This window comes from Dactylosporangium sp. NPDC049742 (assembly GCF_040674675.1).
Lineage (GTDB): Bacteria > Actinomycetota > Actinomycetes > Mycobacteriales > Micromonosporaceae > Dactylosporangium > Dactylosporangium maewongense.
On the sequence record NZ_JBFANF010000006.1, the window covers coordinates 64,908 to 121,115 of the forward strand.

60 protein-coding genes and 1 pseudogene (1 of these 61 cut by a window edge) are annotated in these 56,208 nt (G+C 70.1%); 57 read left to right on the forward strand and 4 right to left on the reverse strand.

The window, feature by feature from the left end; translation table 11 throughout:
- The first annotated feature begins 550 nt into the window (after positions 1–550).
- The 41 genes and pseudogenes from AB0J72_RS10515 (at position 551) to truA (ending at position 32,200) form a co-directional block, all read left to right on the forward strand.
- On the forward strand, positions 551–3,976 hold the full coding sequence (locus AB0J72_RS10515; RefSeq protein ID WP_344501842.1) for a DNA-directed RNA polymerase subunit beta: 3,426 nt from the start codon (positions 551–553) through the stop codon (positions 3,974–3,976).
- An 83-nt stretch (positions 3,977–4,059) separates the two neighbouring features.
- Positions 4,060–7,947: a DNA-directed RNA polymerase subunit beta' gene (locus AB0J72_RS10520; RefSeq protein ID WP_344501841.1), complete on the forward strand. Its 3,888-nt coding sequence runs from the start codon at positions 4,060–4,062 to the stop codon at positions 7,945–7,947.
- A 76-nt stretch (positions 7,948–8,023) separates the two neighbouring features.
- Positions 8,024–8,359 carry a hypothetical protein gene (locus AB0J72_RS10525; RefSeq protein WP_360557886.1) on the forward strand — a complete coding sequence of 112 codons (336 nt, stop codon included), beginning with the start codon at positions 8,024–8,026 and terminating at the stop codon, positions 8,357–8,359.
- Position 8,360: 1 nt separating this feature from the next.
- Positions 8,361–8,804, forward strand: a complete 444-nt coding sequence (locus AB0J72_RS10530; RefSeq protein ID WP_363397275.1) for a hypothetical protein — start codon at positions 8,361–8,363, stop codon at positions 8,802–8,804.
- Between the two features lie 367 nt (positions 8,805–9,171).
- On the forward strand, positions 9,172–9,546 hold the full coding sequence (gene rpsL, locus AB0J72_RS10535; RefSeq protein ID WP_033357671.1) for a 30S ribosomal protein S12: 375 nt from the start codon (positions 9,172–9,174) through the stop codon (positions 9,544–9,546).
- Between the two features lies 1 nt (position 9,547).
- The gene (rpsG, locus tag AB0J72_RS10540; protein WP_033357670.1) at positions 9,548–10,018 is read left to right on the forward strand and encodes a 30S ribosomal protein S7; all 471 of its coding nucleotides are present in this window, start codon (positions 9,548–9,550) and stop codon (positions 10,016–10,018) included.
- A gap of 47 nt (positions 10,019–10,065) precedes the next feature.
- The gene (gene fusA, locus AB0J72_RS10545; RefSeq protein WP_363397279.1) at positions 10,066–12,165 is read left to right on the forward strand and encodes an elongation factor G; all 2,100 of its coding nucleotides are present in this window, start codon (positions 10,066–10,068) and stop codon (positions 12,163–12,165) included.
- A 130-nt stretch (positions 12,166–12,295) separates the two neighbouring features.
- Positions 12,296–13,489 (forward strand): elongation factor Tu, encoded by a 1,194-nt coding sequence (gene tuf / locus AB0J72_RS10550; protein ID WP_344501837.1) that lies wholly within the window; start codon positions 12,296–12,298, stop codon positions 13,487–13,489.
- A 341-nt stretch (positions 13,490–13,830) separates the two neighbouring features.
- Positions 13,831–14,139 (forward strand): 30S ribosomal protein S10, encoded by a 309-nt coding sequence (rpsJ, locus tag AB0J72_RS10555; protein ID WP_018347762.1) that lies wholly within the window; start codon positions 13,831–13,833, stop codon positions 14,137–14,139.
- 11 nt (positions 14,140–14,150) lie between these two features.
- The gene (rplC, locus tag AB0J72_RS10560; protein ID WP_360557892.1) at positions 14,151–14,822 is read left to right on the forward strand and encodes a 50S ribosomal protein L3; all 672 of its coding nucleotides are present in this window, start codon (positions 14,151–14,153) and stop codon (positions 14,820–14,822) included.
- On the forward strand, positions 14,819–15,484 hold the full coding sequence (gene rplD / locus AB0J72_RS10565; protein ID WP_354890827.1) for a 50S ribosomal protein L4: 666 nt from the start codon (positions 14,819–14,821) through the stop codon (positions 15,482–15,484). Before rplC ends, rplD begins: the two co-directional genes overlap by 4 nt.
- 2 nt (positions 15,485–15,486) lie before the next feature.
- The gene (gene rplW, locus AB0J72_RS10570; protein ID WP_203845079.1) at positions 15,487–15,789 is read left to right on the forward strand and encodes a 50S ribosomal protein L23; all 303 of its coding nucleotides are present in this window, start codon (positions 15,487–15,489) and stop codon (positions 15,787–15,789) included.
- A gap of 12 nt (positions 15,790–15,801) precedes the next feature.
- A complete protein-coding gene (gene rplB / locus AB0J72_RS10575; protein WP_344501834.1) occupies positions 15,802–16,641 on the forward strand; it encodes a 50S ribosomal protein L2 in 840 nt (279 codons plus the stop codon).
- Positions 16,642–16,653: 12 nt separating this feature from the next.
- The gene (gene rpsS, locus AB0J72_RS10580) at positions 16,654–16,935 is read left to right on the forward strand and encodes a 30S ribosomal protein S19 (protein ID WP_203845081.1); all 282 of its coding nucleotides are present in this window, start codon (positions 16,654–16,656) and stop codon (positions 16,933–16,935) included.
- A 26-nt stretch (positions 16,936–16,961) separates the two neighbouring features.
- A pseudogene (gene rplV / locus AB0J72_RS10585) lies at positions 16,962–17,327 on the forward strand (50S ribosomal protein L22); the annotation flags it as partial.
- Positions 17,328–17,500: 173 nt separating this feature from the next.
- The gene (rpsC, locus tag AB0J72_RS10590; RefSeq protein WP_344501833.1) at positions 17,501–18,346 is read left to right on the forward strand and encodes a 30S ribosomal protein S3; all 846 of its coding nucleotides are present in this window, start codon (positions 17,501–17,503) and stop codon (positions 18,344–18,346) included.
- A 3-nt stretch (positions 18,347–18,349) separates the two neighbouring features.
- Complete coding sequence (rplP, locus tag AB0J72_RS10595) at positions 18,350–18,775, forward strand: 50S ribosomal protein L16 (RefSeq protein WP_190249381.1); 426 nt, start codon at positions 18,350–18,352, stop codon at positions 18,773–18,775.
- The gene (gene rpmC / locus AB0J72_RS10600; protein ID WP_344501832.1) at positions 18,775–19,014 is read left to right on the forward strand and encodes a 50S ribosomal protein L29; all 240 of its coding nucleotides are present in this window, start codon (positions 18,775–18,777) and stop codon (positions 19,012–19,014) included. The genes rplP and rpmC overlap by 1 nt, the downstream gene beginning before the upstream one ends.
- Before the next feature lie 2 nt (positions 19,015–19,016).
- Positions 19,017–19,298 carry a 30S ribosomal protein S17 gene (rpsQ, locus tag AB0J72_RS10605; protein ID WP_203845086.1) on the forward strand — a complete coding sequence of 94 codons (282 nt, stop codon included), beginning with the start codon at positions 19,017–19,019 and terminating at the stop codon, positions 19,296–19,298.
- Between the two features lie 76 nt (positions 19,299–19,374).
- Entirely contained in the window at positions 19,375–19,743 is a 369-nt protein-coding gene (gene rplN, locus AB0J72_RS10610; RefSeq protein ID WP_033357657.1) for a 50S ribosomal protein L14, read from the forward strand.
- 2 nt (positions 19,744–19,745) lie between these two features.
- A complete protein-coding gene (rplX, locus tag AB0J72_RS10615; RefSeq protein ID WP_033357656.1) occupies positions 19,746–20,060 on the forward strand; it encodes a 50S ribosomal protein L24 in 315 nt (104 codons plus the stop codon).
- Entirely contained in the window at positions 20,060–20,623 is a 564-nt protein-coding gene (gene rplE / locus AB0J72_RS10620; RefSeq protein ID WP_344501831.1) for a 50S ribosomal protein L5, read from the forward strand. Before rplX ends, rplE begins: the two co-directional genes overlap by 1 nt.
- Positions 20,624–20,636: 13 nt before the next feature.
- On the forward strand, positions 20,637–20,822 hold the full coding sequence (locus AB0J72_RS10625; protein WP_033342853.1) for a type Z 30S ribosomal protein S14: 186 nt from the start codon (positions 20,637–20,639) through the stop codon (positions 20,820–20,822).
- Positions 20,823–20,886: 64 nt separating this feature from the next.
- The gene (rpsH, locus tag AB0J72_RS10630; protein ID WP_344501830.1) at positions 20,887–21,294 is read left to right on the forward strand and encodes a 30S ribosomal protein S8; all 408 of its coding nucleotides are present in this window, start codon (positions 20,887–20,889) and stop codon (positions 21,292–21,294) included.
- Between the two features lie 13 nt (positions 21,295–21,307).
- Complete coding sequence (gene rplF, locus AB0J72_RS10635; RefSeq protein ID WP_344501829.1) at positions 21,308–21,850, forward strand: 50S ribosomal protein L6; 543 nt, start codon at positions 21,308–21,310, stop codon at positions 21,848–21,850.
- A gap of 8 nt (positions 21,851–21,858) precedes the next feature.
- Positions 21,859–22,242: a 50S ribosomal protein L18 gene (gene rplR / locus AB0J72_RS10640; protein WP_363397606.1), complete on the forward strand. Its 384-nt coding sequence runs from the start codon at positions 21,859–21,861 to the stop codon at positions 22,240–22,242.
- A gap of 14 nt (positions 22,243–22,256) precedes the next feature.
- Positions 22,257–22,880: a 30S ribosomal protein S5 gene (gene rpsE / locus AB0J72_RS10645; protein ID WP_363397293.1), complete on the forward strand. Its 624-nt coding sequence runs from the start codon at positions 22,257–22,259 to the stop codon at positions 22,878–22,880.
- Between the two features lie 2 nt (positions 22,881–22,882).
- Entirely contained in the window at positions 22,883–23,065 is a 183-nt protein-coding gene (rpmD, locus tag AB0J72_RS10650; protein ID WP_033357651.1) for a 50S ribosomal protein L30, read from the forward strand.
- A 4-nt stretch (positions 23,066–23,069) separates the two neighbouring features.
- Positions 23,070–23,531, forward strand: a complete 462-nt coding sequence (rplO, locus tag AB0J72_RS10655; RefSeq protein ID WP_363397296.1) for a 50S ribosomal protein L15 — start codon at positions 23,070–23,072, stop codon at positions 23,529–23,531.
- Positions 23,532–23,790: 259 nt separating this feature from the next.
- A complete protein-coding gene (secY, locus tag AB0J72_RS10660) occupies positions 23,791–25,128 on the forward strand; it encodes a preprotein translocase subunit SecY (RefSeq protein ID WP_344501826.1) in 1,338 nt (445 codons plus the stop codon).
- Positions 25,128–25,781 (forward strand): adenylate kinase, encoded by a 654-nt coding sequence (locus tag AB0J72_RS10665; protein WP_344501825.1) that lies wholly within the window; start codon positions 25,128–25,130, stop codon positions 25,779–25,781. The genes secY and AB0J72_RS10665 overlap by 1 nt, the downstream gene beginning before the upstream one ends.
- Positions 25,782–25,783: 2 nt before the next feature.
- Positions 25,784–26,623 (forward strand): type I methionyl aminopeptidase, encoded by an 840-nt coding sequence (gene map, locus AB0J72_RS10670; protein WP_344501824.1) that lies wholly within the window; start codon positions 25,784–25,786, stop codon positions 26,621–26,623.
- Between the two features lie 239 nt (positions 26,624–26,862).
- Positions 26,863–27,384, forward strand: a complete 522-nt coding sequence (locus AB0J72_RS10675) for a DUF1707 domain-containing protein (RefSeq protein WP_344501823.1) — start codon at positions 26,863–26,865, stop codon at positions 27,382–27,384.
- Positions 27,385–27,571: 187 nt separating this feature from the next.
- On the forward strand, positions 27,572–27,793 hold the full coding sequence (infA, locus tag AB0J72_RS10680) for a translation initiation factor IF-1 (protein WP_007073013.1): 222 nt from the start codon (positions 27,572–27,574) through the stop codon (positions 27,791–27,793).
- Positions 27,794–27,868: 75 nt separating this feature from the next.
- Positions 27,869–27,985: a 50S ribosomal protein L36 gene (rpmJ, locus tag AB0J72_RS10685; protein ID WP_014687778.1), complete on the forward strand. Its 117-nt coding sequence runs from the start codon at positions 27,869–27,871 to the stop codon at positions 27,983–27,985.
- 182 nt (positions 27,986–28,167) lie between these two features.
- Complete coding sequence (gene rpsM / locus AB0J72_RS10690) at positions 28,168–28,548, forward strand: 30S ribosomal protein S13 (RefSeq protein WP_033357647.1); 381 nt, start codon at positions 28,168–28,170, stop codon at positions 28,546–28,548.
- A gap of 41 nt (positions 28,549–28,589) precedes the next feature.
- Positions 28,590–29,000 (forward strand): 30S ribosomal protein S11, encoded by a 411-nt coding sequence (rpsK, locus tag AB0J72_RS10695; protein ID WP_033357646.1) that lies wholly within the window; start codon positions 28,590–28,592, stop codon positions 28,998–29,000.
- A 2-nt stretch (positions 29,001–29,002) separates the two neighbouring features.
- The gene (gene rpsD, locus AB0J72_RS10700; RefSeq protein ID WP_033357645.1) at positions 29,003–29,629 is read left to right on the forward strand and encodes a 30S ribosomal protein S4; all 627 of its coding nucleotides are present in this window, start codon (positions 29,003–29,005) and stop codon (positions 29,627–29,629) included.
- A gap of 85 nt (positions 29,630–29,714) precedes the next feature.
- A complete protein-coding gene (locus AB0J72_RS10705; protein ID WP_033357644.1) occupies positions 29,715–30,740 on the forward strand; it encodes a DNA-directed RNA polymerase subunit alpha in 1,026 nt (341 codons plus the stop codon).
- Positions 30,741–30,768: 28 nt separating this feature from the next.
- Complete coding sequence (gene rplQ / locus AB0J72_RS10710; RefSeq protein WP_363397305.1) at positions 30,769–31,317, forward strand: 50S ribosomal protein L17; 549 nt, start codon at positions 30,769–30,771, stop codon at positions 31,315–31,317.
- A 76-nt stretch (positions 31,318–31,393) separates the two neighbouring features.
- Positions 31,394–32,200, forward strand: a complete 807-nt coding sequence (gene truA, locus AB0J72_RS10715) for a tRNA pseudouridine(38-40) synthase TruA (protein WP_363397608.1) — start codon at positions 31,394–31,396, stop codon at positions 32,198–32,200.
- 53 nt (positions 32,201–32,253) lie between these two features.
- On the opposite strand, the gene AB0J72_RS10720 is transcribed toward truA, so the two are convergent.
- On the reverse strand, positions 32,254–35,139 hold the full coding sequence (locus AB0J72_RS10720) for a hypothetical protein (protein ID WP_363397308.1): 2,886 nt from the start codon (positions 35,137–35,139) through the stop codon (positions 32,254–32,256).
- Positions 35,140–35,276: 137 nt separating this feature from the next.
- Here AB0J72_RS10720 and AB0J72_RS10725 point away from each other — a divergent pair, with 137 nt between their 5' ends.
- The 4 genes from AB0J72_RS10725 to AB0J72_RS10740 are packed head-to-tail and all read left to right on the forward strand — an operon-like array spanning position 35,277 to position 38,693.
- Positions 35,277–35,903 (forward strand): methyltransferase, encoded by a 627-nt coding sequence (locus AB0J72_RS10725; RefSeq protein ID WP_363397311.1) that lies wholly within the window; start codon positions 35,277–35,279, stop codon positions 35,901–35,903.
- Positions 35,904–35,906: 3 nt separating this feature from the next.
- Positions 35,907–37,559: an ATP-binding cassette domain-containing protein gene (locus AB0J72_RS10730; protein ID WP_344501818.1), complete on the forward strand. Its 1,653-nt coding sequence runs from the start codon at positions 35,907–35,909 to the stop codon at positions 37,557–37,559.
- Between the two features lie 56 nt (positions 37,560–37,615).
- Complete coding sequence (gene thiD / locus AB0J72_RS10735) at positions 37,616–38,419, forward strand: bifunctional hydroxymethylpyrimidine kinase/phosphomethylpyrimidine kinase (protein WP_363397315.1); 804 nt, start codon at positions 37,616–37,618, stop codon at positions 38,417–38,419.
- A gap of 28 nt (positions 38,420–38,447) precedes the next feature.
- A complete protein-coding gene (locus tag AB0J72_RS10740) occupies positions 38,448–38,693 on the forward strand; it encodes a DUF2630 family protein (RefSeq protein ID WP_363397318.1) in 246 nt (81 codons plus the stop codon).
- 24 nt (positions 38,694–38,717) lie between these two features.
- Here the strand turns inward: AB0J72_RS10740 and AB0J72_RS10745 are convergent, their stop codons facing one another.
- Genes AB0J72_RS10745 through nirB form a run of 3 tightly spaced genes read right to left on the reverse strand, consistent with a single transcriptional unit; the run spans position 38,718 to position 42,654 of the window.
- The gene (locus AB0J72_RS10745; protein WP_363397321.1) at positions 38,718–39,827 is read right to left on the reverse strand and encodes a uroporphyrinogen-III synthase; all 1,110 of its coding nucleotides are present in this window, start codon (positions 39,825–39,827) and stop codon (positions 38,718–38,720) included.
- Positions 39,828–39,856: 29 nt separating this feature from the next.
- Complete coding sequence (gene nirD, locus AB0J72_RS10750; protein WP_363397323.1) at positions 39,857–40,207, reverse strand: nitrite reductase small subunit NirD; 351 nt, start codon at positions 40,205–40,207, stop codon at positions 39,857–39,859.
- Positions 40,204–42,654 (reverse strand): nitrite reductase large subunit NirB, encoded by a 2,451-nt coding sequence (gene nirB / locus AB0J72_RS10755; RefSeq protein WP_363397326.1) that lies wholly within the window; start codon positions 42,652–42,654, stop codon positions 40,204–40,206. The genes nirD and nirB overlap by 4 nt, the downstream gene beginning before the upstream one ends.
- Positions 42,655–42,857: 203 nt before the next feature.
- Between nirB and AB0J72_RS10760 the strand changes: the two genes are divergently transcribed.
- From AB0J72_RS10760 to tsaE, 12 genes are all read left to right on the forward strand, one after another.
- Positions 42,858–43,568, forward strand: a complete 711-nt coding sequence (locus AB0J72_RS10760; protein WP_363397329.1) for a hypothetical protein — start codon at positions 42,858–42,860, stop codon at positions 43,566–43,568.
- A 142-nt stretch (positions 43,569–43,710) separates the two neighbouring features.
- The gene (locus AB0J72_RS10765) at positions 43,711–45,063 is read left to right on the forward strand and encodes a nitrate/nitrite transporter (protein WP_363397332.1); all 1,353 of its coding nucleotides are present in this window, start codon (positions 43,711–43,713) and stop codon (positions 45,061–45,063) included.
- 162 nt (positions 45,064–45,225) lie between these two features.
- Positions 45,226–45,669 (forward strand): 50S ribosomal protein L13, encoded by a 444-nt coding sequence (gene rplM, locus AB0J72_RS10770; protein ID WP_344501810.1) that lies wholly within the window; start codon positions 45,226–45,228, stop codon positions 45,667–45,669.
- A gap of 44 nt (positions 45,670–45,713) precedes the next feature.
- Positions 45,714–46,202 (forward strand): 30S ribosomal protein S9, encoded by a 489-nt coding sequence (gene rpsI, locus AB0J72_RS10775; RefSeq protein ID WP_344501919.1) that lies wholly within the window; start codon positions 45,714–45,716, stop codon positions 46,200–46,202.
- Positions 46,203–46,308: 106 nt separating this feature from the next.
- Entirely contained in the window at positions 46,309–47,652 is a 1,344-nt protein-coding gene (gene glmM / locus AB0J72_RS10780) for a phosphoglucosamine mutase (protein ID WP_363397335.1), read from the forward strand.
- Between the two features lie 90 nt (positions 47,653–47,742).
- Positions 47,743–48,501: an SDR family oxidoreductase gene (locus tag AB0J72_RS10785; protein WP_344501808.1), complete on the forward strand. Its 759-nt coding sequence runs from the start codon at positions 47,743–47,745 to the stop codon at positions 48,499–48,501.
- A 135-nt stretch (positions 48,502–48,636) separates the two neighbouring features.
- Positions 48,637–50,502 (forward strand): glutamine--fructose-6-phosphate transaminase (isomerizing), encoded by a 1,866-nt coding sequence (gene glmS / locus AB0J72_RS10790; RefSeq protein WP_344501807.1) that lies wholly within the window; start codon positions 48,637–48,639, stop codon positions 50,500–50,502.
- A gap of 34 nt (positions 50,503–50,536) precedes the next feature.
- Entirely contained in the window at positions 50,537–51,970 is a 1,434-nt protein-coding gene (locus tag AB0J72_RS10795) for an NAD(P)H-hydrate dehydratase (protein ID WP_363397339.1), read from the forward strand.
- Between the two features lie 143 nt (positions 51,971–52,113).
- Positions 52,114–53,169 (forward strand): hypothetical protein, encoded by a 1,056-nt coding sequence (locus tag AB0J72_RS10800; RefSeq protein ID WP_363397341.1) that lies wholly within the window; start codon positions 52,114–52,116, stop codon positions 53,167–53,169.
- Positions 53,170–53,864: 695 nt separating this feature from the next.
- Positions 53,865–54,995 (forward strand): alanine racemase, encoded by a 1,131-nt coding sequence (alr, locus tag AB0J72_RS10805; protein ID WP_363397343.1) that lies wholly within the window; start codon positions 53,865–53,867, stop codon positions 54,993–54,995.
- A complete protein-coding gene (locus AB0J72_RS10810) occupies positions 54,992–56,077 on the forward strand; it encodes an alpha/beta hydrolase (RefSeq protein WP_363397345.1) in 1,086 nt (361 codons plus the stop codon). The genes alr and AB0J72_RS10810 overlap by 4 nt, the downstream gene beginning before the upstream one ends.
- Positions 56,078–56,097: 20 nt before the next feature.
- Positions 56,098–56,208 carry the 5' end (the start) of a tRNA (adenosine(37)-N6)-threonylcarbamoyltransferase complex ATPase subunit type 1 TsaE gene (tsaE, locus tag AB0J72_RS10815; protein WP_363397347.1) on the forward strand. The gene runs 405 nt beyond the window's last position, so the window shows 111 of its 516 coding nt (coding positions 1–111); it begins with the start codon at positions 56,098–56,100; its stop codon lies off the right edge, out of view.

Genomic DNA, 56,208 nt, shown 5'->3' on the forward strand with positions numbered 1-56,208 from the left:
CCTATCCCGGGGGGCCCAATGTTAACCAACATTAAATTGCCCCCACTGGGGGGGGCCCGCGGGAACCCGGGCGCCCGCCTCTTTGTGTGTAAGGACCCAAGATCTAGGGGTGGCCACCACAACACCTTGTGATCGGAGTGCGAGATTTCCGTCACGGTGGCCCGACGCGCGTGGGAACCCTTGACGCGATGACCTGGTGGCAGGCACGCTAATCAGGCACTGCCTTCCGCGGACGCGGCGGCCGGTGGCCCGACAGATGTGCCCCGATCCTTCTTGGGTCCGGTTCAGCGCACATCGGCCGATGAGCCCCAGGCCTCGACCGACGCGAGCGGCTCGGCCGGTGGAACAGCGATCTTCAAAAAAGATCGTTGAAACATCGTGCACGGGGCCGCTCGACAGCGGTTAGCCTTTCGGCTACACTGCTAGTTTGCGCTGTCTTCTGACTTCACCTCTGGCGTGGAGTGCCTCTTCGTGGGCACTTTGCATCGGGGGTCGTCAGGCTGCACGCGAAACGGCCTGTCTGCACCACCGGTCCTCGGAAGGACGCATCTTGGCAGCTTCCCGCCCTGCGAAGACCAGTTCGAGCGCATACGCTCCCCGCCGGGTCTCCTTCGGCAGGATCACCGAACACCTTGAGGTTCCCAACCTCCTTGCCATCCAAACCGACTCGTTCGACTGGTTGGTTGGCAACGAGAAGTGGCAGAGCCGCTCGGCCGGTGATCCGCACGCCCGTTCCGGGCTGGCGGAGATCCTCGATGAAATCAGTCCCATTGAGGACTTCTCCGGCACGATGTCCCTGTCGTTCTCCGCGCCCCGCTTCGACGAGGTCAAGGCTCCCATGGAGGAGTGCAAGGAGAAGGACCTCACCTACTGCGCGCCGCTGTTCGTGACGGCGGAGTTCACCAACCACACCACTGGCGAGATCAAGAGCCAGACGGTGTTCATGGGTGACTTCCCGATGATGACGCCCAAGGGCACCTTCATCATCAACGGCACCGAGCGCGTCGTGGTGAGCCAGCTCGTCCGGTCGCCGGGCGTGTACTTCGACAAGCAGCCGGACAAGACCTCCGACCGCGACCTCACCAGCGTCAAGGTCATCCCGAGCCGGGGTGCCTGGCTGGAGTTCGACATCGACAAGCGCGACACCGTCGGTGTCCGCATCGACCGCAAGCGCCGGCAGGCCGTCTCCGTCCTGCTCAAGGCCATCGGTTGGTCCGCCGAGCGCATCCGTGAGAAGTTCGGCTGGTCCGAGCTCATGATGACGACGCTCGAGAAGGACCACATCGCCGGCCAGGACGAGGCCCTGCTCGACATCTACCGCAAGCTCCGCCCCGGCGAGCCGCCGACGCGTGAGAACGCGCAGACCCTCCTCGACAACCTCTTCTTCAACCCGAAGCGATACGACGTCGCCAAGGTCGGTCGATACAAGTTCAACAAGAAGCTCGAGTTGGACCTCCCGATCAACCAGGGTGTGCTGACGGAAGAGGACGTCGTCGCCACGGTCGAGTACCTCTGCCGCCTGCACACGGGCGAAGAGGGCTACGAGGCCGACGACATCGACCACTTCGGCAACCGGCGCCTGCGCACGGTCGGCGAGCTCATCCAGAACCAGGTCCGCGTCGGCCTGTCCCGGATGGAGCGCGTCGTCCGCGAGCGCATGACGACGCAGGACGTCGAGGCGATCACGCCGCAGACCCTGATCAACATCCGTCCCGTCGTGGCGGCGATCAAGGAGTTCTTCGGCACGTCGCAGCTGTCGCAGTTCATGGACCAGACCAACCCCCTCGCGGGCCTGACCCACCGCCGGCGCCTCAGCGCGCTCGGCCCGGGCGGTCTGTCGCGTGAGCGGGCCGGCTTCGAGGTCCGTGACGTGCACCCGTCGCACTACGGCCGCATGTGCCCGATCGAGACCCCTGAGGGTCCCAACATCGGTCTCATCGGCGCGCTCTCGACGTTCGCGCGGGTCAACCCGTTCGGCTTCGTCGAGACGCCGTACCGGAAGGTCGTCGACGGCCGGGTCACCGACCAGATCGACTACCTGACCGCCGACGAGGAGGACCGGTTCGTCAAGGCGCAGGCCAACGCTCCGCTCAAGAGCGACGGCAACTTCGCCGAGGACCGCATCCTCGTCCGCCGGAAGGGCGGCGAGGTCGACAACGTCCCCGCCGACCAGGTCGACTACATGGACGTGTCGCCGCGGCAGATGACCTCGGTCGCCACCGCGATGATCCCGTTCCTCGAGCACGACGACGCCAACCGTGCACTCATGGGCGCCAACATGCAGCGCCAGGCGGTGCCGCTGGTCAAGGCCGAGGCACCGCTCGTCGGCACCGGCATGGAGTACCGTGCCGCCGTCGACGCCGGTGACGTGGTCGTGGCCGAGGTCGCCGGCGTGGTCGAGGACATGTGCGCCGACTACGTGACGATCCACCAGGACGACGGCCACCGCCGGACCTACCTGCTGCACAAGTTCCGCCGCTCCAACTCCGGCTCCTGCGTCAACCAGAAGCCGGTGATCTTCGAGGGCGACCGGGTCGAGGCGGGGCAGGTCATCGCCGACGGTCCGTGCACCGACGAGGGCGAGATGGCGCTCGGGCGCAACCTGCTCGTGGCGTTCATGCCCTGGGAGGGTCACAACTACGAAGACGCCATCATCCTGTCCCAGAAGCTGGTGCAGAACGACGTCCTCACCTCGATCCACATCGAGGAGCACGAGGTCGACGCGCGCGACACCAAGCTGGGGCCGGAGGAGATCACCCGCGACATCCCGAACGTCAGCGAGGAGATGCTCGCCGACCTCGACGAGCGGGGGATCATCCGGATCGGCGCCGAGGTCGTGACCGGCGACATCCTGGTCGGCAAGGTCACCCCCAAGGGTGAGACCGAGCTGACCCCGGAGGAGCGCCTGCTCCGCGCGATCTTCGGTGAGAAGGCCCGCGAGGTGCGCGACACCAGCCTCAAGGTGCCGCACGGCGAGACCGGCACGGTCATCGGCGTGCGCACGTTCAGCCGGGAGGACGGCGACGAGCTGTCCCCGGGCGTCAACGAGCTGGTGCGCGTCTACGTGGCCCAGAAGCGGAAGATCCAGGACGGCGACAAGCTCGCCGGCCGCCACGGCAACAAGGGCGTCATCTCGAAGATCCTCCCGGTCGAGGACATGCCGTTCCTCGAGGACGGCACCCCGGTCGACATCGTGCTCAACCCGCTCGGTGTGCCGAGCCGGATGAACATCGGCCAGGTCCTGGAGACCCACCTGGGGTGGGTGGCCAAGACAGGCTGGAAGATCGACGGTGACGACACCGAGTGGAAGCGGGCGCTGAAGGCCATCAACGCGGGGGAGTCCGAGCCGGACACCAACGTCGCGACCCCGGTCTTCGACGGCGCCAAGGAGGAAGAGATCGCCGGCCTGATGAGCAGCACGCTGCCCAACCGGGACGGCAACCAGCTCATCGGTGCCAGCGGCAAGGCGCGGCTGTTCGACGGCCGCTCCGGTGAGCCGCTGCCGGACCCGATCGCGGTGGGCTACATCTACATCCTCAAGCTCAACCACCTGGTGGACGACAAGATCCACGCCCGCTCGACCGGCCCGTACTCGATGATCACGCAGCAGCCGCTGGGTGGTAAGGCGCAGTTCGGTGGTCAGCGCTTCGGTGAGATGGAGTGCTGGGCGATGCAGGCCTACGGCGCCGCCTACGCGCTGCAGGAGCTGCTGACGATCAAGTCCGACGACGTCCTCGGACGCGTCAAGGTCTACGAGGCGATCGTCAAGGGCGAGAACATCCCGGAGCCGGGCATTCCGGAGTCCTTCAAGGTGCTCCTCAAGGAGCTGCAGTCGCTGTGCCTGAACGTCGAGGTGCTCTCCAGCGACGGTGTGGCCCTCGAGATGCGCGAGACGGACGACGAGGTGTTCCGCGCCGCCGAGGAACTCGGCATCGACCTCTCCCGGCGTGAGCCGAGCAGCGTCGAGGAAGTTTGATCCGTGGGCGGGCGCCCCGCGAAGGCGCCCGCTCCACGACCTAGCAATTACCCGAGCAACTGAATCGTGAGGACATAGACGAAGTGCTCGACGTCAACTACTTCGACGAACTGCGCATCGGTCTGGCCACTGCCGACGACATCCGCCAGTGGTCGCACGGCGAGGTCAAGAAGCCCGAGACGATCAACTACCGCACCCTGAAGCCGGAGAAGGACGGGCTCTTCTGCGAGAAGATCTTCGGTCCGACCCGGGACTGGGAGTGCTACTGCGGCAAGTACAAGCGGGTCCGGTTCAAGGGCATCATCTGTGAGCGCTGCGGCGTCGAGGTGACCCGTGCCAAGGTCCGCCGCGAGCGCATGGGCCACATCGAGCTCGCCGCCCCGGTCACGCACATCTGGTACTTCAAGGGCGTGCCCAGCCGGCTCGGCTACCTGCTCGACCTGGCGCCGAAGGACCTCGAGAAGATCATCTACTTCGCGTCGTACGTGATCACCAGCGTCGACAAGGAGGCCCGCCACCGCGACCTCGCCACCCTCGAGAACGAGGTCTCGGCGGAGAAGCGCCAGGCGGAGAACGCCCGCGACTCGGAGATCGAGAAGCGCGCCGCCAAGCTGGAGCAGGACCTGGCCGAGCTCGAGGCCGAGGGTGCGAAGGCCGACGTGCGCCGCAAGGTCAAGGAGTCCGGCGAGCGCGAGATGCGCCAGATGCGGGACCGCGCGCAGCGTGAGATCGACCGTCTCGACGAGGTCATGGACACGTTCCGCAAGCTGGACCGCAAGAACCTCATCACCGACGAGCTGCTCTACCGCGAGCTGCGCGACCGGTTCGGTGAGTACTTCACCGGCGCCATGGGTGCCGAGGCGATCAAGGCGCTGCTGGAGAACCTGGACCTCGACGACGAGGCCGAGTCGCTGCGCGAGACCATCCGCAGCGGCAAGGGCCAGCGCAAGATCCGGGCCCTCAAGCGGCTGAAGGTCGTCGCGGCGTTCCTCAACACCGCCAACTCGCCGCTGGGCATGGTCCTGGACTGCGTCCCGGTCATCCCGCCGGACCTGCGTCCGATGGTGCAGCTCGACGGTGGCCGGTTCGCCACCAGCGACCTGAACGACCTGTACCGGCGCGTGATCAACCGCAACAACCGGCTCAAGCGCCTGATCGACCTGGGTGCCCCGGAGATCATCGTCAACAACGAGAAGCGGATGCTGCAGGAGGCCGTCGACGCGCTGTTCGACAACGGCCGCCGCGGTCGTCCCGTCACCGGCCCGGGCAACCGGCCGCTGAAGTCGCTGTCCGACATGCTCAAGGGCAAGCAGGGTCGCTTCCGTCAGAACCTGCTGGGCAAGCGCGTCGACTACTCCGGCCGTTCGGTCATCGTCGTCGGCCCGCAGCTCAAGCTGCACCAGTGCGGCCTGCCGAAGCAGATGGCGCTGGAGCTGTTCAAGCCGTTCGTGATGAAGCGCCTGGTGGACCTCAACCACGCGCAGAACATCAAGTCGGCCAAGCGCATGGTCGAGCGTCAGCGTCCGGTCGTGTGGGACGTGCTGGAGGAGGTCATCGCGGAGCACCCGGTGCTGCTCAACCGCGCGCCGACCCTGCACCGCCTGGGCATCCAGGCCTTCGAGCCGCAGCTGGTCGAGGGCAAGGCCATCCAGATCCACCCGCTCGTCTGCACCGCCTTCAACGCCGACTTCGACGGCGACCAGATGGCCGTGCACGTGCCGCTGTCCGCGGAGGCGCAGGCCGAGGCCCGCATCCTCATGCTGTCCAGCAACAACATCCTCAAGCCGGCCGACGGCAAGCCGGTCACCATGCCCACCCAGGACATGGTCATCGGCCTGTACCACCTGACGCACATCCAGAAGGGCCTGACGGGCGAGGGGCGCACCTTCAGCTCCGACGCCGAGGCGCGGATGGCGTTCGACAACGGCGAGCTGCACCTGCAGGCACCGGTGAAGATCCGGCTCCGGGGCATCATCGGGGTCGACAACGGCGCCTCCGGCCAGCCGTGGGAGGCCCCCGAGGGCTGGCAGTCCGGCGACACGGTCACGGTCGAGACGACCCTCGGCCGGGTGCTCTTCAACGAGACGCTCCCGGTGGGGTACCGCTTCGTCAACTACGAGATCCGCAAGGGTCAGCTGTCGGCGATCGTCAACGACCTCGCCGAGCGCTTCCCGAAGGTCTCCCTCGCGGCGACCCTGGACGCGCTCAAGCTGGCCGGCTTCCACTGGGCCACCTGGTCCGGCGTCACCATCGGCATGGAGGACGTCATCCAGCCGCCTCGCAAGCGCGAGATCCTCGAGCGCTACGAGAAGGAGGCCGAGCGGATCGACAAGCAGTACCAGCGCGGTCTCATGACGGCCGAGGAGCGCCGCGGCGAGCTCATCGAGATCTGGACCAAGGCGACCGGCGAGGTCGCCAAGGAGATGGAAAGCGCGCTGCCGCAGGAGAACCCGCTGTGGAAGATGATCAACTCGGGCGCCCGCGGTAACCTGCTCCAGCTCCGCCAGATCGCCGCGATCCGTGGCCTGGTGGCCAACCCGAAGGGTGAGATCATCCCGCGGCCGATCAAGGCCAGCTACCGGGAGGGTCTGTCCGTGCTGGAGTACTTCATCTCCACGCACGGTGCCCGCAAGGGTCTGGCCGACACCGCGCTGCGGACCGCCGACTCGGGTTACCTGACCCGTCGTCTGGTCGACGTGTCGCAGGACGTCATCATCCGCGAGGAGGACTGCGGCACCGACCGCGCCATCCCGATGACGGTCGGCGAGCTGCACGACGGCGTCATGCGGATCCACCAGCACGCGGAGACGGGCGTGCACGCCCGTACCCTCGCCGACGACGTCCGCGACAAGGACGGCAAGCTCGTCGCCGAGCGCGGCACGGACATCAACTCGATCACGGTCGACCTGCTGGTCGCCGCCGGGACCGAGACCGTCCGCGTCCGCAGCGTGCTCACCTGCGAGTCGAAGCTCGGCGTCTGTGGCGCCTGCTACGGCCGGTCGCTGCCCACGGGCAAGACCGTCGACGTCGGCGAGGCGGTCGGCATCATCGCCGCCCAGTCGATCGGTGAGCCGGGCACGCAGCTGACGATGCGTACCTTCCACACCGGTGGTGTCGCGGGTGAGGACATCACCCAGGGTCTGCCCCGTGTGCAGGAGATCTTCGAGGCCCGCGTGCCGAAGGGTAAGGCGCCCATCGCCGACACCCCCGGTCGCGTGCGCATCGAGGACGGCGAGCGGATGCGGAAGATCATCATCGTGCCGGACGACGGCAGCGAGGAGATCGTCCACGACAAGCTCAGCCGGCGCGTCAAGCTGCGCTACCAGGACGGCGAGCACGTCGAGGTCGGCGAGAAGCTCACCGAGGGCACGATCGACCCGCACGAGCTGCTGCGCATCATGGGTCCCCGGGCGGTCCAGGTCCACCTGACGTCCGAGGTCCAGGAGGTGTACCGCTCGCAGGGCGTGCTCATCCACGACAAGCACATCGAGATCATCATCCGGCAGATGCTCAAGCGGGTCACGGTCATCGACTCCGGCTCCACCGAGTTCCTGCCCGGTGTGCTGGTCGACCGTGCGCTCTTCGAGGCGGAGAACCGTCGCGTCGTCGCCGAGGGCGGCGAGCCGGCGGCCGGCCGTCCCGTGCTCATGGGTATCACCAAGGCGTCCCTCGCGACGGAGTCGTGGCTGTCCGCGGCCTCGTTCCAGGAGACGACCCGGGTGCTGACCGACGCGGCGATCCACGCGCGCAGCGACTCGCTGATCGGTCTGAAGGAGAACGTCATCATCGGCAAGCTCATCCCGGCCGGTACTGGCATCAGCAAGTACCGCAGCATCCGGGTCGAGCCGACCGAGGAGGCGAAGGCGAAGGTCTACTCGATGACCGGCTACCCGGAGGCCGACTACGGCTTCGGCCCGGCCAGCGGGCAGGCGGTCCCCCTGGACGACTTCGACCTGGGCTCCTTCCGCTAAGCACCACCGGACGACGAAGAGGGCGGGGACCCCACGGGGCCCCGCCCTCTTCCCGTGCACCGGATAGGCTCGGGTGGTGACGTCCTCGACGCGCCATCCGCTCGACCCCGACCCGGTCCGCGCCACCAAGGCCTCGGCCGTGTTCGGGCTGGGCCTGCTGTCGGTGGTGACCGGGCCGTTCCTCGGCGGGGCGATCCCGGCGACCCTGGCGCTGCTGCTGGCCCGGCAGTCGCACCGGGAGCTGGTGGCCGCGGAGGGCTTCCTGCTGGGCGCCAGGAGGCTCCGCAACGGCGTGCGGCTCGCCTGGACCGGCATCGTGCTGTCGATCGCCACACTGGTCGTCCTGGCGATCCTGGGCCTGCTGGCCTATGCCCGGGGCCGCGGCACCGACTTCGACCCGCTGGTGAACTGACGTGACCTACCCCTACCAGCACCAGCCGCCGGCCCAGCCCGTCGCGCAGCAGGGCATGCGGGTCGACGTCGTCCAGGGGACCCCCTTCGGGGTGGCCTACCCCCTCGTTCAGGCGACCCCGAGCGGCCCCGCCATCGGCAGTCTCGTCGCCGGCATCGCATCGGTCTTCGTCGGCCTTTTCGTGGGCTGCCTCGGCCTGCTCGGCGCGCCCGAGGGGTGGGGCCCGCTCGCCGGCGGCGCGTTCACCGTGCTGGCCGTGTTCCTCGGCCTCGGCGCGATCGGCCTCGGCGTCTTCGGGATGCGCCAGGTCCGCCAGGCGGGCCGGCTGGTCAGCGGCCGCGGGATGGCGATCACCGGGGTGGTCCTGGGATCCACCGGCGCGGGCGTCGGCGTGCTGTCCCTGCTGCTGGCCTTCGTGGCCGCGGCCACCTCGACGAGCCCGTGAGCGCCCTTGAGAGCGCCGCTGACCGGCCCCGACGCCGAGAACGCGACCCCCGGGACGGACGGATCAGACACCAGGTACTCTTGGTGTGAAGAGTGTTCCGTCATGGGGCCGAGCCGTCGATTTTGACCAGCGTCCTCACGGTGGGTACTCTTTCCCCTCGTGCCCGGCTTTGCCGGGCAACTCGTGCGTGCGTCCACAACGGCCCGCCTCCGCGGGTTGAGGGTGGACGCAAACCGCGAAACCCGGTTGGCACTTCTTGGACCGGGTTCGCGCGGCGGGCGACACGCCCGACCGCGGGTGCCGGTCACGCCGTGGAGACAGCGAAGAAGAAGACGTGCGGCCGCGAGGCCGAAGGGAGACAGGCCCAGTGCCTACGATCCAGCAGCTGGTCCGCAAGGGCCGCCAGGCGAAGCTGAGCAAGACCAAGACGCCGGCGCTCAAGGGCAGCCCGCAGCGGCGTGGCGTCTGCACGCGTGTGTACACCACCACGCCGAAGAAGCCGAACTCGGCCCTGCGCAAGGTGGCCCGCGTGCGACTGAGCAACGGTATCGAGGTGACGGCCTACATCCCCGGTGTCGGTCACAACCTTCAGGAGCACTCGATCGTGCTGGTCCGTGGTGGCCGTGTGAAGGACCTCCCCGGCGTCCGGTACAAGATCATCCGTGGTTCGCTGGACACTCAGGGTGTCCGCAACCGCAAGCAGGCTCGCAGCCGGTACGGCGCGAAGAAGGAGAAGAGCTGACATGCCGCGTAAAGGCCCCGCGCCGCGCCGGCCCCTGGTGGCGGACCCGGTCTACAACTCCCTGCTCGTCACCCAGCTGATCAACAAGATCCTGGTCGAGGGCAAGCGTCAGCTCGCCGAGCGCGTTGTCTACAGCGCCCTCGAGGGTTGCCGGGAGAAGTCGGGCACGGACCCCGTCGTCACGCTGAAGCGCGCGATGGACAACGTCAAGCCGACCCTCGAGGTCCGCAGCCGCCGCGTCGGTGGCGCGACCTATCAGGTGCCGGTCGAGGTGCGCCCTCCCCGGGCGACGACGTTGGGCCTGCGCTGGCTGGTCACCTACTCGCGCGCCCGTCGTGAGAAGACCATGGTGGAGCGGCTCATGAACGAGCTGCTCGACGCCAGCAACGGGCTCGGTGCTTCGGTGAAGCGCCGCGAGGACACCCACAAGATGGCGGAGTCCAACAAGGCCTTCGCGCACTACCGCTGGTAAGCGACGCTTTACCAAGCAATCCGACGAGAGCGAAGTAGGGATTCGAAGTGGCTGCCGTAGACGCTGCCCTCGCCAAGGTCCGCAATATCGGCATCATGGCGCACATCGACGCCGGTAAGACGACGACGACCGAGCGCATCCTCTTCTACACCGGTATCACGTACAAGATCGGTGAGGTCCACGAGGGCGCAGCCGTCATGGACTGGATGGAGCAGGAGCAGGAGCGGGGCATCACCATCACCTCCGCCGCCACGAAGTGCGAGTGGAAGGGCCACGTCATCCAGATCATCGACACGCCCGGCCACGTCGACTTCACGGTCGAGGTCGAGCGGTCGCTGCGGGTCCTGGACGGTGCCGTGGCGGTCTACGACGGCGTCGCCGGCGTGGAGCCGCAGACCGAGAACGTCTGGCGGCAGGCCGACAAGTACAACGTCCCGCGTATGTGCTTCGTCAACAAGCTGGACCGCACCGGTGCCGACTTCTTCCGCTGCGTGCAGATGATGGTCGACCGGCTCAACGCGACCCCGCTGGTGCTGCAGATCCCGATCGGTCTGGAAGGCGACCACATCGGCGTCGTCGACCTGCTGGAGATGCGCGCGCTGACGTGGCGCGGCGAGACCCAGAAGGGTGAGGACTACGCCATCGAGGAGATCCCCGCGGATCTCGTCGACCAGGCCAACGAGTACCGGGACAAGCTCCTGGAGACGCTGTCCGAGACCGACGACGACATCATGGTCCGCTACCTGGACGGTGAGACGTTCGACGTCAAGGAGCTCAAGGCCGCGATCCGCCGGGCGACCATCGCCGGCAAGCTCAACCCGGTCGTCTGCGGTTCGGCGTTCAAGAACAAGGGCGTCCAGCCCATGCTCGACGCCGTCGTGGAGTTCCTGCCGTCGCCGCTGGACATCCCGGCCGTCGAGGGCGTGGCGACCGACGGCGAGACGCCGCTGCTGCGCAAGCCGTCCAACAGCGAGCCGTTCTCCGGCCTGGCCTTCAAGATCCAGACGGACAAGCACCTCGGCAAGCTCACCTACGTGCGCATCTACTCCGGCACGCTCGAGTCCGGCTCCCAGGTGGTCAACTCCACCAAGGACCGCAAGGAGCGGATCGGCAAGATCTACCAGATGCACGCGAACAAGCGTGAGGAGCGCCCAAGCGCTCAGGCGGGTGACATCATCGCCGTGCAGGGTCTCAAGCAGACCACCACGGGTGACACCCTCTGCGACCCGGCCCACCCGGTCATCCTCGAGTCGATGACCTTCCCGGAGCCGGTCATCCAGGTCGCCATCGAGCCGAAGAGCAAGGCCGACCAGGAGAAGCTGGGCACCGCCATCCAGCGGCTGGCCGAGGAGGACCCGACCTTCCGCGTCAAGAACGACGAGGAGACCGGGCAGACCATCATCGCCGGCATGGGCGAGCTGCACCTGGACATCCTGGTCGACCGGATGCGCCGCGAGTTCAGCGTCGAGGCCAACATCGGCAAGCCGCAGGTGGCCTACCGCGAGACCATCAAGGGCATCGTCGACAAGATCGACTATGTGCACAAGAAGCAGACCGGTGGTTCGGGTCAGTACGCGAAGGTCATCGTCAAGCTCGAGCCGCTCGAGGTGACGGCGGACGGCCCGACGTACGAGTTCGTCAACGCGGTCTCGGGCGGTCGCATCCCGAAGGAGTTCATCCCTTCGGTCGACGCCGGCGCCCAGGACGCGATGCAGTACGGCGTGCTCGCGGGCTACCCGATGGTGGGCGTGAAGCTGACGCTGCTCGACGGGCAGTACCACGAGGTCGACTCGTCGGAAATGGCGTTCAAGATCGCTGGTTCGATGGTGATGAAGGAGGCGGCCCGCAAGGCTACCCCCGCTCTCCTCGAGCCGTTGATGGCCGTCGAGGTCACCACCCCGGAAGAGAACATGGGTGACGTGATCGGCGACCTCAACTCCCGGCGTGGCACCATCCAGGCGATGGAGGAGCGCGGCGGTGCCCGTGTCGTCCGCGCCACGGTGCCGTTGTCGGAGATGTTCGGCTACGTCGGCGACCTGCGGTCGAAGACCCAGGGCCGGGCGAGCTACTCGATGCAGTTCGACTCCTACGCCGAGGTTCCCGCGAACGTCGCCAAGGAGATCATCGCGAAGGCGACCGGGGAGTAGTTCCCGGTCCGCGGCCGCGAGGCTGCATCAGCGGGCCTGAAGGCTTCAGCCGCCAGACCCAAGTCGACAGGGTGCGTCGACGCTTCAGGCGTCGACGCACCGCGAACCAGAAGTCCACAGGAGGACACCAGTGGCGAAGGCGAAGTTCGAGCGGACTAAGCCGCACGTCAACATCGGCACCATCGGTCACATCGACCACGGGAAGACGACGCTGACGGCGGCCATTACCAAGGTGCTCCACGACCGCATGCCGGACGTGAACCCCTACACCCCGTTCGACGAGATCGACAAGGCGCCGGAGGAGAAGGCCCGCGGCATCACGATCTCGATCGCGCACGTCGAGTACCAGACCGAAGCCCGGCACTACGCCCACGTTGACTGCCCGGGCCACGCCGACTACATCAAGAACATGATCACCGGTGCCGCGCAGATGGACGGCGCGATCCTGGTGGTCGCAGCGACCGACGGCCCCATGCCGCAGACCCGCGAGCACGTGCTGCTGGCCCGTCAGGTCGGCGTGCCCTACATCGTGGTGGCGCTGAACAAGAGCGACATGGTCGAGGACGAGGAGCTCCTGGAGCTCGTCGAGCTCGAGGTCCGTGAGCTCCTGTCGAGCCAGGAGTTCCCCGGCGACGACGCGCCGGTCGTGCGCGTCTCGGCCCTGAAGGCCCTCGAGGGCGACCCGAAGTGGTCGGACGCCCTCATGGAGCTCATGGGCGCCGTGGACAGCGCGATCCCGCAGCCCGAGCGTGAGACCGAGAAGCCGTTCCTCATGCCCGTCGAGGACGTCTTCACGATCACCGGTCGTGGCACCGTCGTCACCGGTCGTGTCGAGCGTGGCATCCTCAAGCCGAACGAGGAAGTCGAGATCGTCGGCATCAAGGCCAAGTCGATGAAGACCACCTGCACCGCCATCGAGATGTTCCGCAAGATCCTCGACGAGGCGCGCGCCGGTGAGAACGTCGGCCTGCTCCTGCGTGGTATCAAGCGCGAGGACGTCGAGCGCGGCATGGTCGTGGTGAAGCCGGGTAGCAACACCCCGCACACCGAGTTCGAGGCGACCGTCTACATCCTCTCCAAGGAGGAGGGTGGCCGGCACACCCCGTTCTTCCAGAACTACCGTCCGCAGTTCTACTTCCGTACCACGGACGTCACCGGCGTCGTCACGCTGCCCGAGGGCACCGAGATGGTCATGCCCGGCGACAACACCGGCATGACCGTGCAGCTCATCCAGCCGATCGCCATGGAGGAGAACCTCCGCTTCGCGATCCGCGAGGGTGGCCGCACCGTCGGCGCCGGCCGTGTGACGAAGATCCTCAAGTAAGGACCTGAAGCACCCCGATTTCACTTTGTCGCAAGTCATGCGGCATAATGGTCGGGTTGCGTCGCGGGGCGGTCGAGACTGCTCAATGAGAAGTCTCGACCGCTTCCGCGCGGCGTCAGTCCAAGCGACTGGCGCTCACCTCCGCGAACCGGGCGTGGCACGCCCTGGGGTAGGTCTCCTGCGCCACCAGCGGTCCTGCGAAGGACGTCGGCGGCGGAGCCTGGCCCTTGGCCGCGACACGCCCGACCGCGGGGGTCGGACAAACCAAATAGGCGGCACCGGACCCTTCGGGGTTCCGCGAGGTCGAGAGACCTCGCATGAGAGAGGGAACTGAAGCCACCATGGCGGGACAGAAGATCCGCATCCGGCTCAAGGCCTACGACCACGAGGTCGTCGACTCCTCGGCGCGGAAGATCGTCGAGACGGTCACGCGCACCGGGGCTCAGGTCGCTGGGCCGGTGCCGCTGCCCACTGAGATCAACCGCTACTGCGTGATCCGCTCGCCGCACAAGTACAAGGACTCGCGCGAGCACTTCGAGATGCGCACGCACAAGCGTCTGATCGACATCATCGACCCGACCCCGAAGACGGTTGACTCGCTCATGCGGCTCGACCTGCCGGCTGGTGTCGACATCGAGATCAAGCTGTAGGGACCGGACTTATGGACAGGCAAGTCAAGGGCATCCTGGGTGAGAAGCTCGGCATGACCCAGATCTGGGACAACGGCAAGGTCGTCCCGGTGACTGTGGTGCAGGCCGGCCCGTGCGTCGTGACCCAGGTGCGCACGGCTGACAACGACGGCTACTCCGCGGTCCAGCTCGCGTGGGGCCAGATCGACCCGCGCAAGGTCAACAAGCCGCGGTCGGGCCACTTCGCCAAGGCGGACGTCGCTCCCCGTCGGCACGTCGTCGAGCTGCGGACCACCGACGCCGGCGAGTACTCGCTCGGCCAGGAGATCACCGCGGACCTCTTCGCCGCCGGCCAGCGGATCGACGTCACCGGCCGGACCAAGGGCAAGGGCTACGCCGGTGTCATGAAGCGGCACGGCTTCCACGGCCTCCGCGCGAGCCACGGTGTCGAGCGCAAGCACCGCTCGCCCGGCTCCATCGGCGCCTGCGCGACCCCGGGTCGCGTCTTCAAGGGCGTGAAGATGGCCGGCCGCATGGGTGGGGCGCGCTTCACCGTGCAGAACCTGACCGTCCAGGCGGTCGAGCTGGAGCAGGGCCTGATCCTCATCAAGGGTGCGGTCCCCGGTCCGAAGGGCAGCCTCGTGCTGCTGCGGAGCGCCGCCAAGGTCGCGGTGAAGGCGCAGAAAGGTGGGATCACCAAGTGACCACCGTTGACATCAAGACGGCTGACGGCGCCACCAACGGCACCGTCGAGCTGCCGGACGACATCTTCGACGCGCAGGCCAGCATCCCGCTGCTGCACCAGGTCGTCGTCGCGCAGCTCGCCGCGGCCCGCCAGGGCACGCACAAGGTCAAGACCCGCGGGGAGGTGTCCGGCGGTGGCAAGAAGCCCTACAAGCAGAAGGGCACCGGCCGGGCCCGTCAGGGCTCGATCCGCGCGCCGCAGTTCACCGGCGGTGGCGTCACGCACGGCCCCGTGCCGCGTGACTACACCCAGCGGGTGAACAAGAAGATGAAGGCCGCCGCCCTGCGTGGCGCGCTCTCCGACCGGGCCCGCGAGGGTCGCATCCACGTCGTGGAGAACTTCATCAGCGGCGACACCCCGAAGACCAAGGACGCCCTGAAGGTGCTGCGCGGCATCACCGACGCGCGCCGGGTCCTCGTGGTCCTCCCGCGCGACGACGAGGCCAACTGGCTGAGCCTGCGCAACGAGCAGTCGGTGCACCTCCTGGTCGCCGACCAGCTCAACACGCACGACGTGCTCCTCGCCGACCAGGTCATCTTCACGACCGCGGCGCTGGACGAGTTCCTCGGCGTGCCGGCCGCCGGCGCTGCCGACGCCGCCGAGACCACAGAGGAGGCCTGATCATGGCGACGATCGCCGATCCACGCGACGTGATCATCCAGCCGGTGGTCTCTGAGAAGAGCTACAGCGAGCTCAACCGCAACTGGTACACGTTCCTGGTGCACCCGGACGCGAACAAGACCGAGATCAAGATCGCGATTCAGCAGATCTTCAACGTCCGCGTCCTGTCGGTCAACACCATCAACCGCGAAGGCAAGCGCAAGCGGACCCGCACTGGCTGGGGCAAGCGCAAGGACACGAAGCGGGCGATGGTCAAGCTCGCCGACGGTGACCGGATCGAAGCCTTCGGCGGACCGGTCAGCTGAGGGGTATAGACGATGGCTATCCGTAAATACAAGCCGACGACCCCGGGTCGTCGTGGTTCGAGTGTCGCCGACTTCGCCGAGATCACCCGATCGACGCCCGAGAAGTCGCTCCTCGTCCCGCTGCCCAGCAAGGGCGGACGCAACGTCCACGGCCGCGTCACCGCGCGCCACCAGGGCGGCGGCCACAAGCGTCAGTACCGGCTGATCGACTTCCGGCGGGCGGACAAGGACGGCATCCCCGCCAAGGTCGCGCACATCGAGTACGACCCCAACCGCACCGCGCGCATCGCGCTGCTGCACTACGCCGACGGCGAGAAGCGGTACATCATCGCGCCGAAGGACCTGAAGCAGGGCGACCGCGTCGAGGCCGGGGCCGGCGCCGACATCAAGCCGGGCAACAACCTGCCGCTGCGCAACATCCCGGTCGGCACCACCGTGCACGCGGTGGAGCTGCGCCCGGGTGGCGGCGCGAAGCTGGCCCGCTCGGCCGGCGTGGGCATCCAGCTGCTGGGCCGTGAGGGCCAGTACGCGACGCTGCGCATGCCGTCCGGCGAGATCCGGCGCGTCGAGGTCACCTGCCGGGCGACCGTCGGCGAGATCGGCAACGCCGACCAGTCGAACATCAACTGGGGCAAGGCCGGCCGCATGCGCTGGAAGGGCAAGCGCCCGACCGTCCGTGGTGTCGCCATGAACCCCATCGACCACCCGCACGGTGGTGGTGAGGGTAAGACCTCGGGTGGTCGCCACCCGGTCAACCCGAAGGGCAAGCCGGAGGGCCGCACGCGGCGCAAGGGCCAGCCGAGCGACCGACTCATCGTCCGTAGGCGTTACGCCACCCGGAAGCGCGGCTAAGGAGCCTGAGCAATGCCTCGCAGCCTCAAGAAGGGCCCGTTCGTCGACGACCACCTCATCAAGAAGGTGGAAGTCCAGAACGCCAAGAACTCCAAGAACGTCATCAAGACCTGGTCGCGCCGGTCGACGATCATCCCCGACATGCTCGGGCACACGATCGCCGTCCACGACGGGCGTAAGCACGTTCCCGTCTTCGTGACGGAGGCGATGGTCGGGCACAAGCTCGGCGAGTTCGCGCTGACCCGCACGTTCAAGGGTCACGAGAAGGACGACCGGAAGAGCCGCCGCCGCTAAGGCAGCCAACTAAAGGGGATTTCCCAATGCCAACGAAAGCAGCGGCGGCGCTGCCCGGTGCCCGGGCGATCGCGCGCCATGTGCGCGTGTCGCCCATGAAGGCCCGCCGGGTGGTGAACCTCGTCCGCGGCCTGCCCGCGCGCGACGCACTGACGGTGCTGCAGTTCGCCCCGCAGTCGGCGAGCGAGCCGGTCTACAAGGTGCTGGCGAGCGCCATCGCCAACGCAGAGAACAACGAGCGGCTCGACCCGGACTCGCTCCTGGTCGCCGAGGCGTACGTCGACGAGGGCCCGACGCTCAAGCGGTTCCGTCCGCGGGCGCAGGGTCGCGCGTACCGGATCCGCAAGCGGACCAGCCACATCACCATCGTGGTCGAGAGCGTCCCCGCTGCCCAGGCCCGCGCGGCCAAGGCCGGCGTGGCGAAGGCGACCAGGGCGGCGAAGGCCGTGACGCCGGAGACCGACGAGACCGACGAGGTCGAGGCGCCCGTGGCGAAGAAGGCCGCTCCGGCGAAGAAGGCCACGAAGGCGACGCCGAAGGCTGACGCCGAGGAAGGGACCGAGTAATGGGTCAGAAGGTTCACCCGCACGGGTTCCGGCTCGGCATCAGCACCGACTGGAAGTCCCGCTGGTACGCCGACAAGCTCTACAAGGACTACATCGCCGAGGACGTCAAGATCCGTCGGATGATGTCCAAGGGCCTGGAGCGCGCCGGCATCGCCAAGGTCGACATCGAGCGCACCCGCGACCGGGTCCGCGTGGACATCCACACGGCCCGCCCGGGCATCGTCATCGGCCGCAAGGGCGCCGAGGCCGACCGCATCCGCAACGAGCTCGAGAAGCTCACCGGCAAGCAGGTGCAGCTCAACATCCTCGAGGTGAAGAGCCCCGAGTCGGACGCGCAGCTCGTCGCGCAGGGCGTGGCCGAGCAGCTGTCCAGCCGGGTCAGCTTCCGCCGCGCGATGCGCAAGGCGATGCAGTCCGCGATGAAGAACACGCTCGTCAAGGGCATCCGGGTGCAGGTCTCCGGCCGCCTCGGCGGTGCCGAGATGAGCCGCACGGAGTTCTACCGTGAGGGTCGCGTTCCGCTGCACTCGCTGCGGGCCAACATCGAGTACGGCTTCTTCGAGGCCCGTACCACCTTCGGCCGCATCGGCGTGAAGGTCTGGATCTACAAGGGCGACGCCGTTCCGGGTCGCGAGGCGCCGGCCGAGGCCGCCGCTCCGCGCGGTGGCCGTCGCGAGCGCACCGACCGGCCCGAGCGGCCGCGTCGCGGGCGCTCCGGCTCCTCCGGCACGACCGCCGGTGGCACCGAGGCCGGCCGGGCCGCCGCTGCGGCGCAGGCCGCCGAGGTGACGCCCGACGCGGCCCCGGCGGAGTCCGCTCCGGCAGAGACGCCTCAGGAGGGCTGACGAATGCTGATCCCTCGTAAGCCCCCGAAGGGCTTCCGCAAGCCGCACCACCCGGACCGTCACGGTCCGGCCAAGGGCGGCACCCGCGTGGTCTTCGGTGAGTTCGGTATCCAGGCCCTCGAGCCCGCGTACATCACGAACCGCCAGATCGAGGCGGCCCGTATCGCCATGACCCGGCACATCCGTCGTGGCGGCAAGGTCTGGATCACGATCTTCCCGGACCGCTCCATCACCAAGAAGCCGGCCGAGACCCGCATGGGTTCCGGCAAGGGCTCCCCCGAGTGGTGGGTGGCCAACATCAAGCCGGGCCGGATCCTGTTCGAGATGTCGTTCCCGAACGAGCAGATCGCCCGCGAGGCAATGCGCCGCGCGATCCACAAGCTTCCGCTGAAGTGCCGGATCGTCACGCGTGAAGGGGCTGATGTCTGATGGCCGCCGGAATCAAGGCGACCGAGCTGCGCGAGCTGTCCGACGAGAGTCTGGTCGAGAAGCTCCGGGAAGCGAAGGCGGAGCTGTTCAACCTCCGCGTCCAGTCGGCCACCGGCCAGCTGGACAACCACGGGCGGTTGCAGATCATCCGCAAGGACATCGCCCGGATCTACACGATCATGCGCGAGCGCGAGCTGGGTCTCTCAGCCGCGCCCGACGCTGTGGCTGAGGTGGCATGAGCATGAGCGAGCAGACGACCGAGAGCACCGAGGTGCGCGGCCGCCGCAAGGTCCGCGAGGGCCTCGTGGTCAGCGACAAGATGAACAAGACCGTCGTCGTGGCGGTCGAGGACCAGGTCAAGCACCCGCTGTACGGCAAGGTCATGCGCCGCACCAACAAGCTCAAGGCGCACGACGAGCAGAACGCGTGTGGTGTCGGCGACCGGGTGCTGCTCATGGAGACCCGGCCGCTGTCCGCCACCAAGCGCTGGCGGGTCGTGGAGATCCTCGAAAAGGCCAAGTAAGGCCGTCGTTCCGCCAAGCTCGGCACCGGCCCTCGAAGCGCCGGTGCCGAGAACTGGCAGACATTAGGAGACAAGCGTGATTCAGCAGGAGTCGCGGCTGCGCGTCGCCGACAACACGGGTGCCCGGGAGATCCTGTGCATCCGTGTGCTCGGTGGCTCGGGTCGCCGCTATGCAGGCATCGGCGACATCATCGTGGCCACCGTGAAGGACGCCATCCCGGGCGCCGGCGTGAAGAAGGGTGACGTGGTCAAGGCCGTCGTCGTCCGGACCACAAAGGAACGGCGCCGGCCGGACGGGTCCTACATCCGGTTCGACGAGAACGCCGCCGTGATCATCAAGGACGGCGGTGACCCCCGTGGTACCCGCATCTTCGGCCCGGTCGGGCGTGAGCTCCGGGACAAGCGTTTCATGAAGATCATCTCGCTCGCGCCGGAGGTGTTGTAACCATGAAGGTCAAAAAGGGCGACACCGTCCTGGTCATCGCGGGCAAGGACAAGGGCACCCGGGGCAAGGTCCTCACCGCCCTCCCGCGCGAGGACAAGGTCATCGTCGAGGGCGTGAACCGCGTCAAGAAGCACACCCGGATCCGCACCACCCAGCGTGGTTCGAAGACCGGTGGCATCGTGACGCAGGAAGCCGCCATCCACGTCTCCAACGTGATGGTGATCGACTCGGACAACAAGCCGACCCGCGTCGGTGCCCGCATCGATGAGGACGGCGTCAAGACCCGCACGTCGCGTCGCTCCGGTAAGGATCTGTGATGACGACGGTCGACAAGGTGAACCCGCGCCTCAAGCAGCGCTACCGCGACGAGATCGCCGGCAAGCTGCAGGAGCAGTTCAAGTACGCCAACGTGATGCAGATCCCGGGTGTCGTCAAGGTCGTCGTCAACATGGGCGTCGGCGAGGCGGCCCGCGACTCGAAGCTGATCGACGGCGCGGTCCGCGACCTGGCCACGATCACCGGCCAGAAGCCGCAGATCCGCCGGGCGACCAAGTCCATCGCGCAGTTCAAGCTGCGTGAGGGTATGCCGATCGGCGCGAAGGTCACGCTCCGCAACGACCGGATGTGGGAGTTCCTCGACCGGCTGCTGTCGATCGCACTGCCGCGTATCCGCGACTTCCGCGGTCTCGACGGGCGCAAGCTCGACGGCAACGGCAACTACACCTTCGGTCTCACCGAGCAGTCGGTGTTCCACGAGATCGACCAGGACCGCATCGACCGGCCGCGAGGGATGGACATCACCGTGGTCACCACCGCTCGCACGGACGAGGAAGGTCGCGCGCTGCTCAAGCTGCTCGGCTTCCCCTTCCGTGAGAACTAGGGAGAACTGACCAATGGCGAAGAAGGCCCTCATCCTCAAGGCCGCCGCGAAGCCCAAGTTCGCGGTCCGCGCTTACACCCGCTGCCAGCGCTGCGGCCGGCCCAAGGCCGTGTACCGGAAGTTCGGGCTGTGCCGCGTGTGCATCCGTGAGATGGCGCACCGCGGCGAGCTGCCCGGCGTCTCCAAGGCCTCCTGGTAAACCTCCTTCGCCGTAGGCCCGCCCACAGCGGCGAGGAACCGCGGCGAGAAAGGCTGACAAAGCAATGACCATGACCGACCCGATCGCAGACATGCTGACGCGTCTGCGCAACGCCAACCAGGCGTACCACGACCGGGTGTCGATGCCCTACTCGAAGATCAAGGCGAACATCGCCGAGGTGCTCAAGTCCGAGGGCTACGTGTCCTCGTGGCAGGTTCAGGAGCCGGACGAGGGCAAGGTCGGCAAGACGCTGATCGTTGAACTCAAGTACGGCCAGAGCCGTGAGCGCAGCCTCGCCGGCATCCGCCGCGTCTCGAAGCCCGGTCTCCGGGTGTACGCGAAGTCGGTGGAGATGCCGCGCGTGCTCGGTGGCCTCGGTGTGGCCATCATCTCGACGTCCCAAGGGCTGCTCACCGACCGGCAGGCCCGCAAGCGAGGGGTGGGCGGGGAAGTCCTCGCCTACGTCTGGTAAGGGAGAGCCTTCAATGTCTCGAATCGGACGTAAGCCCATCGCGGTGCCCGCCGGCGTTGACCTGCGGGTCGACGGTCAGGTCGTCACCGTCAAGGGACCCAAGGGCGAGCTGAACCACACGATCGCCGAGCCCATCACGCTGGAGAAGGCCGAGGACGGCTCCTTCTCCGTCGTGCGCCCCAACGACGAGCGCAAGGCCAAGGAGCTGCACGGCCTGACCCGCACGCTCATCGCGAACATGGTCATCGGCGTTACCGAGGGCTACCGCAAGAGCCTCGAGATCGCCGGCACCGGTTACCGCGTCACCGCGAAGGGCGCCGACCTGGAGTTCGCGCTCGGGTTCTCCCACCCCGTGCTCGTGACGCCCCCCGCGGGCATCACGTTCACCGTCGAGCGGCCGACGCTGTTCCACATCGCCGGCATCGACAAGCAGCAGGTGGGCGAGGTCGCCGCCAACATCCGCAAGATCCGCCCGCCGGAGCCGTACAAGGGCAAGGGCGTGAAGTACCAGGGCGAGGTCATCCGCCGTAAGGCTGGAAAGGCAGGCAAGAAGTGAGCGCCACGCTGCTCAAGCGCCGCAACGCAGGCGGCACCGCCGCGGCGCGCCGAGTCGGGCGCGCACGCCGGCACTTCCGCATCCGCAAGCACGTCAGTGGCACCGCCGAGCGTCCGCGCCTGGTCGTCACCCGCTCGCTGCGGAACATCACGGCGCAGATCGTCGACGACCTCAAGGGCCACACGCTGGCCTCTGCGTCGACGCTCGACGCGAGCATCCGCGGCACCGACGGCGACAAGAAGGCGCTGGCCACCAAGGTCGGCACCCTCCTCGCCGAGCGGGCGAAGGCCGCGGGTGTCGGCAAGGTCGTCTTCGACCGTGGCGGAAACCGTTACGCCGGCCGCATCGCGGCCCTGGCTGACGCCGCCCGCGAAGCCGGACTCGAATTCTAGGAAAGGGAACGTTCATGCCTGGTCCTCAGCGCAGGGGCGGCGGGTCCGGTGGGAACACCGAAGGTGGCGGCCGTCGCGAGAATCGTCGCGAAGGAGGCGGCCGCGGCAACGCGCCCGCCGAGAAGACCCCGCACCTCGAGCGGGTCGTCGCGATCAACCGTGTCGCCAAGGTCGTGAAGGGTGGTCGTCGCTTCAGCTTCACCGCCCTCGTCATCGTCGGTGACGGCGACGGCACCGTCGGCGTCGGTTACGGAAAGGCCAAGGAGGTGCCCGCGGCCATCGCCAAGGGCGTCGAGGAGGCCAAGAAGCACTTCTTCAAGGTGCCGCGGATCGCGGCCTCGATCCCGCACCCGGTGATCGGCGAGGACGCCGCCGGCGTCGTGCTGCTCAAGCCGGCCTCCGCCGGTACCGGCGTCATCGCCGGTGGCCCGGTGCGTGCCGTCCTGGAGTGCGCGGGCATCCACGACGTGCTCTCCAAGAGCCTCGGCTCCTCGAACGCGATCAACATCGTCCACGCGACGGTGGCGGCGCTGAAGAAGCTCGAGGCGCCGGAGGCCGTGGCCTCCCGTCGTGGTCTGCCGGTCGAGGACGTCGCTCCGGCGGCCATGCTGGCCCAGCGGGCCGGGGTCGGTGCATGACCATGGCGCGCCTGAAGGTCACCCAGATCCGGTCCGAGATCGGCACCAAGCAGAACCAGCGGGACACGCTGCGTTCGCTCGGTCTGAAGCGGATCCGCGACGTCGTCGTCAAGGAAGACCGTCCGGAGATCCGCGGCATGATCCACACCGTGACGCACCTGGTCACCGTGGAAGAGGTGGAGTAATCCGATGACGATCAAACTGCACCACCTGCGGCCCGCCCCGGGCGCCAAGACCGCGAAGACCCGTGTCGGTCGCGGTGAGGGCTCCAAGGGAAAGACCGCCGGTCGTGGCACCAAGGGCTCCAAGGCCCGCAAGAACATCTCGGCGGCGTTCGAGGGTGGGCAGATGCCCCTCCACATGCGCCTGCCGAAGCTCAAGGGCTTCAAGAACCGCAACCGCATCGAGTTCCAGGTCGTGAACCTGGCCCGCCTCGCGGAGCTGTTCCCGAAGGGCGGCACCATCGGGGTCGACGAGCTCGTCGACGCCGGCGCCGTCCGTAAGGGCGAGCTGGTCAAGGTCCTCGGCGACGGGGAGCTCGGCGGCGTGAAGCTGCAGGTCAGTGCGCACAAGTTCAGTGCGACGGCCAAGGAGAAGCTGGAAGCAGCGGGCGGCACCGCCACGCTGCTCGGCGGCTCCGCAGCGGAGTAGAGAACGCGCTACCGTGGCGTCCACCGGAGCATCTTTGGTGGGCGCCACGCGGTGCCTCAAGGACAGTCGGAGCACCACCCGAAGGACCACCTGAAAAGCTGAGGGATCGCCAGGGCGTGATGTGCTGCGGGCATCCTGTTAGAGTCCGTTGCGCAGTAACACGCTCTGCTCAGCCGTTCAGTCGCACCACCCGTACCAAACGCACCACCAGGACCCCACCTCGTCGGCCGACCGGCCGCCTTGCGCAGGAGGAAGAACGTTGCTCTCCGCCTTTGCCAGCGCGTTTCGCACGCCTGACCTGCGCAACAAAATCCTGTTCACATTGCTGATGATCGCGCTCTACCGGGTGGGTGCCACGCTCCCCAGCCCCGGTGTGTCGTTCGGCAACGTGCAGAAGTGCCTCGACATCGTCGAGAGCGGTGACAGCAGCAACGTCGCGACGCTGCTGAACCTGTTCTCCGGTGGCGCGCTGCTGCAACTTTCAGTCTTCGCGCTCGGCATCATGCCGTACATCACCGCGAGCATCATCCTGCAGCTGCTGACGGTCGTGATCCCGCGCCTGGAGCAGCTGCGCAAGGAAGGCCAGTCCGGCCAGGCGAAGATCACCCAGTACACGCGCTACCTCACCCTCGGGCTCGGTGTGCTGCAGGCCTCGGCGATCGTCGCCCTGGCGCGGTCCGGCCAGCTCTTCAACGGCGCGTGCGACCAGACGCAGTTCCCGGTCATCCCGGACACCGGCAAGATCCCGCTGTGGCTGACGCTCACCGTGCTGGTCATCACGATGACCGCCGGCACCGGCATGGTCATGTGGTTCGGCGAGCTGGTCACGGACCGCGGCGTCGGCAACGGCATGTCCGTCCTGATCTTCACCTCGATCGCCGCCCGGCTCCCCAACGAGGGCCTCTCGATCTTCCAGGACGACAAGACCACGTTCTTCGTCATCGTGGGCCTCGCGGTCGTCGTCATCGCCTTCGTGGTCTTCCTCGAGCAGGCCCAGCGTCGCATCCCGGTGCAATACGCGAAGCGCATGATCGGCCGCCGCATGTACGGCGGGACGTCGACCTACATCCCGCTGAAGGTCAACCAGGCGGGTGTCATCCCGGTCATCTTCGCCTCGTCGCTGCTCTACCTGCCCGACCTGATCACCAGGTTCGCCGGGTCGGACACGACCAACAAGACCGTCCTGTGGATCCAGCGCAACATCGTCGCCCAGGACAAGCCGGCGCACATCATCCTCTACTTCATGTTGATCATCTTCTTCACGTACTTCTACGTGTCGATCACGTTCAACCCCACTGAGGTCGCGGACAACATGCGCAAGTACGGCGGGTTCGTCCCCGGTATCCGGCCGGGCAAGCCGACCGCCGAGTATCTTGACTTCATCCTCAGCCGCATCACCCTCCCCGGCGCGCTCTACCTGGGCATCATCTCGATCCTGCCCAACCTGCTCATCGGGGTCGTCGGTGGCGGACAGGCTCTGCAGAACTTCCCGTTCGGCGGCACCGCGGTGCTCATTATTGTTGGTGTGGGCCTCGAAACGGTGAAGCAGATCGAGAGCCAGCTCATGCAGCGCAACTACGAAGGGTTCCTCCGGTAGTGAGGCTGGTGCTGGTAGGTCCCCCCGGGGCGGGCAAGGGGACTCAGGCCGAGTTCATCGCCGCGCACCTCGCCGTGCCCAAAATCTCCACGGGGGACATCTTCCGGGCCAACGTCGGGCAGGGCACCCCGCTCGGCGTCGAGGCGAAGCGCTACATGGACGCCGGCCAGCTCGTCCCCGACGAGGTCACCATCAACATGGTGTCCGACCGCCTGTCGGAGGGCGACGCGGCCGACGGCTTCCTCCTCGACGGCTTCCCGCGCACCGTCCCGCAGGCCAACGCCCTCGACAAGCTCCTCGCCGACCTCGGCACCGGGCTCGACATCGTGCTCGAGCTCGTCGTGGAGAACGAAGAGGTCATCCGGCGGCTCTCGGGCCGCCGGACCTGCCGCGGGTGCGGCAAGATCTGGCACGTCGAGTTCGACGCGCCGACCCACGAGGGCGTGTGCGACCGCTGCGGCGGCGAGCTCTTCCAGCGCGACGACGACAAGGCCGAGACGATCGCCGAGCGGCTGAAGGTCTACGCCCGGGACACCTCGCCCCTCGTCGACTACTACGGCGCGCAGGGCAAGCTGGTGGGCATCGACGCCACCGGACCGGTCGAGGACATCACGGTCCGCGCGATCGACGCCCTGCGCTCCTACGGCGGCTGACCGTGGCGCACCAGGTCGAGATCGAGCTCAAGACGCCTGAGCAGATCGGCCACATGCGCCGCGCGGGCCTGGTCGTCGCCGACGCCCTGGCCCGCATGCGGGCCGCGGTCGCGCCCGGCGTCAGCACCGCCGACCTGGACGCGATCGCGGAGGAGACGATCCGGGCCGCCGGCGCCATCCCGTCCTTCAAGGGCTACCACGGCTACCCGGCCTCGATCTGCTCCTCGGTCAACGACCAGGTCGTCCACGCCATCCCCAGCGCCCGCCAGGTGCTGCGCGCCGGCGACCTGATCTCGATCGACTGCGGCGCCGAGCTGGACGGCTGGCACGGCGACGCGGCGATCACGGTCGGCGTCGGCGAGATCAGCAACGACCTGCGCCGCCTCGTCACCGTCGCCGAGGACGCGATGTGGGCCGGCATCGCCGCCGCCGCCCGCGGCGTCCGCTCCGGCAAGGGCCGCCTCACCGACATCTCCTTCGCGATCCAGTCCGCCGTCCGCAAGGCCGGCCGCTACGGCATCGTCGACGGCTACGGCGGCCACGGCATCGGCAGCGCCATGCACCAGGACCCGTTCGTGGAGAACTCCGGCCGCCCGGGCAAGGGCCCCGCGCTGCGCCCGGGCATGGCCCTCGCCATCGAGCCGATGATCACGAAGGGCAAGCCGAAGGTCGCCGAGCTCGACGACGGCTGGACCGTGGTGACGGTCGACGGCTCCGTCGCCGCCCACGTCGAGCACACGATGGCCATCTGTGACGACGGCGTCTGGGTCCTCACCGCCCCCGACGGCGGCAGGTCCCGCCTCGGTGAGCTCGTCACCGCCCGCCAGCAGGTCAACGCCTAGCTCGGTCGCGCCGGGCCCACCGCTGGCGTCAGCGCGACGCGCAGCCGGTCCTTCCCGCCGGGCTTTTTCATGATCCGGTAGACCTTGCGTGGCTGTGGCCGCACAAAGTCTTCCGGATCACGGAAACCGGGCGGACGGGGAGGGTGAGCGGCAGTCGTACCGTGGCGGCCCAGGGTGGAAGAACGGCGTGCGCGGATGGGATGCTTCTTGCGGGGAACGCGACTCGGGGAGGGTGGCAAATGGCGGTGGACCGGCGGGAGCACCTGCGCGCGGCCGACGTCGACCGGCAGTTCGTGGCGGAGCGGCTCAAGGCCGCGGTCGACGAGGGCCGGCTGTCACTCGGCGAGTACGACGAGCGGCTGAAGGACACCTACGCCGCGCGGACCTATGGCGACCTCGACGTGATCCTCAGCGACCTGCCCGGCTTCCGCCCCGTGGACAGCGGCGCGGTGGCGCCCGCGAGCGGGTATGCGTCGGCGCCCGCGCCGGCCGAGCCCGAGGCCAGGGCGCAGTTCGGGCGGCAGCCGCACTGGCTGCTCGGGATCTGGAGCGGCTGGCTGATCGCGGTCACCGTCAACGTTGTGATCTGGGCGCTGGTCAGCATCTCCAAGGGCGACGCGGTGTACTTCTGGCCGATGTGGGTCGCCGGGCCGCTCGGTGCGGTGCTGCTCGCGACGTCGGTGAGCACCTATCTCGCGGGCGGGCCGGACGCGGCGCGGGAGCTGAAGCGGGAGCGCAGGCGGCAGCGGCGCGGGGGTTGAGACCCCGATTTGGTGCATCGCGCTCACCGCGCGTAGACTCGTCCATTGGCGCAAAGCGTCCACTCAGGCATGCCCCCACGCGCTTCTAGTGGCAGGCCTGAGCCGCGGCTGGCGCGGGTCCTCCAACAGGGCCCGTGAAAAGGATGCGAGCGTCGACACCCAACCCGATCGTCAGGTAGCGGAGGACATGCCGAAGAAAGACGGGGCCATCGAGATCGAGGGCCGAGTGATCGAGCCACTCCCGAACGCGATGTTCCGGGTGGAGCTCGCCAATGGCCACAAGGTCTTGGCGCACATCAGCGGGAAGATGCGGCAGCACTACATCCGCATCCTGCCCGAGGACCGAGTGGTCGTCGAGCTGTCGCCTTATGACCTGACTCGCGGGCGCATCGTCTACCGCTACAAGTAAATCGGTGTCGGTTCCCAGGAAACGGTCGGGACTGTCGCTCCCATGTAGGGGTGCGCAGCGAGAGTTAGGCAAACCGTGAAGGTCAAGCCGAGCGTCAAGCGGATCTGCAACAACTGCCGGATCATCCGGCGGCATGGCCGGGTCATGGTCATCTGCAGCACTGACCCGCGCCACAAGCAGCGCCAGGGCTGAGTCCCCGGCGTCGCCAGATCCACGGCACCACCATGTTTTAGCCCGTTCCAGCCCCGGGCCACCGCGCGCGACGCGTGCGGAGCGCGTGGGCTGCACCCCCGGTCGGAGGCCGGGGCCCGTCTGTGGGCAGACGGGAGTGGAGCGGGCTCAGACCTCCGCACACGCAAGGAGCACGCCCACCTATGGCACGTCTCGTTGGTGTCGATCTCCCGCGCGAGAAGCGCACCGAGATCGCACTCACCTACATCTATGGCATCGGGCGCACCCGATCCATCGAGCTGCTCGCCGCCACCGGTATCGACGGCAACAAGCGGGCTCGTGACCTCACCGATGAAGAGATCGTGCAGCTGCGCGACTACATCGAGGCCAACTTCAAGGTTGAGGGCGACCTGCGCCGCGAGGTCGCCGCGGACATCCGCCGCAAGGTCGAGATCGGCTGCTACCAGGGCATCCGGCACCGCAAGGGCCTGCCCGTGCGCGGTCAGCGCACCCGGACCAACGCCCGCACCCGCAAGGGTCCGAAGCGCACGGTCGCCGGCAAGAAGAAGCCGGGCAAGAAGTAGTAGCTGGTCGGTAGAGAAAACAATCTAGGAGCGCATAGAGAATGCCGCCGAAGGCTCGCGCCGGCGCGACCGCTGTCAAGAAGGTCCGGCGCAAGGAACGCAAGAACGTCGCCCACGGGCAGGCGCACATCAAGAGCACCTTCAACAACACCATCGTGTCGATCACCGACCCGACCGGTGCTGTCATCTCCTGGGCCTCCGCCGGCCAGGTGGGCTTCAAGGGCTCGCGCAAGTCGACCCCGTTCGCCGCGCAGCTGGCCGCCGAGGCCGCCGCTCGCCGCGCGATGGAGCACGGCATGCGCAAGGTCGACGTGTTCGTCAAGGGCCCCGGCTCCGGCCGGGAGACCGCGATCCGTTCCCTCCAGGCCGTCGGCCTCGAGGTCGGGCAGATCAGTGACGTCACGCCGCAGCCGCACAACGGTTGCCGTCCGCCGAAGCGCAGGAGGGTCTGACGATGGCTCGTTACACCGGGGCTGACTGCCGCCGCTGCCGTCGCGAGAAGATGAAGCTGTTCCTCAAGGGCAGCAAGTGCGATGGGCCGAAGTGCCCGTTCGAGTCGCGCCCCTTCCCGCCCGGCCAGCACGGCCGCGGTCGCCCGAAGGAGACCGAGTACCTGCTCCAGCTGCGCGAGAAGCAGAAGGCCCGCCGCATCTACGGCGTCCTCGAGCGGCAGTTCGCCGGCTACTTCGACGAGGCTGTGGCCAAGCCCGGCAAGACCGGTGAGGAGCTGCTCAAGATCCTCGAGTCGCGCCTCGACAACGTGGTCTACCGCGCCGGCCTCGCCACCTCGCGTGACGCGGCCCGCCAGCTGGTGAGCCACGGCCACATCCAGGTCAACGGCAAGAAGGTCGACATCCCGTCGTACCGGCTGCGCGAGCACGACATCGTGCAGGTGCGGCAGAAGTCGCGGGAGCTCACCCCGTTCCAGATCGCGCAGGGCCTCGCGGGCAGCAAGACCGTCCCCGCGTGGCTGGAGTTCATCCCCAGCGAGCTCAAGGTCCTGGTGCACAGCCTGCCCGCGCGGCAGGTCATCGACACCCAGGTCCAGGAGCAGCTGATCGTCGAGCTCTACAGCAAGTAGTTGTTTTGTGGGGGCGGGGCGATCACGCTCCGCCCTCTCGGAGCGCGTCAAATAGCGGGCGCGCAACGAACTGGAGGAACCGCAAGTGCTCATCTCCCAGCGCCCGAGCCTCGCCGAAGAGTCGATCAGCGAGACCCGGTCAAAGTTCACCATCGAGCCGCTCGAGCCCGGCTTCGGCTACACCCTCGGCAACTCGCTGCGTCGCACCCTGCTCAGCTCCATCCCGGGTGCCGCGGTGACCAGCATCAAGATCGACGGTGTGCTCCACGAGTTCACCACGATCCCCGGTGTCAAAGAGGACGTCGTCGAGCTCGTCATGAACGTCAAGGAGCTGTGCGTCAGCTCCGAGCACGACGAGCCGGTCTCGATGTACCTGCGCAAGCAGGGCCCCGGTGACGTCACGGCGGGCGACATCCAGCCCCCGGCCGGCGTCTCCGTGCACAACCCCGACCTGAAGCTGGCCACGCTCAACGGCAAGGGCCGGCTCGACATGGAGCTGACCGTGGAGCGGGGTCGCGGCTACGTGACCGCGAACCAGAACAAGCAGCAGGGCCAGGAGATCGGTCGTATCCCGATCGACTCCATCTACTCCCCGGTGCTGAAGGTCACGTACCGCGTCGAAGCCACCCGCGTCGAGCAGCGCACCGACTTCGACCGGCTCATCATCGACGTCGAGACCAAGGCGTCGCTGACCCCCCGCACCGCGCTGGCCTCCGCCGGCTCCACCCTCGTCGAGCTCTTCGGCCTGGCCCGTGAGCTGGACGAGACCGCAGAAGGCATCGACATCGGCCCGTCGCCGCAGGACGCGCAGCTCGCTGCCGACCTGGCACTGCCGATCGAGGAGCTCGACCTCACCGTCCGCTCGTACAACTGCCTCAAGCGCGAGGGCATCAACTCCGTCGGGGAGCTGATCAGCCGCACGGAAGCAGACCTCCTCGATATAAGGAATTTCGGTCAGAAGTCGATCGACGAGGTCAAGATGAAGCTCGCCGGGATGGGTCTGGGTCTCAAGGACTCCGCCCCGACGTTCGACCCGGCACACGTCGTGGACTCGTTCGCCGATGTTTCCTACGACGACACCGACGACTACCGCGAGACCGAGCAGCTCTAACCGGCTGCTGTTTGATTGAGGAGCCCCAATGCCCACGCCCACCAAGGGTCCCCGCCTCGGCGGCAGCCCCGCGCATGAGCGGCTGATGCTGGCGAACCTCGCCACCTCACTGTTCAAGCACGGTCGCATCCAGACCACCGAGACGAAGGCCAAGCGGCTTCGCCCGCTCGCCGAGCAGCTCATCACCAAGGCCAAGCGCGGCGATCTGCACGCGCGCCGTCAAGCGCTCGCCGTGGTGCGCGACAAGGACGTGGTGTTCCAGCTGTTCGACCAGATCGCGCCGCGGTTCGCGACCCGGCCGGGTGGCTACACCCGGATCGTGAAGACCGGCCCGCGCAAGGGTGACGCCGCTCCCATGGCGATCATCGAGCTGGTCGAGGAGCTCGAGGTCGCCGCCGCGCCGGCGCCGCGCAAGGCCGCCGCCCGGAAGGCCGCCAAGGCCGACTCGATCGCGGTTCTCGCCGGCGAGGACACCGACGAGGCCCCCGCGGCCGCGTCGGCGACCGCCTCCGACGAGGCCGCCACGGCGGAGTCGGCGGACGAGCCGGCCGCGGACGAGGACGAGAAGAAGGCCTGACCACAGGTCTGAAATCGACGGCCCGGCACCCCGCGCGACGGGGTGCCGGGCCGGTTCTTTTGGAGGGTGTGCGTTGATCCGTGTCCGCCTCGACGTGGCGTACGACGGGACCGACTTCTCCGGCTGGGCGGTCCAGCCGACCCGCCGCACCGTCGCCGGCGAGCTGATCACGGTCCTGACCCGCCTGTTCGGCACGGTCGAGGGGCTGACGGTCGCGGGCCGCACCGACGCCGGGGTCCACGCCACCGGTCAGGTCTGCCACGTCGACGTCCCCGAGGACCGCTGGGCGGCCCTGTCGTCCACGCTGCTGCGCAAGCTCGCCGGGCTGCTCCCGCTCGACGTGCGCGTCCACGCGGCCGCGGAGGTCCCGCCGGAGTTCGACGCCCGCTTCTCGGCCCTGTCGCGCCGGTACGAGTACCGCGTCACCGACGCCGTGGCGGGCGCCGAGCCGCTGCGCCGGCACGACACGGTCGCCTGGCCCCGTCCGCTGGACCTCGACGCCCTGAACGCCGCCGCCGCCGGCCTGGTCGGCGAGCACGACTTCGCCGCCTTCTGCCGCCGCAAGGAGCACGCCACGACGATCCGGGCCGTCAACCGCATCGACTGGCGCCGCGACCCGGACGGCATCCTCGTGGCGACCGTCCAGGCCGACGCGTTCTGCCAGCAGATGGTGCGCAGCCTCGTCGGCGCCCAGCTCTTCGTGGGCGACGGCCGCCGGGCCCCCTCGTGGCCCGCGGGGCTGCTCAGCCGGCGGGTCCGCGCCGACGAGGTGACGGTCGCGCCGGCCCACGGCCTGGCACTGGTCGAGGTCAGGTACCCCGACGACCCTTCGGAGCTCCGGCTGCGCTCGGAGCAGACCCGCCGCCGCCGCGACGCCGAGTGACCGGTGATCCAGTAGCGGATCCGGTCGCCATCACGGCCGGATCCGCTACCTGATCAAGACGGGGGCGGGACCGAGCCGGGGAGGGACGCGGCGGGGGTGGCCTCCGGCTGGATGATGGCCCGGTTGCCGATGATGCCGTTCTCCAGGTAGGTCTCGACGATGTCGTACGTGATCTGGTTGGGGTACGGGTCGTCGGGCGTGAAGTCCTTGCCGTCGACCCTGGCGATCACGACGAACGCGATGAAGTGCCCCCGGTAGTTCCAGCCGAGCTGGGTGGGGGCGCGGACGATCGCGTCGGTGCCGGTGCCCGCGCCGACGCTCATCCCGGCGAAGCGGCCCTTCTGGCCGTCGACGATGGGTTTGACGCCCTCGAAGGCGGCGGCGGCGGACTTCTCGGTGTCGAGGTTGAAGATGCCGGCGGTGATCAGGTAGTCCTCGTTGGGCGACTTCATGGTCGCCCGGACGACCTCGGAGCAGCCGGCGCCGGCGAGCAGGGTCGCCAGGGCGTCGGTGGCCGCGGTCTTGCAGTCGGGTGAGGCCTGCGTCTTCAGGATCAGGTACGGCGGCTCGTCCGGCACCGCGACGATGTTGTTCTGCGGGAAGACCTCGGCCTCGGTCAGCGGGTTGGGGTCGACCTGCCGGCTGCTGATGTCGCGCTTCTTCGGGCCGGCGTTGGCGCTCGACCGGGCCGACTCGGGGCCGTTCTTCTCGTCCTTGAAGATGAACCAGGAGCCCAGGCCGCACGCGCCGAGCAGCACGATCACGCCGATGACGCTGAGCGCGGCGATCCAGCGGTGCGGGCGGTGCTCGACCCCGCGGGCCGGCTCGGCCGCGGTGGTGCGGCCGCCGCCGGGGCGCCTGCTGTCGGGGCGGTCCGCGGGCCGGTTGCCGGGTGGCTCCCGGAGCGCCCGCTTGGTGCCGCCGGTGGTGTACTCGCCCGTCCCGCGGGCCGAGCCGCCACCGGGGCGGCCGCGGCGGCCGGGGCCCGACGGCTCGTCGAACGGCAGGCCGTCGTCGAGCGGGCGGCGCTGGTGGGGTGCCTCGTCGGCGCCGGGGCGGCGGCGGGTCGCGGTGCCGCTCGCCTCGAACGCGGCGCTCGCCGGTTCGTAGCCGGTGCCGGTCCGGTCGAAGCCGGGGCCGGTGGGCTCGAAGCCGCGCCGCCGGGCGGTGCCGGTGTCGTCGCGCCGCTCGTCGCGCCTTTCGTCGCGCCGCGGCGGCATGTCGTCGAACCCGCGCCCCCGCACGCCGGTGTCGTCGCGCCGGAGCCCGGACGTGTCATCCCGCCGGAACCCGGAGGTCTCGTCCCGCCGGAGCCCGGAGGTCTCGTCGCGCCGGAGCCCGGACGTGTCATCGCGGCGGAGGCCGGACGTGTCGTCGCGGTCCGCGCCGGAGGGGGCGCCGGTGTAGAAGCCGCCGCGGCGGCCTGTGCCGGAGCCGGTGCTCGGCTCGGTGGAGCCCGGGCCGTAGCCCGACCCGGTGGACGGGCCGCCGACGAACCCGGGGCCGGAGCGTTGCCGGCCGACGCCGGGCTCGGGGCCCGCTGGCTCGAAGCCACCGCGCCCCCGCCGGGACGTGCCGGTGTCGTCGCGCCGGAGCGCGGCCGGGTCCTCGGCGCCGCGGGACCGCCGGCCAGGGCCTGTCTCCGTTGCGGCGGCGGCTGGTGTACCGGTGTCGAACCCCCGGCGTCCCGACGTCGTCTCGGGGCCGGCGTCGCGGGCCCGCCGCCCGGCCGTCGGGCCCTCCGCGCCCCCACCGGCCCCACCGGCGGCGCGGCGGCCGGTGCTGTCGGGGTCGTCGAACCGGCGCCGGGCGCCCGTCGGCGAGTCGGCCTCCTCCGCGGCGCGGCGGGCCCGGCGGCCACCACCCGAGCCGCTGGTCGGGCTGCCCGGGGGGCCGCTGACCGGGCCGCGAGAGCCGCCTGAGCCGCTGGTGGGGCTGCTGTCGGGGCGCATCGTCGGGAAGATCGGCACGAGCGGCGGCGGCTCGGTCGAGGTCCCCGGCGGCGTGTAGTCCGCGAGGGGCTTGATGATCGGCTCGAGGGCGGGCCCGTGCGCGTACGACTCCGAAGGGCGACCTTCCGCGGCGCGCCGGCCGGCGGGCTCGTCGTCGGTGCGCGCCCGGCGCCGGCCGCCGCGGGACTCGGTGGTCTCCACGGGCGGTGGCGGCTCGATCGCGGCGCGTGCCGGCGGTGGCACGGTGGCCGGCCTGGGGAACACCCCGCTCGGCGAGTCGCCGCGCCCGGCCCGCGGCCCGGCGGGCTCGTCGCGCACCGGCCGGAACGCCCCACCGGCCGAGTCGTCACGCAACGGCCGGAACGACGTCGGCTCGTCCCGCGGCCCCCGGAACGACCCGCTGGGCGAGTCGTCGCGAGGCGCGCGGAAGGATCCGCTGGGCGAGTCGTCGCGAGGGGGACGGCCCGGCCCCCCGGCGGCGTCGCGCGGCGCGCGGAAGGACCCGCTCGGAGAGTCGTCGCGAGGTGCCCGGAAGGATCCGCTGGGCGAGTCGTCGCGGGGAGCGCGGAACGAGCCGCTGGGGGAGTCGTCGCCCGGCGCCCGGCGCCGGCCGCCCTCATGGGCCCTGGGCCCGGCCGGCGGCGGCACGGCAGAGGCCCGGAACACCCCGCTGGGTGAGTCGTCGCGAGGGGGACGGCCCGGCCCCCCGGCGGCGTCGCGCGGCGCGCGGAAGGACCCGCTGGGCGAGTCGTCACGGGGAGCGCGGAACGACCCGCTCGGCGAATCGTCCGGACGCGAACGACCACCCCGTCCTCCGCCGCGGAGATCATCGAAGGCCGGCTCGTCGTACGACGGCGGTGGCGGCGCCGTGAACGGGTCGGGTCCGCTGCCGCGGAGACCGGCCAACCAGTTGTCGGCCTCGTCCGCCTCGTCCCGGCGGAACGAGTCGGAGCGCCGCTTCCGGCGCTGCTCGTTCCCAGAAGTCATGTCGCACAGGGTAGCCGAGACTCCTGGGAGGTGGCGTGTCGGCGATGTTTCGCACAATCCGAACGAGTGGGCCGCGAGCAGGGGCGTTCACCTCCTTGGGGACAATGCGTTGCGTCACCGGTCGAAGGAGGGGCATCGTGTCCGGCGAGCACTACTTCACCGCGGAGCCGGCGGCCGCCGAAACCCGGCACACCGTCGAATTCACCGTCGACGACCAGGAGTTTCGCCTGCTGGCGTCGGCCGGGGTGTTCTCCGCGAACCGTCTGGACCCGGGCACCGCCGTGCTGCTGCAGCGCGCCCCGCTGCCGGACGCGGCGGAGACCGGGCCGCTGCTGGACCTCGGCTGCGGGTACGGCCCGATCGCCGCGGTCCTGTCCCGCAGCGCGCCGCGGGCGACGATCTACGCCGTCGACGTCAACCAGCGGGCCCTGGAGCTCGCGCGGGAGAACACGGGCCCGAACGTGGTCACCGCGCTGCCCGGCGACGTGCCGGACAGTGTCGGGTTCACGCAGATCTGGTCCAACCCGCCGATCCGGATCGGCAAGCCGGAGCTGCACGCGCTGCTGCTGCGCTGGCTGCCCCGGCTGGCCCCGGACGGCGTCGCGTGGCTGGTCGTGGCCAAGAACCTCGGCGCCGACTCGCTCCAGCGGTGGCTGGAGGAGCAGGGGTTCAGCGCCGCCCGGCACGCCAACCACAAGGGCTTCCGGATCTTCGAAGTCAGAAAAGCGGGCGACGGACCGGCCGACGCGGCGCAGAATTCCTGACTCGTGGGATACGTGGACGTGGCAGGGGTCGGGCACACGCTCGCGGACGGCCGTGAGCTGTTCGCCGAGGTGTCGTTCAGGGTCGGTGAGGGCGCCAAGGTCGCGCTCGTCGGGCCGAACGGCGCGGGCAAGACGACGCTGCTGAAGATGGTGGCCGGCGACCTGCCGGTGCGGACCGGCGCGATCGCGCGCTCCGGCGGGCTCGGCGTGATGCGCCAGTTCATCGGCATGATCGGCGACGACCGCACCCTGTACGACCTGGCGCTGCAGCTCGCCCCGGACGGCCTCAGGAAGGCGGGGGAGCGGCTGCACGCCGCCGAGGTCGCCATGCACGCCGAGGGCACCGAGAAGGCGCAGCTGCGGTACGCGAACGCGCTCGCCGCGTGGGGTGAGGCCGGCGGGTACGACGCCGAGGTCCTCTTCGACACGGTGAGTGTCGCCGCGTTGAACAAGCCGTGGGACGAGACCCGGGACCGGCCGGTGCGGACCCTGTCCGGCGGGCAGCAGAAGCGGTTCGCCCTGGAGCTGCTGCTGCGCGGCGACGACGAGGTGCTGCTGCTCGACGAGCCCGACAACTTCCTGGACGTGCCGGGGAAGCGCTGGCTGGAGGACCGGCTGCGCGAGTCGGCGAAGTCCGTCCTGTACGTGTCGCACGATCGTGAGCTGCTCGCCAGGTCCGCGGACCGGGTCGTCGCGGTCGAGGGCGGCTCGGCGTGGGTGCATCCGGGCGGGTTCGCGTCGTGGCACGAGGCGCGGGTCGCCCGGCACGAGCGCCTCGACGAGCTGCGCCGCCGCTGGGACGAGGAGCACCAGAAGCTCAAGGACCTGGTCCTCATGTACAAGACGAAGGCCGCCTACAACGACGGCCTCGCCTCCCGGTATCAGGCGGCGCAGACGCGGCTGAAGAAGTTCGAGGAGGCGGGCCCGCCGCCGACCCCGCCGAAGGACCAGGACATCCGCATGCGGCTGTCCGGCGGGCGCACCGGCAAACGCGCCGTCATGTGCGAGCAGCTCGAGCTGGACGGCCTGACGTACCCGTTCGACCTGGAGATCTGGTACGGCGACCGGGTCGCGGTCCTCGGCGGCAACGGCACCGGCAAGTCGCACTTCCTGCGGCTGCTCGCCCGCGGCGGCACCGACCCGGACCCGACGCAGACCCCGATCGGCGTGCAGATCGCGCCGGTCGCGCACGGCGGGCAGGTGCGGCTCGGCGCGCGGGTGCGCCCGGGCCACTTCTCGCAGACGCACGACCGCCCGGAGCTGCTCGACAAGACGCTCGTGGAGATCCTCTGGCGGGGCGACGACTGGCGGACCGGGCTGCCGCGGCCGCAGGCGATGCCGGCGCTGTCCCGGTACGAGCTGGCGGCGCAGGCCGACCAGCGCTTCGGCACCCTGTCCGGCGGCCAGCAGGCCAGGTTCCTGGTGCTGCTGCTGGAGCTGTCCGGGGCGACGCTGCTGCTGCTCGACGAGCCGACGGACAACCTGGACCTGGCCAGCGCCGAGGCCCTGGAGGAGGGGCTGCGCACCTTCGACGGGACGGTGATCGCCGTGACGCACGACCGCTGGTTCAGCCGGTCGTTCGACCGGTTCGTGCTGTTCCGGGCCGACGGCGAGGTCGTGGAGGTGCCGGAGCCGGTGTGGGAGGGGCGCGGCTGACGCCCTGACGGACGCGTTGTCCGTGGCGCTGCGTCACCACGTGCTCACATTGCCCGGTGAACCCCTCTGTTGTGCTCACCGTCGGCGCGTCCGACTCGTCCGGTGGCTCCGGAATACAGGCTGACCTGCGCACCCTCGCCGCGATGCGGATGCACGGGGCGTCGGTCGTGACGGCGGTGGTGTCGCGGAACACGCGCGGCACCACCGATGTGTTCCCCCAGCCGACGACCGTGGTGTCGGGGCAGCTCGGCAGCGTCCTGGAGGACCTGCCGGTCGCGGCGGTCAAGACCGGCATGTTCCCCAACCCGGAGACGGCGGTCGCGGTCGCCGCGAGGGCCCGGTCGGGCGCGCTGCCGAACCTCGTCGTCGACCCGGTCCTGGAGGCGGCCTGCGGCGGGTCCAGGAGGGGCCTCGCGGCGGCGGTGGAGCGGCTCCTGTCGCACGCGATGGTCGCCACCCCCAACCGGGAGGAGGCGTCGCTGCTGGTCGGCTGGGAGGTCGTGACGCCCGCCGACATGGCGAAGGCGGCGGCGCAGCTGTCGGCGGGGGGTCCGCGGTACGTGGTGATCACCGGGGGTGACTTCGCCGCCGGCGACGACGCGGTCGACATGGTGTGGGCCGACGGCGCGGCGCGGCTGCTGCACAGCCCGCGGGTCACCAGCCGCAACACCGACGGCTCCGGCGCGACGTTCGCGACGGCGGTCGCGGCGCGGCTCGCCATGGGTGACGACCCGGTGGAGGCGGTCACCTGGTCGAAGGGGTTCGTCGGCAGGGCGATCAGCGACGCCGCGGACTGGCGGATCGGCGCCGGCACCGGACCCATCGACCAGTTCGGGTGGTCGTCACTCACCCTCCGCTGACGCCGGCACGACCGGGCATGATGGCGGGATGGACGAGAAGACGTTGATCCAGCAGATCTCGGCGCTTGTGGACGACGAGCACAAGCTGAGGACCCAGCTGCAGGCGGGCAAGATCTCCGAGGACGAGGAGCACGAGCGGCTCCGCGCCATCGAGGAGCAGCTCGACCAGCTGTGGGACCTGCTGCGCCGCCGCCGGGCGGCGAAGCTGCAGGGTGTCGCCCCCGACGAGGTCGAGCCGCACGCGGTCGACGAGGTCGAGCACTACCTGCAGTAGCGGGGCCGTCGCCGGCCGCCCGCCTCAGTCGATGCGGAGGCGGTAGCCGCGTTTGACGACCGTCTGCACGAACGCGGGGCCGCCGAGGGCGGCACGCAGGCGGGCGACGGCCATCTCGACGGCGTGCTCGTCGGCGCCGCGGGGCAGCTCACGCAGCAGCGCCGCCCGGGACAGGACCCGCCCGGGCGATGCGGCGAGCGCCCGCAGCACCGCCATGGGGCCGGGGGCGAGCGGCTTCAGCGTGCCGTCGATGATCGCGGCGTGCCCGCGCAGCGTGACCGCGGCACCCGCGACGTGCAGCGTCGGGGCGCGCTTGGGCAGCTCGTCGACGAGGATGCGCACGAGCGCGCCCAGGCGGGCCCGCTGCGGCGCCGCCACGGGCACGCCGAGGCGCTGCAAGGGCGCGGCGGTGACCGGGCCCACGCACGCGGCCAGGACGTCGGTCCGCAGCGCCTCCAGGACGTCGGGGGCGTCGGTGCCGGCCACCCGCAGCAGCGAGCTGACGGCCGGCGCGGACGTGAACGTGACCGAGTCGACCAGCCGCGAGCAGATCAGGTCGACGAGCCGCCGCAGCGGTGCGGGGTCGACGGGCGGGGCCCACCGGTACACCGGGATCTCCACCACGATCGCCCCGGCGTCGCGCAACGCGGTCGTGAACTCGGGGTGCGGCTCGCCGTGCAGCTGCAGCGCGATCCGCCGGCCCGCGATCCCGCCCGGGAACCCGCCGCCGAGGAGGAAGTCGAGGACCTCGTCGCAGCTCTCCGTGTCCGGGGACCAGGCCTCGAGCATGCCGGCGGCGCGGACGGCGCCCTTCGCCTTCGGGCCGCGGGCGATGAGGAACGCGTCGTTGAGCCGGGCCCGCAGCGACTCGGCGAGCCCCCAGCCCTCGGCGGCCTCGAGCCAGCCGCGCAGGCCGATGCCGGTCGTCGCGATCACGATCTCCGGCGCGACGTCGACGCAGGACACGGTCGCGGCCTTCAGCTCGGTGTCGTCGGCGACCGGCACGATCCGCAGCGCCGGGGCGAGCACGACCCGGGCGCCGCGGCGCTCCAGCAGGGCGCTGAGTTCGTCGCGCCGCCGGTCGGCGGTCACCGCCACCGTGAACCCCGCCAGCGGCAGGTCCTCACCCGACATCGGCTTGGCCTCCAAAACGCTGGCCGCGCTCACGTAACGGCCTCGGCGGTCGCCGGCTCGGCAGCGGCCACTTCGACCAGACCGTCGCGGACACGCACCGGGTAGACGGGCACCCGCACCCCCGGCAGGTCGAGGCACTCGCCGCTGCGCAGGTCGAACGCCTGCTTGTGCATCGGCGAAGCGACCGTCGGCACGTCGCCGCGGCTGCCGACGATCCCGCGGGACAGCACCGCGGCGCCGCTGATCGGGTCGAGGTTGCCGATCGCGTGCACGTCACCGTCGTACGTGCGGAACAGTGCCACCTGCGCCCCGTCGACCAGCGCGGCGACGCCACGCTCCGGCTCCAGACGGGGGAAGGGGCACACGACGGTCCACTTCATGAGCGCACTCCAAGGACGACGGGGACGGGCTGGCCGCGTTCGGAAGCGAACGTGATCGTCGGGTCGGGGGTGTCCGGCGCGTTGACGAACGACACGAACCGGGCGAGCCGCTCAGGGTCGCCGATCGTCGCCCGCCACTCGTCGACGTAGGAGCCGACGTGGTGCGCCATCATCGACTCGAGCTCGCCGGCGATGCCGAGGGAGTCCTCGACGATGACGGCCTTCAGGTAGTCCAGGCCGCCGTCCATCGCCTCGATCCACGCCGACGTGCGCTGCAGCCGGTCGGCGGTGCGGATGTAGAACATCAGGAACCGGTCGACGAGCCGGATCAGCTCCTCGGTGGTGAGGTCGCTCGCGATCAGGTCGGCGTGGCGGGGCCGGAAGCCGCCGTTGCCGCCGACGTACAGGTTCCAGCCGTTGTCGGTGGCGATGATGCCGAAGTCCTTGCCCTTCGCCTCCGCGCACTCCCGCGCGCAGCCGGACACGGCCGACTTCAGCTTGTGCGGCGCGCGCAGCCCGCGGTACCGCAGCTCCAGCTCGACGGCGAGGCCGACGGAGTCCTGCACGCCGTACCGGCACCAGGTCGACCCGACGCACGACTTCACGGTGCGCAGCGCCTTGCCGTAGGCGTGCCCGGACTCGAAGCCGGCGGCGACGAGCCGGTGCCAGATCGCCGGCAGCTGCTCGACGCGGGCGCCGAGCAGGTCGATGCGCTGCCCGCCGGTGATCTTCGTGTACAGGTTGAAGTCGCGGGCGACCTCACCGATCACGATCAGCTTCTCGGGGGTGATCTCCCCGCCGGGGATCCGCGGGATCACCGAGTAGGTGCCGTTGCGCTGGATGTTGGCCAGGAAGTGGTCGTTGGTGTCCTGCAGCGCCGCCTGCTCGCCGTCCAGGACGTAGTCGTTGTGCAGCGACGCGAGGATCGAGGCGACCGTCGGCTTGCAGATGTCGCAGCCGCGCCCCGTGCCGTGCTCGGCGACGAGCTGCGAGAACGTGCGGACGCCGCAGACCCGGATGATGTCGAAGAGCTCCGCCCGCGACTGGGTGAAGTGCTCGCACAGCGCCTTGCTGGGCGCGACGCCGCCCTCGGCGAGCAGCTGCTTCAGCAGCGGCACGCACGAGCCGCAGCTGGTGCCGGCGCGGGTGCACGCCTTCAACGCCGCCACGTCGGTGCAGCCCTGCTCGTGGATCGCCGTGGTGATCTGGCCCTTGGTGACGGCGTTGCAGGAGCAGATCTGCGCGTCCTCGGACAGCGCCGCGCGGGGCGCGTCACCGGCGAGCAGCGCGAGGGGCGACGCGGGCAGCGGGCCGCCGACGCTGGCCCGCAGCGCCGGGTACGAGCTGGCGTCGCCGACGAGGATGCCGCCGAGCAGCGTCTGCGCGTCGTCGGACAGGATCAGCTTCGCGTACGTGCCGCTCGCCGGGTCGAGGTAGACGACGTCGAGCAGGTCGGTGCGCAGCGCGTCGCCGAAGCTGGCGACGTCGACGCCGAGCAGCTTCAGCTTCGTCGACGTGTCCGCGCCCGGGAACGACGCCTCGCCGCCGAGGAGCCGGTCCGCGACGACCTCCGCCATCGCGTAGCCGGGCGCGACGAGGCCGTAGCAGCGGCCGTCGATCTCGGCGCACTCGCCGATCGCGTACACCGCCGGGTCCTCGGTGCGGCAGGTCTCGTCGACGACGACCCCGCCGCGCGCCCCCGTCGGGAGGCCCATCGTGCGGGCCAGCTCGTCGCGCGGCCGGATGCCGGCCGCCACCACGACGATGTCGGCCGGGATGTGCGCCCCGTCGGACAGGGTCAGCGCGAGCGTCGCGTTGACCGTCTGGGTCTGGCGGATCGCGGTGGTCGCCGCGCCCAGGTGCACCCGGACGCCGAGGTCCTCCACGTACTTGCGCAGGACCGCGCCGCCGGCCTCGTCGACCTGCACCGGCATCAGCCGCGGCGCGAACTCGATCACGTGCGTGCGCAGGCCCAGCAGGCGCAGCGCGTTCGCCGCCTCCAGGCCGAGCAGGCCGCCGCCGATGACCGCGCCGACCTCGCGTCCCTGGGCGTGCGCCCGGATCGCCTCCAGGTCGTCGAGGGTGCGGTAGACGAAGACGCCCGGCTGGTCGACGCCGGTGATCGGCGGCACGAACGCCGACGAGCCCGTCGCCAGGACCAGCGCGTCGTACTCGTACACGGCCTGCGCGGTGGTGACCTTGCGGGCGGCCCGGTCGATCGCCAGGACCGGCTCGCCGAGGTGCAGGTCGACGCCGTCCGGCACGTCGTAGGTGAGCTCCTCGGCGGACACGCCGTCGAAGAACGCCGACAGCCGCACCCGGTCGTACGCGGAACGGCTCTCCTCGGCGAGAACCGTGATCTCCCAGGCGTTCCCGGTGTCCCGGGCGCGGAGCGCCTCCAGGAACCTGTGCCCGACCATGCCGTGACCGACAACGACGACCTTCATGGCCAAAAGGCTGACGCCGGGCGGTTTCGCTCCAGGGTCCCAAATGTTTCGCGCCTGCTAAGAGCGCCTCACTAGAGCGTTGAGCAGGACGTTACGGCGCAGCCACAGCCTGGTGAAGGTTGTGCCAGATCGTCCCACGGTACGGTTCGGCCATCTGCTCGCGGGGGTAGACAGTAACGGACCCCAATATGAGGAGGAACCAGATGCGCTCGACCGCCAAGGTCACCATCGTGGCCATGACGGCGCTGGGCGTCGGGCTCGCCGGCTGCAGCGGCGACGCCGGCACCCCCGGCGCCGGTGCCAGCGGCAAGACCTCGGCCGGTGCCTCGGCGGGGGCTCCGGGCGGCTCGGCCGGCGCCACGTCCGGCGCCCCCGGCGGCACGTCCGGGACCGGCGCCGCGGCGCCGTGCCTCGTCGGCACCTGGAAGGCGACCGGACTCGACGGCAAGCTCAGCGGCCCCGTCACCGGGACCTTCACCGGCGGCGGCGGCACCACGCTGACCGTCGACAGCGCCGGCAAGGCCCAGGTCGACTTCGGCGCCATGAAGCCGGTCACCTTCGCGTTCACCGTCTCCGGCGGCGACGTCAAGGGCAGCTTCGGCTACGGCGGCAAGGTCAACGGCACCGTCAAGACCCCGTCGGCGGCGACCGGCACGTGGGAGCCCGTCGGCACCGTCGACTTCAGCACCCTCACCGTCACCGTGGACCTGACCAGCCCCGCCGCGGTCCGGGTGGCCGACAAGGCCTCCATCGCCGACTTCGCCGGCACCGGCACCGCGGACACCGGCGGCGCCGTCGACGCCCAGCCCGTCCTGAAGAAGAGCAGCTACGACTGCTCGGGCGGCACCACCCTGAAGCTCGGCCCGCCGCAGGGCGGCCCGGACACCGGCACCTGGATCTTCACCAAGGCCTAGCAGCCGATCTCCGCCCTGAGATCTTCCCGCGGGCGGCCGTCCGGTTCTCACAACCGGGCGGCCGCCGACGTGGGGGAAACGTTTCGGTCAGGACAAGAAGCGGTGCGCGCGACCGAAACGTGGCGTCCTTAACTTCTGCGTCATGACTCTCGCCGTGGAAACCACCGAGCCTGGCGCACAGCCCCCGGCCCCCCGCCGCGGCGGCCGCTGGATCAGCGACTGGCGGCCAGAAGACCGCACCTTCTGGGAGGACGGCGGCGCGAAGATCGCGCGCCGCAACCTCATCGTCTCCATCCTGTCGGAGCACATCGGCTTCTCCATCTGGAGCCTGTGGTCGGTCTTCGTGCTCTTCCTCGGCCCGAAGTACGGCTTCGACCCGGCCCAGAAGTTCCTGCTCACCAGCGCCCCGACCCTCGTCGGCGCGGTGCTGCGGCTGCCCTACACGTTCGCCGTCGCCACCTTCGGCGGCCGCAACTGGACCATCTTCAGCGCCCTCATGCTGCTGGTGCCCAGCATCCTGGCCGGCATCGTCCTGGAGCCCGGCGTCTCCTTCACCACCCTGCTGATCGTGGCGTCCGTCGCCGGCGTCGGCGGCGGCAACTTCGCCTCCTCGATGGCCAACATCAATGCCTTCTACCCGCAGCGGCTGAAGGGCTGGGCGCTCGGCATCAACGCCGGCGGCGGCAACATCGGCGTCCCCGCCGTCCAGCTCGTCGGCCTGCTCATCCTCGCGACCGCCGGCGCCGGTAACCCGCGCCTCATCGTCCTGATCTACCTGCCGCTCATCGTGATCGCGGCGACCCTCGCGGCGCTGTACATGGACAACCTCGCGCACGCCGCGAACGACCGGCGGGCCATGCGCGACGTGATCAAGGACCGCCACGCGTGGATCATGTCACTGCTGTACATCGGCACGTTCGGCTCGTTCATCGGCTTCGGCTTCGCGTTCGGCCAGGTGCTCCTCGTGCAGTTCAAGTCCGACTTCGACACCCCGGTGAAGGCGGCCTACCTCACGTTCCTCGGCCCGCTGCTCGGCTCGCTCATCCGCCCCGTCGGCGGCGCCCTCGCCGACCGCTTCGGCGGCGCAAAGATCACCTTCTGGAACTTCGTCGGCATGGCCCTCGGCGCCACCCTGGTGCTCACCGCGTCGCGGCAGCACTCCCTGCCGCTGTTCCTGACCGGGTTCATCGCGCTGTTCGTCTTCAGCGGGATCGGCAACGGGTCGACCTACAAGATGATCCCGGCGATCTTCCGCGCCAAGTACCCCACGGACGAGAACCAGTCCCGGCGGCTCGCCACCGCGCTCATCGGCGTCGCCGGCGCGATCGGCGCGGCCGGGGGCGTGCTGGTCAACCTCGCGTTCCGGCAGTCGTTCCTCGCGTACAAGACCGGTGACGGTGCGTACATCGCCTTCCTCGCCTTCTACGCCGTCTGCTTCGCCGTCACCTGGTTCGTCTACCTCCGCAGGTCACCCGGCCGGCTCGAGGGGGTCTGAGGCCGTTTTGACTCGCACAACAGCGGCCCGGTATCGTGGACCGCTGTTGTGCGATGACAAGGCGTCCCCACTGTTTCGGGTACGCTAGGTGGTCGTGCGCCCCTTTAGCGCCGCCATGAGAGCGCACCCCAGAACCGACGACGTGGAAGACAAGGTAGACCTGTGGGTACGTACAGCCCGAAGCCGGGTGAAATCGAGCGCGTGTGGCACGTCATCGACGCGTCGGACGTCGTGCTCGGCCGTCTGGCCACGCACGCCGCCACGTTGCTCCGCGGTAAGCACAAGCCGACGTTCGCCCCGCACGTTGACACCGGCGACTTCGTCATCGTGATCAACGCCGGCAAGGTGGCGCTGACCGGCAACAAGCGGCAGACCAAGGTCGCCTACCGCCACTCGGGTTTCCCGGGTGGGCTCAAGAAGGTGGGCTACGAGGAGCTGCTGACCAAGAACCCGGAGCGGGCGATCGAGCTGGCCGTCAAGGGCATGCTCCCGCACAACCGCCTCGGCGCCCGGCAGATCCGGAAGCTGAAGGTCTACGCGGGCGCCGAGCACCCGCACGCCGCGCAGCTGCCCCAGCCGTTCGAGATCAAGCAGATCGCGCAGTGAGCGCGGACGAAGGACTGAGCGTGACCGACGAGACCGTCGAGACCATCGACACCGAGGCCGCTGAGCCGGCCGCTGCTGCTGTCGCCACCGTCGAGACCCCCGCCGTCGAGGCGACGGCCAAGGTCCCGACCCGTTCCCGCCGCGCCGGCCAGCCGATCCAGACCGTTGGCCGCCGCAAGGAGGCCATCGTCCGGGTCCGCCTGGTTCCCGGCACCGGCAAGTTCCTCCTCAACGGCCGCGAGCTGGAGAACTACTTCCCCAGCAAGGTCCACCAGCAGTCCGTCAAGGAGCCGCTGGTGATCGTCGAGAAGCTCGAGCAGTTCGACGTGTTCGCCAACCTGCGTGGCGGCGGCACCACCGGCCAGGCCGGCGGCCTGCGCCTCGCGATCGCCCGCGCGCTCGTCGAGAACGACCCCGACGACCGCCCGGCGCTGAAGAAGGCCGGCTTCCTCACCCGTGACGCCCGCGCCACCGAGCGCAAGAAGTACGGTCTGAAGAAGGCCCGCAAGGCTCCGCAGTACTCGAAGCGCTAACCAAGCTTCGCGGCCGGGTGCACCCTGGAGGTGTACCCGGCCGATTTGCGTTCGCGGCCCTTTCGGCTCGACGGTTCGCGGCCTAAAGCTCAACGGAGGTATCGCAGTGGGGCGACTCTTCGGCACCGACGGCGTCCGCGGACGCGCCAACGCCGACCTGACTCCCGAGCTGGCAATGGCCGTCGCCATCGCCGCGACCCAGGCGCTGTTCGAGCGCGACCACTCCCACGCGCCCCTGGCGGTCGTGGGCCGCGACCCGCGGGCCAGCGGGGAGATGCTGGAGGCGGCCGTCGTCGCCGGCCTCACCAGCGCCGGCGCCAACGTGATCCGCGTCGGCGTCCTGCCCACCCCGGCCGTCGCCTACCTCACCGGCGTGCTGTCCGCCGACATCGGCGTGATGCTGTCCGCGTCGCACAACCCGATGCCCGACAACGGCATCAAGCTCTTCGCCGCCGGCGGTCACAAGCTCCCCGACGAGGTCGAGGACGAGATCGAGCGGCTCATGACCGAAGGGGTCAAGCGGCGCCCCACCGGCGCCGGTGTCGGCCGCGTCACCGACCTCGAGGACGGCGAGGACCGCTACGTCCGGCACCTGCTGACGTCGCTGCCCGGCCCGCTCGTCGAGCTCAAGGTCGTCGTCGACTGCGCCAACGGCGCCGCCTCCTCCGCCGCCCCCGAGGCGTACCGGCGGGCCGGCGCGTCCGTCGTCGCGATCAACGCGGACCCCGACGGGCTCAACATCAACGAGAACTGCGGTTCCAATCACCTCGAGCAGCTCCGCGCCGCCGTCGTCGAGCACGGCGCCGACCTCGGCATCGCCCACGACGGCGACGCCGATCGCTGCCTCGCCGTCACCGCCACCGGCGACGAGGTCGACGGCGACCAGATCATGGCCGTCCTCGCCCTCGCCATGCGCGACGGCGGCCACCTCAAGGACGACACGCTCGTCGCCACCGTCATGAGCAACCTCGGCCTGAAGATCGCCATGGCCGACGCCGGCATCCGGCTCCTCGAGACCCGCGTCGGCGACCGGTACGTCCTCGACGAGCTCCGCGCGAAGGGCCTCGCCCTCGGCGGCGAGCAGAGCGGGCACATCGTCATGCCCGCGTACGCGACCACCGGCGACGGCGTGCTCACCGCCCTGCACCTCATGGGCCGCATGACCGGCACCGGCCGGACCCTCGCCGACCTCGCCTCCGTCGTCCAGCGGCTGCCGCAGGTCCTGATCAACGTGCCCGTCGGCGACCGCGCCGCGGCCGCCAAGGCCGCCCAGGTCCTCGACGCCGCGAAGCAGGTCGAGGCGGAGCTCGGCGGCGCCGGCCGGGTCCTGCTCCGCCCGTCGGGCACCGAGCAGCTGGTCCGGGTCATGGTCGAGGCGTCCACCCTGGAGATCGCCCGCGAGGCCGCCGAGCGCATCGCCGCCATCGTCCGCACCGTCTCCCCCGTCTAGCCTCGGCTCGTGGGTGGCGGCGGCGGTCGTCCCGTACCGACGCCGCCATGGTCGACATGAAGGGGTCTACCCGGGAGTAACGTGCGGCGCATGACTGACGCCCGCACCGTTCTCGTCACCGGCGCATCCCGCGGCATCGGCAAGGCGACCGCCGTCGCCTTCGCCGCGCAGGGCTGCAACGTCGTGCTCACCTCCCGGGACCAGGAGGCGCTCGACGCCGTCGCGGAGGAGATCCGCGCCGCCCACCCGTCCGCGGGGGTGCTCGCCCACGCCGCGCACGCCGCGGAGCCTGACCAGGCCGGCGCCGCCGTCGACGCCGCCATGGCCCGGTTCGGCGCGATCGACGTCCTGGTCAACAACGCCGGCACCAACCCGTACTTCGGCCCGCTCATGGACATCGACCCGGTCCGCGCGGAGAAGACGGCGCGGCTCAACCAGTTCGGCCCCGTGCTGTGGAGCCAGCTGGCCTGGAAGGCGTCGATGTCGTCCCGGGGCGGCGCGATCGTCAACGTCGCCTCCGTCGGCGGGCTGCTCACCGAGCCCGGCATCGGCTACTACAACGCGACGAAGGCCGCGGTCATCCACCTCACCCGCCAGCTCGCCGCCGAGCTCGCCCCGGCGGTCCGGGTCAACGGCGTCGCGCCCGGCATCGTGCGCACCAAGCTCGCCCGCGGGCTGTGGGAGAACAACGAGCAGTACCTCAGCGAACACCTCCCGCTGGGGCGCATCGGCGAACCCGACGACATCGCCGACGTCATCACCTTCCTGGGCGGTCCGGCGTCGCGCTGGATGACCGGCCAGACGCTCGTCATCGACGGCGGCGCCCAGATCCGCTCCTCGCTGGCCTGACCTCGCCTGTCACGCGTGCTACCCCCGGCCCGGGGGTGGCACGCGTCGCTTTCGTCCCACTGTGCGCAGGCGTCGTGCGCAATCACGACAGTTTCGAGCATCGGGCATGCTCGAATGTCTGCTACGGTACGGGACATGTGCGGAATCGTGGGGTACGCCGGCTCGCGTCCGGCCCTGACCATCGTCCTCGACGGCCTGCGCCGGCTGGAGTACCGCGGGTACGACTCCGCCGGGGTCGCCATCGTCGACGACGTCCTGCGCACCGCCAAGCGCGCCGGCAAGCTCGCCAACCTCGAGAAGGCCCTGCAGAGCGAGGACGGCCTCGACACCGGCACCACCGGCATCGGCCACACCCGCTGGGCCACCCACGGCGGCCCCACCGACCGCAACGCGCACCCGCACCGCTCCGTCGACGGCCGGGTCGCCGTCATCCACAACGGCATCATCGAGAACTTCGCGAAGCTGCGCACCGAGCTGGAGCAGCAGGGCATCGAGTTCGCCAGCGACACCGACACCGAGTGCGCGGCGCACCTGCTGAGCTTCGAGGTCTCCCGCAGTTCGGTGGAAGACCCCGCCGAGCGGCTCGCCGACGCGATGCGGGCCGTCTGCCGGCGGCTCGAAGGCGCGTTCACGCTGCTCGCCGTCGACGCCCAGGCCCCGGGCGCCGTCGTCGGCGCCCGCCGCAACTCGCCGCTCGTCGTCGGCCGCGGCGAGGGCGAGAACTACCTCGCCAGCGACGTCGCCGCGTTCATCGAACACACCCGCGAGGCCGTCGAGCTCGGCCAGGACCAGGTCGTGCTGATCACCGGCGACGCCATCGTGATCACCGACTTCCTCGGCAACCCCGCCGAGGGCAAGGACTTCCACATCAACTGGGACATCTCCGCCGCCGAGAAGAGCGGCTACGACTACTTCATGCTCAAGGAGATCGCCGAGCAGCCGCACGCCGTCGCCGAGACCCTTCTCGGGCGGCTCAATGAGCAGGGCGACCTGCTGCTCGACGAGGTGCGCCTCACCGACCAGGACCTCCGCGACGTCGACAAGGTCTTCATCGTCGCGTGCGGCACCGCGTACCACGCCGGCATGGTCGCCAAGTACGCGATCGAACACTGGACCCGCATCCCCTGCGAGGTCGAGCTCGCCAGCGAGTTCCGCTACCGCGACCCCGTCCTGGACCGCTCCACGCTCGTCGTGGCCATCTCCCAGTCCGGCGAGACCATGGACACCCTCATGGCCCTGCGGCACGCGAAGGAACAGAAGGCCCGCGTCCTGGCCATCTGCAACACCAACGGCTCCACCATCCCGCGCGAGTCCGACGCCGTCCTGTACACCCACGCCGGCCCCGAGATCGCGGTCGCCTCGACCAAGGCGTTCCTGACCCAGCTCGTCGCCTGCTACCTGGTCGGCCTGCACCTCGCGCAGGTCCGCGGCATCAAGTACGCCGACGAGGTCGGCGCCGTCGTCGCCCAGCTGCAGGAGATGCCGCAGAAGGTCGAGCAGGTCCTGGCGATGATGGAGCCGATCCGCAAGCTCGCCCGGGAGCTCGCCGACGCCAAGAGCGTCCTGTTCATCGGCCGGCACGTCAGCTACCCGGTCGCCCTCGAAGGCGCGCTGAAGCTCAAGGAGCTCGCCTACATGCACGCCGAAGGGTTCGCCGCCGGCGAGCTGAAGCACGGGCCGATCGCCCTCATCGACGAAGGCACCCCCGTCGTGTGCGTGGTGCCGTCCCCCCGGGGCCGCGGCGTCCTGCACGACAAGGTCGTCTCCAACATCCAGGAGGTACGGGCGCGCGGCGCTCGCACGATCGTGATCGCCGAAGACGGCGACACGGCGGTCGAACCCTACGCCGACCACCTCTTCCACGTGCCGGTCACCCCGACGCTGCTGGCGCCGCTGGTCACGACCGTGCCGCTGCAGGTCCTCGCCTGCGAGATCGCGTCGGCCCGCGGGCACGACGTCGACCAGCCGCGCAACCTGGCCAAGTCGGTTACCGTCGAATAGGCGTATGTGACAGGCTGGGCGCTGTGATCGTGTCATGAGAGCCGCCTGGCGGGTGGCGCAAGTCCGTGCGGCCGAAGAGGCCCTCATGAAGACCCTGCCCGGCGGTGCGCTCATGCAGCGCGCCGCCGCCGGCCTCGCCAGGCGCTGCGCGCAGACCCTGCCCAAGGTGTACGGCAGCCGCGTCCTGCTCCTCGTCGGCCCCGGCAACAACGGCGGCGACGCGCTCTACGCCGGCGCCTTCCTCGCCCGCCGCGGCGCACACGTCTCGGCGCTGGTCCTGGACCCCTCCCGCGTCCACACCGGGGCGCTCGCCGCCCTGCGCGCCGCCGGCGGCGTTGTCGGGTCATCGTTTGACGGCGGGTTCGACCTCGTCGTGGACGGCATCCTGGGCATCGGCGGCCGCGGCGGTCTGCGGGAACCGGTCGCGAGCCGCGTCGCCGACGTCGCCGGCGCGCTGCGCGGCACCCCGGTCATCGCCGTCGACGTGCCGTCCGGCGTGGACGCCGACACCGGCGCCGTCACCGGCATGGCCATCCACGCCGACATCACCGTCACCTTCGGCGTCCTCAAACCCGGCCTGCTCGTCGGCGCCGGCGCCGTCCACAGCGGACTCGTCGAGCTCGTCGACATCGGCCTGACGCCCTTCCTCACCGGCGACCCCGCCTGCTACGTGCCCGACGCCTCCGACGTCGCCGCCTGGTGGCCCCGCCCCACCGCCGACGACAACAAGTACTCCCGCGGCGTGGCCGGCGTCGCGACCGGCTCCGACGAGTACCCGGGCGCCGCCGTCCTCTCCGTCGCCGGTGCGCTGGCCGGCCCCGCCGGCCTCGTCCGCTACGCCGGCGGCGCGGCCCCGCTCGTCCGGACCCAGCACCCGACGGTCATCGCGAGCGACCGGGTCGCCGACGCCGGCCGGGTCCAGGCATGGACGTGCGGCAGCGGCATGGGCACCGACGAGCGCGCGTACGCCGAGCTGCGCACCGTCCTCGGCGCGCCCGTCCCCGCCTGCCTCGACGCCAGCGCCCTCACCCTGCTCGTCGACGCCCGCATGGCGGACTGGCTCCGCGACCGCGACGCCCCGACCGTCGTCACCCCCCACGACGGCGAGTTCCAGCGCCTCGCCGGCGGCGCCCCCGGCGACGACCGCATGACCGCCGCCGCGCACCTCGCCGAGCGCATGGACTGCGTCGTCCTGCTCAAGGGCAACCGCACGATCATCGCCACCCCCGACGGCCGCGTGTACGTCAACCCGACCGGCACCCCCGCCCTCGCCACCGGCGGCACCGGCGACGTCCTGGCCGGCCTGCTCGGCTCCCTGCTCGCCGCCGGCCTGCCCGCCGAGCAGGCGGCGATCGCGGCCGCCTTCACCCACGGCCTCGCCGGCCGCCTGGCCGCCACCACCGGCCCGGTCACCGCCGCCGACGTCGCCACCCACCTCCGCGAGGCGGTGTCAACCCTGCACCACTGACCCCCTCCGGCAATCCGCCCCGACACACCGACCCCAGTCACGCTGCGTGTTCGCCCACTCGGAGATTTTTCGGGCGGTGCTAGTGCTGTGTCCGCTCACGTTGGTCGGGATTTTCTGTCGTACCCCTGTGCTTGAGTGTTCGTATGCCTCGCCGTCGTGATCCTGCTGCCGCTCGGGTGGTGCACCGCACCTGCCGGGTCGGGTTGCGGACCACGCGTGGCGAGCGGGAGCGGTGCTTCGGGCTGCTGCGCTCGGCTGGCGACGTGTGGGCGTGTGTGCTGGAGGTCAATCACTGGCGGTGGCGGCATGACCCGCCGCCGGTGGTGTCGGATCAGGCGCTGTGCCGGGAGCTGTCCACGGCCGGGCCAGGCGTCTTCGGTGACCTGGACTCGGTCGGGGCGAGGTCGGTGCTGCGCCGGTATTCGGATGCGTGGTTCACGGCAGCGAAACGCCGTCGAGCCGGTGACCTGTCCGTGCGGTTCCCGCGCAGGCGGCGTGGGCTGCTGCCGGTCCGCTACTTCCACGACACGTTCACTCTGGACGGGCGGCGCCTGCGGCTGCCGGTCACGCGTGGGTGTGCGCCGTTGTGGCTGCGTCTGGACCGTGCGGTGCCGTACCCGGCCGATCAGGTCCGGTCCGTGACCCTGCTGGCCGAGGGCGGCCGGTTGTGGGTCGAGTTCACCGCCGAAGTCCCCGTCACCGTGTACCCGGCAGGCGACGGTCCGGACCCGGCCCGGGTCGCCGGCGTCATCCACCCCTACGCGGTTGCTGGCCCCGACGGCCACGGGCTGCTGGTGTCCGGGCAGGCGGTCCGCGCCGAACACCGCATGCACCTCACCGACACGAAACGCCGCCGCCGGGCGACCGCCGCCCAGGCGCCGAAACCCGGGCAGCGCGGGTCGCGACGGTGGCGCAAGACCCGCCGCCGTGCCCGCCTCGTCGAGGGCCGGCACCGGCGCAGGATCCGGCAGGCGCAGCACGAGGCGGCGAAGACCGTGATCGGCTGGGCGGTGCGGCAGCGGGTCGGGACGTTGACCGGCGGCGACCCCCACGGCGTGCTCGCCCTGCCCGCGCACCCCCGGGCACACCGGGACTGCTGCGGGCAGCGGCACCAGCACCCCAGCGGCAGTGCTGCCGCAGGTGCTCACGCACCGTCGAGCAGGACGACACCTTCCCGGTGCCGGACTGTCCCGGCGTGACCCACACCGACCCCCACCACACCACAGTCGCGCCGCCACACCCGGCGACGCGACGGTGACCGCGGTGGGGGCGACGGCAGGTCGGTTGGCCGGCTGAGGCCCGCCCCACCACGGTGGGGAGTCGCTCGACCGCACCCGTGCGGCGAGGAACCACAACACCACCAACCCGGTGAACGTTCGTGGTCACAGCACCAGGGTCGATGAAAGAGGCCGCCTGACACCGAGCCGGTTCCCCCGGGTGCTCTCGATCGTTGCCTCCTCGTGCTTCCGCGCTCTGCCAGCGTCCAAGCCGCGACGCCCCGCTTCCCGCGCGTGTGACGAACCCCACCTCGCTCGCTCGTGCGCGTCGCTCGCTCGTGAGGGCTCGACTTCTCGTGCGTGTGGCGGCCTCGGCTCACGCGCGCTGCCCGTTCGTGAGGGCTCGGCCGTTCGTGAGGGCTCGGCCGCTGACGGAGCGTGGTCGATCGTGGAGCTGACTGCTCGCGGGGCGCCTGGATCGCGCGGTTCGGCTCGGCCGGCGTTGGGCGTGGAGCAGGGCCGGGGTTGGGCGTGGAGCAGGGCGGGCGTCGGGCGCGGAACAGGGCTCGGAACGGAACGCGGAACAGGGCGCGGAACAGGGCGCGGAGGCGTCGCTGGGGGTTGGGGCCGGAACTGGGGTTGAGCCGGGTGGTGGGGGCACCGCTTAGGCTAGTCGCATGTGGCAGGCTCAGGTCCGGATCGACCTCGACGCGATCCGGCACAACGTGGCGACCCTCAAGGGGATGCTGCGGCCTGGGACGGCTCTGATGAGTGTCGTGAAGGCCGATGCGTATGGGCACGGCATGGTGCCCGTTGCGGACGCCGCTGTGCGGGCCGGCGCGACCTGGCTCGGCGCCGCCACGCTCGACGAGGCGTTGGCGCTGCGTGAGCACGGCGTCGGCGGCGGGGTGAAGATTCTTTCGTGGTTGCACAGTCCGGGGCGGCCGCTGGGCGAGGCGGTCGCGGCGGACGTGGACCTGTCGGCGTCGTCGATCGACGCGCTGGACGAGATCGTGGACGCGGCGCGGAAGGTGCGGCGGGTCGCGGCGGTACATCTGAAGATCGACACGGGGTTGTCGCGGAACGGGGCGGGGCGCGGGGACTGGCCGGCGCTGGTCACGGCGGCGGCGAAGGCGCAGGCCGACGGGGACGTGGAGATCGCGGCGATCTGGAGTCACTTCGCGTGCGCGGACGAGCCGGGGCACCCGTCGATTCTGCGGCAGCAGCTGGCGTTCGACGAGGCGCTCGACGTGGCGGCCGGGCTGGGGGTCGAGCCGCCGCTGCGGCACTTCGCGAACTCCGCCGCGGCGCTTACGCTGCCCGAGAGCCACTTCGAGCTGGTTCGAGTGGGTTTGTCCACGTATGGGCTCTCACCGATTCCCGGTGGGGCGCCTGATCTGCGGCCCGCGATGAGTGTCCATGCGCGCGTGGCGCTGGTGAAGGCCGTCCAAGCCGGTGAAGGCGTGTCGTACGGCCACACGTACAAGATTCTCAAGGACACCAAGCTGGCGCTGGTGCCGGTCGGGTACGCCGACGGGGTGCCACGGTCGGCGAGCAGCCGCGGGCTGGTCCACATCGGCGGGAAGGTGCGCCGGGTCGTCGGTCGGGTGTGCATGGACCAGATCGTCGTGGACTGCGGCGACGACGACGTCCGCGCCGGCGACGAGGCCGTGCTCTTCGGCGCCGGCACGCGCGGAGAGCCGACCGCCGACGACTGGGCCGTGGCCGCCGACACGATCAACTACGAGATCGTCACGCGGATGGGCAGCAACAGAACGCCGCGGGTGTACCTGGGAGAGAGCGCATGACGGGTAGCGAGGTCGAGAAGAGCAGCCGGCGCCGGAAGGTCGGGATCATCGGCGCCATCCTCGGTGTGGCGGCCGCCGGGGTCGCGGCCGGGGTCGCGACCGAGCGGTACCTCGTGCACCGGTCCAAGAACGCCGACGACGTCTACGCCGACGAGGAGTTCGGCGTCTGGGACTCCGACGAGGAGCTGACCGTCACCACCGACGACGGCATCGAGCTGCACGTCGAGATCGTGAACGGGCCGGAGGACGAGCCGGACGACGCGCCCACGCTGGTGTTCGTGCACGGGTTCTGCCTCGACATGGGCACGTTCCACTTCCAGCGCAGGGCGCTGGAGGGCAAGCACCGCATGATCTTCTACGACCAGCCCGGCCACGGCCGCTCCGGGAAGCTCCGCAAGGGCGAGTACTCCCTCGACGCCCTCGGCGCGGGGCTCCGCGCGGTCCTGCAGGCGGCCGCCCCGACCGGCCGGATCATCCTGATCGGGCACTCCATGGGCGGCATGACCATCATGGCGCTGGCCGAGCAGGTCCCGGAGCTGTTCGAGTCCCGGGTCGACGCCGTCGTGCTGATCTCCACGTCCGCCGGCAAGCTGGACCAGGTCACGTTCGGCCTGCCGGAGGTGGTCGCGAAGTTCAAGCGGCCGCTGCTGCCGGTCGTCGGGATCGCCGGACCGATCAGCTCCGGCGTCGTCGACCGCGCCCGGCGGGCGTCCACCGACCTCGCGTGGCTGCTGACCCGGCGGTACGGCTTCGGCACCGCCCGCCCGAGCCCCGCCCTCGTCTCGTACGTCGAGAAGATGAACACCACCACGTCGACGGACGTGATCGCGCGGTACCTGCGGACCCTCTACACCCACGCCCGGCTGCTGGTCCTCGGGCCGCTGCGCAAGGTGCCGGTGCTGCTCGTCTGCGGCGACCGGGACGTGCTCACCCCGCTCACCCACACCCGCGAGATCGCCGCGGTGCTGCCGGAGGCGGAGCTGGTCGTCGTCGCCGACGGCGGGCACGTCGTGATGCTCGAGCACGCCGAAGAGGTCAACGACGCCATCGAGACGTTCCTGAAGAAGGTCCAGGACCGGTGACGCAAGAAGGTCCGGGACCGGTGACGACGCAATCGGTACAGCTGCCGACGGCCGCCGACACGCACGAGTTCGGCCGGAATCTCGCCGCGGTCCTCCGTGCCGGCGACATCGTCCTGCTCACCGGTCCCCTC

Excerpts from the sequence above, each read along its gene's own strand:
- rpsG (WP_033357670.1), top strand. The coding sequence starts at position 9,548 with ATGCCGCGTAAAGGCCCCGCGCCGCGCCGGCCCCTGGTGGCGGACCCG.
- rpsJ (WP_018347762.1), top strand. The coding sequence starts at position 13,831 with ATGGCGGGACAGAAGATCCGCATCCGGCTCAAGGCCTACGACCACGAG.
- rplC (WP_360557892.1), top strand. The coding sequence starts at position 14,151 with ATGGACAGGCAAGTCAAGGGCATCCTGGGTGAGAAGCTCGGCATGACC.
- rplW (WP_203845079.1), top strand. The coding sequence starts at position 15,487 with ATGGCGACGATCGCCGATCCACGCGACGTGATCATCCAGCCGGTGGTC.
- rplB (WP_344501834.1), top strand. The coding sequence starts at position 15,802 with ATGGCTATCCGTAAATACAAGCCGACGACCCCGGGTCGTCGTGGTTCG.
- rpsS (WP_203845081.1), top strand. The coding sequence starts at position 16,654 with ATGCCTCGCAGCCTCAAGAAGGGCCCGTTCGTCGACGACCACCTCATC.
- rpsC (WP_344501833.1), top strand. The coding sequence starts at position 17,501 with ATGGGTCAGAAGGTTCACCCGCACGGGTTCCGGCTCGGCATCAGCACC.
- rplP (WP_190249381.1), top strand. The coding sequence starts at position 18,350 with ATGCTGATCCCTCGTAAGCCCCCGAAGGGCTTCCGCAAGCCGCACCAC.
- rpmC (WP_344501832.1), top strand. The coding sequence starts at position 18,775 with ATGGCCGCCGGAATCAAGGCGACCGAGCTGCGCGAGCTGTCCGACGAG.
- rpsQ (WP_203845086.1), top strand. The coding sequence starts at position 19,017 with ATGAGCGAGCAGACGACCGAGAGCACCGAGGTGCGCGGCCGCCGCAAG.
- rplX (WP_033357656.1), top strand. The coding sequence starts at position 19,746 with ATGAAGGTCAAAAAGGGCGACACCGTCCTGGTCATCGCGGGCAAGGAC.
- rplE (WP_344501831.1), top strand. The coding sequence starts at position 20,060 with ATGACGACGGTCGACAAGGTGAACCCGCGCCTCAAGCAGCGCTACCGC.
- AB0J72_RS10625 (WP_033342853.1), top strand. The coding sequence starts at position 20,637 with ATGGCGAAGAAGGCCCTCATCCTCAAGGCCGCCGCGAAGCCCAAGTTC.
- rpsH (WP_344501830.1), top strand. The coding sequence starts at position 20,887 with ATGACCATGACCGACCCGATCGCAGACATGCTGACGCGTCTGCGCAAC.
- rplF (WP_344501829.1), top strand. The coding sequence starts at position 21,308 with ATGTCTCGAATCGGACGTAAGCCCATCGCGGTGCCCGCCGGCGTTGAC.
- rpsE (WP_363397293.1), top strand. The coding sequence starts at position 22,257 with ATGCCTGGTCCTCAGCGCAGGGGCGGCGGGTCCGGTGGGAACACCGAA.
- rpmD (WP_033357651.1), top strand. The coding sequence starts at position 22,883 with ATGGCGCGCCTGAAGGTCACCCAGATCCGGTCCGAGATCGGCACCAAG.
- rplO (WP_363397296.1), top strand. The coding sequence starts at position 23,070 with ATGACGATCAAACTGCACCACCTGCGGCCCGCCCCGGGCGCCAAGACC.
- AB0J72_RS10675 (WP_344501823.1), top strand. The coding sequence starts at position 26,863 with ATGGCGGTGGACCGGCGGGAGCACCTGCGCGCGGCCGACGTCGACCGG.
- infA (WP_007073013.1), top strand. The coding sequence starts at position 27,572 with ATGCCGAAGAAAGACGGGGCCATCGAGATCGAGGGCCGAGTGATCGAG.
- rpsM (WP_033357647.1), top strand. The coding sequence starts at position 28,168 with ATGGCACGTCTCGTTGGTGTCGATCTCCCGCGCGAGAAGCGCACCGAG.
- rpsK (WP_033357646.1), top strand. The coding sequence starts at position 28,590 with ATGCCGCCGAAGGCTCGCGCCGGCGCGACCGCTGTCAAGAAGGTCCGG.
- rpsD (WP_033357645.1), top strand. The coding sequence starts at position 29,003 with ATGGCTCGTTACACCGGGGCTGACTGCCGCCGCTGCCGTCGCGAGAAG.
- rplQ (WP_363397305.1), top strand. The coding sequence starts at position 30,769 with ATGCCCACGCCCACCAAGGGTCCCCGCCTCGGCGGCAGCCCCGCGCAT.
- AB0J72_RS10720 (WP_363397308.1), bottom strand. The coding sequence starts at position 35,139 with ATGACTTCTGGGAACGAGCAGCGCCGGAAGCGGCGCTCCGACTCGTTC.
- AB0J72_RS10740 (WP_363397318.1), top strand. The coding sequence starts at position 38,448 with ATGGACGAGAAGACGTTGATCCAGCAGATCTCGGCGCTTGTGGACGAC.
- AB0J72_RS10745 (WP_363397321.1), bottom strand. The coding sequence starts at position 39,827 with ATGTCGGGTGAGGACCTGCCGCTGGCGGGGTTCACGGTGGCGGTGACC.
- nirD (WP_363397323.1), bottom strand. The coding sequence starts at position 40,207 with ATGAAGTGGACCGTCGTGTGCCCCTTCCCCCGTCTGGAGCCGGAGCGT.
- nirB (WP_363397326.1), bottom strand. The coding sequence starts at position 42,654 with ATGAAGGTCGTCGTTGTCGGTCACGGCATGGTCGGGCACAGGTTCCTG.
- AB0J72_RS10760 (WP_363397329.1), top strand. The coding sequence starts at position 42,858 with ATGCGCTCGACCGCCAAGGTCACCATCGTGGCCATGACGGCGCTGGGC.
- AB0J72_RS10765 (WP_363397332.1), top strand. The coding sequence starts at position 43,711 with ATGACTCTCGCCGTGGAAACCACCGAGCCTGGCGCACAGCCCCCGGCC.
- AB0J72_RS10785 (WP_344501808.1), top strand. The coding sequence starts at position 47,743 with ATGACTGACGCCCGCACCGTTCTCGTCACCGGCGCATCCCGCGGCATC.
- glmS (WP_344501807.1), top strand. The coding sequence starts at position 48,637 with ATGTGCGGAATCGTGGGGTACGCCGGCTCGCGTCCGGCCCTGACCATC.
- AB0J72_RS10795 (WP_363397339.1), top strand. The coding sequence starts at position 50,537 with ATGAGAGCCGCCTGGCGGGTGGCGCAAGTCCGTGCGGCCGAAGAGGCC.
- AB0J72_RS10800 (WP_363397341.1), top strand. The coding sequence starts at position 52,114 with ATGCCTCGCCGTCGTGATCCTGCTGCCGCTCGGGTGGTGCACCGCACC.
- alr (WP_363397343.1), top strand. The coding sequence starts at position 53,865 with ATGTGGCAGGCTCAGGTCCGGATCGACCTCGACGCGATCCGGCACAAC.
- AB0J72_RS10810 (WP_363397345.1), top strand. The coding sequence starts at position 54,992 with ATGACGGGTAGCGAGGTCGAGAAGAGCAGCCGGCGCCGGAAGGTCGGG.